The sequence below is a fragment of the Oscillibacter sp. genome (assembly GCF_040505565.1).
Lineage (GTDB): Bacteria > Bacillota > Clostridia > Oscillospirales > Oscillospiraceae > Oscillibacter.
Genome location: NZ_JBEUWZ010000021.1, coordinates 1 through 55,687, shown reverse-complemented (window position 1 = coordinate 55,687; position 55,687 = coordinate 1). Strand labels below are relative to the sequence as shown.

The 55,687-nt window shown below is 56.5% G+C and carries 56 protein-coding genes, 3 tRNA genes and 1 pseudogene (1 of these 60 cut by a window edge); 36 read left to right on the top strand and 24 right to left on the bottom strand.

Going from position 1 to position 55,687, the window contains the following annotated elements; translation table 11 throughout:
- Nucleotides 1–606, top strand: partial view of a SpoIIE family protein phosphatase gene (locus tag ABWQ15_RS11105; RefSeq protein WP_353908837.1) — the final stretch only. Its footprint begins 1,422 nt before the window's first position; 606 of the gene's 2,028 nt are visible here — the last part of the coding sequence; the start codon falls outside the window, past its left edge; its stop codon occupies nt 604–606.
- A gap of 174 nt (nt 607–780) precedes the next feature.
- On the top strand, nt 781–1,047 hold the full coding sequence (locus tag ABWQ15_RS11100) for a hypothetical protein (protein WP_353908836.1): 267 nt from the start codon (nt 781–783) through the stop codon (nt 1,045–1,047).
- Nucleotides 1,048–1,168: 121 nt separating this feature from the next.
- On the opposite strand, the gene ABWQ15_RS11095 is transcribed toward ABWQ15_RS11100, so the two are convergent.
- Complete coding sequence (locus tag ABWQ15_RS11095; RefSeq protein ID WP_353908835.1) at nt 1,169–2,374, bottom strand: AfsR/SARP family transcriptional regulator; 1,206 nt, start codon at nt 2,372–2,374, stop codon at nt 1,169–1,171.
- A 237-nt stretch (nt 2,375–2,611) separates the two neighbouring features.
- On the opposite strand from ABWQ15_RS11095, the gene ABWQ15_RS11090 reads away from it, so the two are divergent.
- The 8 genes from ABWQ15_RS11090 to srtB all read left to right on the top strand — a co-directional run bounded on the left by ABWQ15_RS11090 (nt 2,612) and on the right by srtB (nt 8,670).
- Nucleotides 2,612–3,637 carry a transglutaminase-like domain-containing protein gene (locus ABWQ15_RS11090; protein ID WP_353908834.1) on the top strand — a complete coding sequence of 342 codons (1,026 nt, stop codon included), beginning with the start codon at nt 2,612–2,614 and terminating at the stop codon, nt 3,635–3,637.
- 152 nt (nt 3,638–3,789) lie between these two features.
- Nucleotides 3,790–4,833, top strand: coding sequence for a type II secretion system F family protein (locus ABWQ15_RS11085; protein ID WP_353908833.1), 1,044 nt, complete (start codon nt 3,790–3,792; stop codon nt 4,831–4,833).
- A gap of 4 nt (nt 4,834–4,837) precedes the next feature.
- On the top strand, nt 4,838–5,164 hold the full coding sequence (locus tag ABWQ15_RS11080) for a hypothetical protein (protein WP_353908832.1): 327 nt from the start codon (nt 4,838–4,840) through the stop codon (nt 5,162–5,164).
- Nucleotides 5,161–5,661, top strand: coding sequence for a DUF4860 domain-containing protein (locus ABWQ15_RS11075; RefSeq protein ID WP_353908831.1), 501 nt, complete (start codon nt 5,161–5,163; stop codon nt 5,659–5,661). The genes ABWQ15_RS11080 and ABWQ15_RS11075 overlap by 4 nt, the downstream gene beginning before the upstream one ends.
- A complete protein-coding gene (locus ABWQ15_RS11070) occupies nt 5,658–6,098 on the top strand; it encodes a type IV pilus modification PilV family protein (RefSeq protein WP_353908830.1) in 441 nt (146 codons plus the stop codon). Before ABWQ15_RS11075 ends, ABWQ15_RS11070 begins: the two co-directional genes overlap by 4 nt.
- Complete coding sequence (locus ABWQ15_RS11065) at nt 6,091–6,519, top strand: hypothetical protein (protein WP_353908829.1); 429 nt, start codon at nt 6,091–6,093, stop codon at nt 6,517–6,519. Before ABWQ15_RS11070 ends, ABWQ15_RS11065 begins: the two co-directional genes overlap by 8 nt.
- Nucleotides 6,520–6,574: 55 nt before the next feature.
- Entirely contained in the window at nt 6,575–7,636 is a 1,062-nt protein-coding gene (locus ABWQ15_RS11060) for a type IV pilus twitching motility protein PilT (RefSeq protein WP_353908828.1), read from the top strand.
- Between the two features lie 20 nt (nt 7,637–7,656).
- Nucleotides 7,657–8,670, top strand: coding sequence for a class B sortase (srtB, locus tag ABWQ15_RS11055; protein WP_353908827.1), 1,014 nt, complete (start codon nt 7,657–7,659; stop codon nt 8,668–8,670).
- A 63-nt stretch (nt 8,671–8,733) separates the two neighbouring features.
- On the opposite strand, the gene ABWQ15_RS11050 is transcribed toward srtB, so the two are convergent.
- On the bottom strand, nt 8,734–9,291 hold the full coding sequence (locus ABWQ15_RS11050; RefSeq protein ID WP_353908826.1) for a biotin transporter BioY: 558 nt from the start codon (nt 9,289–9,291) through the stop codon (nt 8,734–8,736).
- Between the two features lie 223 nt (nt 9,292–9,514).
- Here ABWQ15_RS11050 and ABWQ15_RS11045 point away from each other — a divergent pair, with 223 nt between their 5' ends.
- Genes ABWQ15_RS11045 through ABWQ15_RS11035 form a run of 3 tightly spaced genes read left to right on the top strand, consistent with a single transcriptional unit; the run spans nt 9,515 to nt 11,704 of the window.
- Entirely contained in the window at nt 9,515–10,519 is a 1,005-nt protein-coding gene (locus tag ABWQ15_RS11045) for a biotin--[acetyl-CoA-carboxylase] ligase (RefSeq protein WP_353908825.1), read from the top strand.
- 58 nt (nt 10,520–10,577) lie between these two features.
- Nucleotides 10,578–11,120: a chromate transporter gene (locus ABWQ15_RS11040; protein ID WP_353908824.1), complete on the top strand. Its 543-nt coding sequence runs from the start codon at nt 10,578–10,580 to the stop codon at nt 11,118–11,120.
- Nucleotides 11,117–11,704 carry a chromate transporter gene (locus tag ABWQ15_RS11035; RefSeq protein ID WP_353908823.1) on the top strand — a complete coding sequence of 196 codons (588 nt, stop codon included), beginning with the start codon at nt 11,117–11,119 and terminating at the stop codon, nt 11,702–11,704. Before ABWQ15_RS11040 ends, ABWQ15_RS11035 begins: the two co-directional genes overlap by 4 nt.
- 71 nt (nt 11,705–11,775) lie before the next feature.
- Here the strand turns inward: ABWQ15_RS11035 and ABWQ15_RS11030 are convergent, their stop codons facing one another.
- The 3 genes from ABWQ15_RS11030 to ABWQ15_RS11020 all read right to left on the bottom strand — a co-directional run bounded on the left by ABWQ15_RS11030 (nt 11,776) and on the right by ABWQ15_RS11020 (nt 14,297).
- Nucleotides 11,776–12,138 (bottom strand): DUF1294 domain-containing protein, encoded by a 363-nt coding sequence (locus tag ABWQ15_RS11030; protein ID WP_353908822.1) that lies wholly within the window; start codon nt 12,136–12,138, stop codon nt 11,776–11,778.
- A gap of 57 nt (nt 12,139–12,195) precedes the next feature.
- Complete coding sequence (locus tag ABWQ15_RS11025; RefSeq protein ID WP_353908821.1) at nt 12,196–13,122, bottom strand: pseudouridine-5'-phosphate glycosidase; 927 nt, start codon at nt 13,120–13,122, stop codon at nt 12,196–12,198.
- 83 nt (nt 13,123–13,205) lie between these two features.
- Complete coding sequence (locus tag ABWQ15_RS11020) at nt 13,206–14,297, bottom strand: PfkB family carbohydrate kinase (protein WP_353908820.1); 1,092 nt, start codon at nt 14,295–14,297, stop codon at nt 13,206–13,208.
- Nucleotides 14,298–14,462: 165 nt separating this feature from the next.
- On the opposite strand from ABWQ15_RS11020, the gene ABWQ15_RS11015 reads away from it, so the two are divergent.
- The 5 genes from ABWQ15_RS11015 to ABWQ15_RS10995 all read left to right on the top strand — a co-directional run bounded on the left by ABWQ15_RS11015 (nt 14,463) and on the right by ABWQ15_RS10995 (nt 19,626).
- Nucleotides 14,463–15,320, top strand: a complete 858-nt coding sequence (locus ABWQ15_RS11015) for a hypothetical protein (protein WP_353908819.1) — start codon at nt 14,463–14,465, stop codon at nt 15,318–15,320.
- A 162-nt stretch (nt 15,321–15,482) separates the two neighbouring features.
- The gene (locus tag ABWQ15_RS11010; RefSeq protein ID WP_353908818.1) at nt 15,483–17,234 is read left to right on the top strand and encodes an ABC transporter ATP-binding protein; all 1,752 of its coding nucleotides are present in this window, start codon (nt 15,483–15,485) and stop codon (nt 17,232–17,234) included.
- Nucleotides 17,227–18,024: a YlmH family RNA-binding protein gene (locus ABWQ15_RS11005; protein ID WP_353908817.1), complete on the top strand. Its 798-nt coding sequence runs from the start codon at nt 17,227–17,229 to the stop codon at nt 18,022–18,024. Before ABWQ15_RS11010 ends, ABWQ15_RS11005 begins: the two co-directional genes overlap by 8 nt.
- Before the next feature lie 46 nt (nt 18,025–18,070).
- Nucleotides 18,071–18,280 (top strand): DUF896 domain-containing protein, encoded by a 210-nt coding sequence (locus tag ABWQ15_RS11000; protein WP_353908816.1) that lies wholly within the window; start codon nt 18,071–18,073, stop codon nt 18,278–18,280.
- Between the two features lie 5 nt (nt 18,281–18,285).
- Nucleotides 18,286–19,626 (top strand): 5-bromo-4-chloroindolyl phosphate hydrolysis family protein, encoded by a 1,341-nt coding sequence (locus ABWQ15_RS10995; RefSeq protein ID WP_353908815.1) that lies wholly within the window; start codon nt 18,286–18,288, stop codon nt 19,624–19,626.
- 198 nt (nt 19,627–19,824) lie between these two features.
- Here the strand turns inward: ABWQ15_RS10995 and ABWQ15_RS10990 are convergent, their stop codons facing one another.
- The 7 genes from ABWQ15_RS10990 to ABWQ15_RS10960 form a co-directional block, all read right to left on the bottom strand.
- On the bottom strand, nt 19,825–20,253 hold the full coding sequence (locus ABWQ15_RS10990) for a divergent PAP2 family protein (RefSeq protein ID WP_353908814.1): 429 nt from the start codon (nt 20,251–20,253) through the stop codon (nt 19,825–19,827).
- Between the two features lie 467 nt (nt 20,254–20,720).
- Entirely contained in the window at nt 20,721–22,010 is a 1,290-nt protein-coding gene (locus ABWQ15_RS10985) for a dicarboxylate/amino acid:cation symporter (protein ID WP_353908813.1), read from the bottom strand.
- Nucleotides 22,011–22,050: 40 nt separating this feature from the next.
- Nucleotides 22,051–22,896 carry a diaminopimelate epimerase gene (dapF, locus tag ABWQ15_RS10980; protein WP_353908812.1) on the bottom strand — a complete coding sequence of 282 codons (846 nt, stop codon included), beginning with the start codon at nt 22,894–22,896 and terminating at the stop codon, nt 22,051–22,053.
- A gap of 264 nt (nt 22,897–23,160) precedes the next feature.
- A complete protein-coding gene (locus tag ABWQ15_RS10975; RefSeq protein ID WP_353908811.1) occupies nt 23,161–23,337 on the bottom strand; it encodes a ferredoxin in 177 nt (58 codons plus the stop codon).
- A 100-nt stretch (nt 23,338–23,437) separates the two neighbouring features.
- The gene (locus ABWQ15_RS10970) at nt 23,438–24,511 is read right to left on the bottom strand and encodes a glycosyltransferase family 4 protein (protein ID WP_353908810.1); all 1,074 of its coding nucleotides are present in this window, start codon (nt 24,509–24,511) and stop codon (nt 23,438–23,440) included.
- Nucleotides 24,512–24,620: 109 nt separating this feature from the next.
- A complete protein-coding gene (locus ABWQ15_RS10965) occupies nt 24,621–25,211 on the bottom strand; it encodes a TVP38/TMEM64 family protein (RefSeq protein ID WP_353908809.1) in 591 nt (196 codons plus the stop codon).
- The gene (locus ABWQ15_RS10960) at nt 25,196–26,365 is read right to left on the bottom strand and encodes a glycosyltransferase family 4 protein (protein ID WP_353908808.1); all 1,170 of its coding nucleotides are present in this window, start codon (nt 26,363–26,365) and stop codon (nt 25,196–25,198) included. Before ABWQ15_RS10960 ends, ABWQ15_RS10965 begins: the two co-directional genes overlap by 16 nt.
- A 608-nt stretch (nt 26,366–26,973) precedes the next feature.
- Here ABWQ15_RS10960 and ABWQ15_RS10955 point away from each other — a divergent pair.
- Nucleotides 26,974–27,252 (top strand): hypothetical protein, encoded by a 279-nt coding sequence (locus ABWQ15_RS10955; protein ID WP_353908807.1) that lies wholly within the window; start codon nt 26,974–26,976, stop codon nt 27,250–27,252.
- Nucleotides 27,253–27,337: 85 nt separating this feature from the next.
- Here the strand turns inward: ABWQ15_RS10955 and ABWQ15_RS10950 are convergent, their stop codons facing one another.
- On the bottom strand, nt 27,338–28,042 hold the full coding sequence (locus tag ABWQ15_RS10950; RefSeq protein ID WP_353908806.1) for an IMP cyclohydrolase: 705 nt from the start codon (nt 28,040–28,042) through the stop codon (nt 27,338–27,340).
- A 10-nt stretch (nt 28,043–28,052) separates the two neighbouring features.
- Nucleotides 28,053–28,568 (bottom strand): M48 family metallopeptidase, encoded by a 516-nt coding sequence (locus ABWQ15_RS10945; RefSeq protein ID WP_353908805.1) that lies wholly within the window; start codon nt 28,566–28,568, stop codon nt 28,053–28,055.
- 238 nt (nt 28,569–28,806) lie between these two features.
- Between ABWQ15_RS10945 and ABWQ15_RS10940 the strand changes: the two genes are divergently transcribed.
- From ABWQ15_RS10940 to ABWQ15_RS10930, 3 genes are all read left to right on the top strand, one after another.
- Entirely contained in the window at nt 28,807–30,084 is a 1,278-nt protein-coding gene (locus ABWQ15_RS10940; protein ID WP_353908804.1) for an aspartate aminotransferase type Ic, read from the top strand.
- Entirely contained in the window at nt 30,081–30,950 is an 870-nt protein-coding gene (locus tag ABWQ15_RS10935; protein ID WP_353908803.1) for a radical SAM protein, read from the top strand. The genes ABWQ15_RS10940 and ABWQ15_RS10935 overlap by 4 nt, the downstream gene beginning before the upstream one ends.
- Nucleotides 30,951–31,187: 237 nt before the next feature.
- Nucleotides 31,188–33,761, top strand: coding sequence for a cation-translocating P-type ATPase (locus ABWQ15_RS10930; RefSeq protein ID WP_353908802.1), 2,574 nt, complete (start codon nt 31,188–31,190; stop codon nt 33,759–33,761).
- A 75-nt stretch (nt 33,762–33,836) separates the two neighbouring features.
- Here ABWQ15_RS10930 and ABWQ15_RS10925 read toward each other — a convergent pair whose 3' ends face one another.
- The 3 genes from ABWQ15_RS10925 to ABWQ15_RS10915 form a co-directional block, all read right to left on the bottom strand.
- A complete protein-coding gene (locus tag ABWQ15_RS10925; protein ID WP_353908801.1) occupies nt 33,837–36,257 on the bottom strand; it encodes a ribonucleoside triphosphate reductase in 2,421 nt (806 codons plus the stop codon).
- Nucleotides 36,258–36,584: 327 nt separating this feature from the next.
- Complete coding sequence (locus tag ABWQ15_RS10920; protein WP_353908800.1) at nt 36,585–37,283, bottom strand: anaerobic ribonucleoside-triphosphate reductase activating protein; 699 nt, start codon at nt 37,281–37,283, stop codon at nt 36,585–36,587.
- The gene (locus ABWQ15_RS10915; protein WP_353908799.1) at nt 37,280–38,113 is read right to left on the bottom strand and encodes a hypothetical protein; all 834 of its coding nucleotides are present in this window, start codon (nt 38,111–38,113) and stop codon (nt 37,280–37,282) included. The genes ABWQ15_RS10920 and ABWQ15_RS10915 overlap by 4 nt, the downstream gene beginning before the upstream one ends.
- Nucleotides 38,114–38,483: 370 nt before the next feature.
- Here ABWQ15_RS10915 and spoIID point away from each other — a divergent pair, with 370 nt between their 5' ends.
- A complete protein-coding gene (gene spoIID, locus ABWQ15_RS10910) occupies nt 38,484–39,503 on the top strand; it encodes a stage II sporulation protein D (protein WP_353908856.1) in 1,020 nt (339 codons plus the stop codon).
- 119 nt (nt 39,504–39,622) lie between these two features.
- Here spoIID and ABWQ15_RS10905 read toward each other — a convergent pair whose 3' ends face one another.
- From ABWQ15_RS10905 to ABWQ15_RS10880, 6 genes are all read right to left on the bottom strand, one after another.
- Nucleotides 39,623–40,315, bottom strand: coding sequence for a hypothetical protein (locus ABWQ15_RS10905; protein WP_353908798.1), 693 nt, complete (start codon nt 40,313–40,315; stop codon nt 39,623–39,625).
- 60 nt (nt 40,316–40,375) lie between these two features.
- Nucleotides 40,376–42,667, bottom strand: coding sequence for a polysaccharide pyruvyl transferase family protein (locus ABWQ15_RS10900; protein WP_353908797.1), 2,292 nt, complete (start codon nt 42,665–42,667; stop codon nt 40,376–40,378).
- Nucleotides 42,668–42,688: 21 nt separating this feature from the next.
- The gene (locus ABWQ15_RS10895; RefSeq protein ID WP_353908796.1) at nt 42,689–43,195 is read right to left on the bottom strand and encodes a deoxycytidylate deaminase; all 507 of its coding nucleotides are present in this window, start codon (nt 43,193–43,195) and stop codon (nt 42,689–42,691) included.
- A gap of 128 nt (nt 43,196–43,323) precedes the next feature.
- Nucleotides 43,324–44,325: an XdhC family protein gene (locus ABWQ15_RS10890; RefSeq protein ID WP_353908795.1), complete on the bottom strand. Its 1,002-nt coding sequence runs from the start codon at nt 44,323–44,325 to the stop codon at nt 43,324–43,326.
- Between the two features lie 189 nt (nt 44,326–44,514).
- A complete protein-coding gene (locus ABWQ15_RS10885) occupies nt 44,515–45,426 on the bottom strand; it encodes an SPFH domain-containing protein (protein WP_353908855.1) in 912 nt (303 codons plus the stop codon).
- 8 nt (nt 45,427–45,434) lie between these two features.
- Nucleotides 45,435–45,881, bottom strand: a complete 447-nt coding sequence (locus ABWQ15_RS10880) for an NfeD family protein (RefSeq protein WP_353908794.1) — start codon at nt 45,879–45,881, stop codon at nt 45,435–45,437.
- Nucleotides 45,882–46,194: 313 nt separating this feature from the next.
- Between ABWQ15_RS10880 and ABWQ15_RS10875 the strand changes: the two genes are divergently transcribed.
- The 7 genes and pseudogenes from ABWQ15_RS10875 to ABWQ15_RS10845 form a co-directional block, all read left to right on the top strand.
- The gene (locus ABWQ15_RS10875) at nt 46,195–47,304 is read left to right on the top strand and encodes a THUMP domain-containing class I SAM-dependent RNA methyltransferase (protein WP_353908793.1); all 1,110 of its coding nucleotides are present in this window, start codon (nt 46,195–46,197) and stop codon (nt 47,302–47,304) included.
- Between the two features lie 186 nt (nt 47,305–47,490).
- On the top strand, nt 47,491–47,775 hold the full coding sequence (locus tag ABWQ15_RS10870) for a co-chaperone GroES (protein ID WP_014119362.1): 285 nt from the start codon (nt 47,491–47,493) through the stop codon (nt 47,773–47,775).
- Between the two features lie 43 nt (nt 47,776–47,818).
- Nucleotides 47,819–49,444 (top strand): chaperonin GroEL, encoded by a 1,626-nt coding sequence (gene groL, locus ABWQ15_RS10865; RefSeq protein ID WP_353908792.1) that lies wholly within the window; start codon nt 47,819–47,821, stop codon nt 49,442–49,444.
- 158 nt (nt 49,445–49,602) lie between these two features.
- Nucleotides 49,603–49,679: transfer RNA gene (locus tag ABWQ15_RS10860), tRNA-Met, on the top strand.
- Between the two features lie 53 nt (nt 49,680–49,732).
- Nucleotides 49,733–49,807, top strand: a tRNA-Glu gene (locus ABWQ15_RS10855).
- 58 nt (nt 49,808–49,865) lie between these two features.
- Nucleotides 49,866–49,942: transfer RNA gene (locus ABWQ15_RS10850), tRNA-Val, on the top strand.
- 215 nt (nt 49,943–50,157) lie between these two features.
- A pseudogene (locus ABWQ15_RS10845) lies at nt 50,158–50,601 on the top strand (S-layer homology domain-containing protein); the annotation flags it as partial.
- Between the two features lie 780 nt (nt 50,602–51,381).
- On the opposite strand, the gene ABWQ15_RS10835 reads toward ABWQ15_RS10845, so the two are convergent.
- Nucleotides 51,382–51,654, bottom strand: coding sequence for a hypothetical protein (locus ABWQ15_RS10835; protein ID WP_353908791.1), 273 nt, complete (start codon nt 51,652–51,654; stop codon nt 51,382–51,384).
- A 351-nt stretch (nt 51,655–52,005) separates the two neighbouring features.
- On the opposite strand from ABWQ15_RS10835, the gene ABWQ15_RS10830 reads away from it, so the two are divergent.
- The 6 genes from ABWQ15_RS10830 to ABWQ15_RS10805 all read left to right on the top strand — a co-directional run bounded on the left by ABWQ15_RS10830 (nt 52,006) and on the right by ABWQ15_RS10805 (nt 55,485).
- On the top strand, nt 52,006–52,497 hold the full coding sequence (locus ABWQ15_RS10830) for an RNA polymerase sigma factor (protein WP_353908790.1): 492 nt from the start codon (nt 52,006–52,008) through the stop codon (nt 52,495–52,497).
- A gap of 49 nt (nt 52,498–52,546) precedes the next feature.
- Nucleotides 52,547–53,440, top strand: coding sequence for a DUF4367 domain-containing protein (locus tag ABWQ15_RS10825; RefSeq protein ID WP_353908789.1), 894 nt, complete (start codon nt 52,547–52,549; stop codon nt 53,438–53,440).
- 5 nt (nt 53,441–53,445) lie between these two features.
- Complete coding sequence (locus ABWQ15_RS10820) at nt 53,446–53,898, top strand: hypothetical protein (protein WP_353908788.1); 453 nt, start codon at nt 53,446–53,448, stop codon at nt 53,896–53,898.
- Between the two features lie 181 nt (nt 53,899–54,079).
- Nucleotides 54,080–54,673: a transposase gene (locus tag ABWQ15_RS10815; protein WP_353908853.1), complete on the top strand. Its 594-nt coding sequence runs from the start codon at nt 54,080–54,082 to the stop codon at nt 54,671–54,673.
- A gap of 84 nt (nt 54,674–54,757) precedes the next feature.
- Nucleotides 54,758–55,204 (top strand): hypothetical protein, encoded by a 447-nt coding sequence (locus tag ABWQ15_RS10810; protein ID WP_353908787.1) that lies wholly within the window; start codon nt 54,758–54,760, stop codon nt 55,202–55,204.
- A complete protein-coding gene (locus ABWQ15_RS10805; protein WP_353908852.1) occupies nt 55,120–55,485 on the top strand; it encodes a transposase in 366 nt (121 codons plus the stop codon). The genes ABWQ15_RS10810 and ABWQ15_RS10805 overlap by 85 nt, the downstream gene beginning before the upstream one ends.
- Nucleotides 55,486–55,687 lie beyond the last annotated feature (202 nt).

The window sequence follows — 55,687 nt, the reverse complement described above, 5'->3', positions numbered from 1 at the left end:
GCTTGCGGTGACACGCTGGCCTCCTTTGAGACGGACGACGGCCTTTTGTGTCTGCTCCTCTCCGACGGTATGGGTAGCGGCGAGGCCGCCCGGCGGGAATCCGCCCTGACCTGCCGCCTGCTCCGCCAATTTTTGGAGGCAGGGGTGGAGGCGGAGGCCGCGCTGAACACCATGAACGCGGCCATGTCTCTCCGGGGCCAGGAGACCGGCAGTTTTTCCACCATTGATCTTCTGACGCTGCGTCTGGAAAGCGGGGAGGCTGCGCTTTACAAATACGGTGCAGCGCCCACGTACATCAAGCGTTTCGGAAGAGTGCGGCGAATTACCGGCGCCGCGCTGCCTGCGGGACTGAAGCCGGCCCCCGCCGGACCGGACGTGACGCATGTAAGTCTGGAGCCGGAGACCTTCGTCGTTCTCATCAGTGACGGAACCGCCGACAGCGGCCATGACGAGTGGCTTCAAAATCTGCTGGCGGGCTGGAGCGGTACGGACCCCCAGCAGCTGGCAAACCTGATTTTGCGCGAGGCAGAGAAGCAAAACGGTCTGACAGACGACTGCGGCGTGCAGGTTTTGTACCTTCCGCCGGAGGAGACAAAAAAAGTGTGAACAGAAAAAGTCGGAGGCCTGACTCGGCCTCCGACTTTTTTTGAGCGGGCGGTTTCCAGACACCGAAAATCTTTTCCGACGCAGGGTATAATTTTTTCCTGCGGGTGTCAAAATGAGTCTGGATAATTTGCGGTCCCGAGTTGCGGGATCAGCGGAGAAAAGGAGTGGAACGCAATGGTCAAGGGAATTTCCAGACGGGTTGTGGTTGTGGACTCGCCGGACAGAAAATATTTTGAACAGGCAATCTTTATTGTGCGCAACGACGCGGCGGGAGAAGGCGTCTCAGCCAGAGAACTGGTGGAGGAAGCCCGCCGGGTGGCGCAGGAATACACCGGCGGCGCAGGGCTGCAAAAGCGGATCAATCAGCTGCCCCCGGTGCTTTGGGCCCTGACCGGCGCGGGGGTTTGTGCGCTGGTGTGGCTGCTGGTGTCTGTGCTGTGACAGCGTAAGATCAAACGAGGTATTTTCGGATTACCGAAAATACCTCGTTTCCGCGCGGCTGAAAACAAGTTCGCTGCCGCATAGTCATATTTGCCTGCGGAGGTTGGCGCGGTTACAAAAATCAGGTGTTGGGAACCAGCGGCTGCACTGTGTAGCTCAGTGTGGCAGGAGAGTGGGGATACTGCCGTGCAAAGGCCCGGATGATTCGGTCACAGACCATGCAGCTGTTCTCGTAATTGGCCTGAGGCAGCATCAAAATGTACTGGGAGACGCTGCATCGGGATACCACGTCGCCCTTTCGGAGATTTTCCACGATCACATCCTGAAGATTGTCCATACAGCAGTCCAAACTGCGGCGGGACAGCGGCTTTGACTCGTCTCCAACGGCGGAAAGTAAGGCGATGTGAACAGCATCTCCGTTGCGGGCCACGGCGCGGGCTTCCGCCTGATAGATGATGCGGAAGAAGTCATAATCGCACAGCAGCGCGCCGCTGGTGACACTGGTTTCCTCCAGCTGTTCCCGCAGAAGCCCCAGATTCATGGATCGCTCATTGACGGTACGGATGGCTTCCCGATAGATCGCTTTACTCTCATCGGCGGGCATGATCCCGAAGTTGGCGTAGAGCAGTTCACTCATGGCCTCGTAAGTCCTGATGACGCCCTGCTGATCTTCCAGATCCAGCTGTGCCCGCATCAGAAACTGATACAAACCCTCGTCATAAGGTTCCACAAGAACCGCCCGATTGCACAGCGCTACGATATCGGACTGGCGCTGCTGTTCCCGAAGCAGAGGCAGAACGGAACGAAGTGTCCGCAGGTAGAGATTGTGGAAGTAAGTACTCTGGGGAATGACCCAGGGCTCGGATGACAGCCTTTGCAGAAAATCGCCCCGATACAGCTCCAACGCATCCAGACACAACTTCAGCAGTGCCTGTGGGTCCGTCTGCGCCGCAGCGGATTGGCACAGAGCCTCAAATTCCTCTACATCCACAGAAATGGAGATTGCTTCGTTCCAGGTATAGCTTCCCTCACGGCGGACGATCAGTGTGTGGCCCGCGCCGCCGCCCAGCCCATCCAGCATGGTGCGAACCCGGTGGAACATGGTCTTCAAGGCATTGATGGGATTCGTTGTGCCCTCGTCGCCCCACAGAAGGCCAAACAGTTCGTTTTGCGGAATGGAGTGGCTCCGGCAGCAGATCATATAGGCCAGCAGAAGCCATACCTTTCGAGAGCGATTGTCACTGTCTGTGATCTCCCGACCGTTCCAGGACAGCGAAAATCCTCCCAGCATTTGAATTTTCAAAATGGACGGATATTCATCCTCCACGCGGCCACCTCCTGTCAACCTAAATCTGACAGAGCTTCACAGACTTTGTAGTACTAATATATGTGAAATATAGCACACTGCTGTCCTTTATGCAACTGTTACCTTTACCGGGTTACCAAAATATTGAAAAATAGAATGAAAAAGCTGGAAAATACTTTACTTTTGTGACTGACCCTGCTACAATTATGTTGAATAAAAGGGCTGATGGGTCTCGGCGAACGTTGGGAGTGATTGATCATGAAATGCATAATCGAAAAATTAACCGCGGTTTTGCTGGCGGCGGTTTTGCTGGCGGGCTGTGGTGCGGGTGTCGGCATGCAGAGCGTGTCCGACTCCTCTTTTGCTGCCTCCGGCAGTTCCGGTGCAGAAACCGCAGCGGCTTCAGGCGGCGAGGCAACGGAAACGATGAACATCTTGGATGAGGCGACGGCGCTGGCGGCCTCGCCTTCGGCGGTGCCGCTGTCTATTTCGCCGGTGGCCTCCGGAACGCTGGTGCAGAAAACCGATAAGGCGGAGATCGACTATTCCAATACCACCGACGGCTACATCATGGTCAAGTATACCGGCTCCACGACGGTGAAGCTGAAAGCGCAGGTGACCGGTCCCAGTGCCGTCACTTATACATACGATCTGACTGCGGGCAAGTGGGCTGTGTTCTCCCTGTCCGACGGGAGTGGCAGCTATAAGGCCACTGTATTTCAGAATGTCTCCGGTACCAAATATGCCACAGTCACCTCTGTGACCTTTACTGCGTCACTGGAAAACGAGTTTGCTCCGTTCCTGCTGCCCAACCAGTATGTGGATTACTCCAACGCCACGAAGACCGTTGCCAAGGCCAAAGAGCTGATAGGGAAGAAGGCTGAGACGGTGGATCAGGTGCAGGCGGTCTATGACTATGTGGTGAATAACTTGACATATGACAAGGAAAAGGCCGCCACGGTGAAAAGCGGCTACCTCCCCGCGTTGGATACGGTGCTGGCTCAAAAGAAGGGCATCTGCTTCGACTATGCCGCACTGATGGCCGGAATGCTCCGCAGCCAGGGCGTTCCCTGCAAGCTGGTGGTGGGATATGCGGGCACTGCCTACCACGCGTGGATCAACGTCTACTCTGAGGAGACCGGCTGGGTCAACGGCGCGATTTACTTTGATGGTGTTTCCTGGAAACTGATGGACCCCACCTTTGCCTCCAGCGGAAAGCAGAGCAAGGAGATCATGAGCTACATCGGTGACGGATCTCACTATACGGCCAAGTATGTCTACTAATCGGATTTTGCCCAGAAAAAACCTTTACTAATGAATAAAAAAACGGTAAAATGGGCTTGCAGATGCTGCAAGCCCATTTTTTCATTTTTTGTCATTTAGAGGCGGATTGGGCTGCGGCGGGGACTTATCAATTTTTTGAAAACGGGGCTTTCATGATGAACAAACTTTCCAACGATCAGATATCAACCCTGTGCATGGAATTAGCACTGATGCTCCACGCGGGCATCAGCGCGGACGATGGACTCCATCTGATGTTGGAGGACCAGACTGCCGGTGGTGACCGGTCGGTGGTGGAATTTCTCTCCGCAGCCGTGGATGGGGGAACGCCGCTGGCAAGGGCCATGGCGGATTCCGGCGCGTTTCCCGCCTACGTGACGGGCTTGGTGGAGGTGGGCTTTCGCACCGGGCGGTTGGAGGAGGCGCTGGATGCTCTGTCAGGCTACTATAACGACCGCGCCCGACTGGAGACGCAGGTGCGCAGCGCCCTGCTCTATCCCGCGCTGCTGATGCTGTTGATGGTGGTGGTGGTCGTGGTACTGCTGGCCAAGGTGTTGCCGGTGTTCGATCAGGTATTTCGCTCTCTGGGCGGGTCCATGACCGGAGTGGCCGGAGGACTGCTTCAGGTGGGACTTTGGCTGGACGGCGCACTTCCGGTGCTGTGCGCTTTGCTGGCGCTGGCAGCGCTGGCCATAGCGGCCTTTGCCGCGTCGGACTCTTTCCGGGATCGCTGTTTGCGGAGATGGAAAGTGAGACACGCCACCGCAGGCATCACTGGTAAGCTGACCTCCGCTCGGATGGCGCAGGCGCTGTCCATGGGCCTCAGGTCCGGCCTTCCCATGGAGGAATCCCTGGACATGGCGGCATTGCTGCTGGCGGATGTTCCCGCCGCTCAAAAGCGGTGTCAGGACTGCCGGGCGAAGATGGAGGTTGGCGCGCCGCTGGCGGAGGCGCTGAAGGAGACCGGGGCTTTTCCGCCGGTATACTGCCGGATGCTGGCTCTGGGCGCCCGCAGCGGGTCTGCCGATACGGTGATGGAGGAAATTGCCCACCGCCTCTCCGACGACGGAGAAACGGCATTGCAGACGCAGGTGGGCCGGGTGGAGCCGGTACTGACCATCGTGGGATCACTGCTGGTGGGAATCATCCTGCTTTCTGCCATGCTGCCGCTGCTGAACATCCTGTCGGCCATTGGGTGAGCGCATGACAAGTGGGAAAACGAAATTTACCGCTGCACTGCGGGTCTTGGCGGTTCCGTCGGGCATGGCGTTGGCTGCGTTGGCGCTGACAATGGCGGTTTCAAATTTGTCGGACGGCAGCACCGTTGAGGGCCGGGGCCGGTTGGAGGACGCCGTGCGCCGCGCGGCGGTGACCTGCTATGCCAGCGAGGGGATTTATCCTCCGACGCTTGCATATCTGGAGGAGCACTACGGAGTGCAGGTGGACGAGAGCCGGTATACCGTGTTCTACGAGGCTTTTGCGGAAAATCTGATGCCGGATATCACGGTGGTAGAAAACGAGGGCGCATGAGAGGAAACGGAAAACAACATCATATAGACGCTCTGTTTGTGCTTTTGAGCTTCGGCGTATTCGCTGTGTGCGTACTGCTGGTGCTGTTGACGGGGGCGCAGACTTATCGCGCCCAGACCGACCGGGACCAGAAAAGCTGGGAGTGGCGCACCGGCGCGCAGTATGTGGCGGCGAAGCTCCGCCACGGGGATGAGGCGGGAGCCGTCTCCTTTTCCGGCGGGGACGGTAAGCAGTGGTACGACACGCTGAATTTGAAGGAGACCCACGACGGTCAGGAATACGTCACCGCCATTTATTATTACGACGGCTACATCCGCGAGCTGTTTACCGTGGAGGGCGGCGTATATGCGCCGGAGGACGGCGAACCGGTGCTGGAGGCCCGGGGTCTGCGATTCGGCTGGGACGGAAAGCTGGTGGAGGTGGCGTGTACCGACGCCAGCGGCGAGACAAACCAGACGTTTCTGTCCCTCCGAAGCGGAGAGGGGGCGGGCGCATGAGAGGCAAAGCCACTCTGGCGTTGATGGAGCAGCTGGTGATGGTGATGGTGTTCGCTCTGGCGGCGGCCTTATGCGTACAGGCGTTCGCGGCGTCCAACCGGATGTCCGAAACAGCCGCCGCCCGGGACCGGGCGGTACAACTGGCCCAAAGCGCGGCGGAGATCATGAAAAGCCGCGGCAGAGACATGGCACAGGCCCAGAGCGCCGCCATGGATCGGCTGGGCGGTCAGCTGTCTCAGGGCGTCTGGTATGTCCTCTACGACCGGGACTGGAACGAGGTATCGGACGATGGCTCGAAAGACGCCGTTTACCGTTTGGAGGCGCTGCCGGATTCCGATGCGGGGCAGCCGAAAGCGGAGATTCGGGTATCCGTGGAGGACGGAGAGACATTGACCTCTCTCCCTGTGGCTTGGCAGGAGGTGGACAATCATGCGTGAGCGCGGGAAAGTCCGATTTTCTCCGCCATTGGTGGGGGGCAGTTCTCTGCTAATCATTTTCGCTGTGCTGTGCCTGACGGTGCTGGCCATGCTGAGCCTCTCCACCGCCCAAAACAACGACCGGCTGAGCCGCGCATCGGCGGAAAGTGTCACGGCCTATTATGCGGCGGACGCTCAGGCGGAGGAGATTTTGTCCCGTCTGCGCCGGGGTGAGACGCCCCACGGCGTGACGGTTGAAAAGGACGGCGCGGGTACTCTGTGTGAGTATACCGTTCCCATATCGCAGACGCAGGAGTTGTCCGTATCCGTACGTCTGGAGGGAGCGGACTGGAAGGTTCTGCGCTGGAAGGCGGTCTCCACCGCCGACTGGACGCCGGACGACAGCATTGAGGTTTGGGACGGCGAGGCCGTCATGTTTTAAAGCGCGCCGTACAATTTCTGATTGGGATTGCCCAGCGAAAGGAATAGATAGACCTATGGAATTGAAGGATTTTTTGGAGAAAGCGGTGGGCGACGGGGCTTCGGATCTCTTTGTTGTAGCCGGCGGTCCGGTGTGTGAAAAACTGGACGGACACATCAGGCCCCTGACGGAGGGGCGCGTTTTGTCGGACGTCACAGAGCGGCTGATCCGGGAGGTCTACCGGCTGGCAAACCGGGAGCTGGAGCAGTTTTTAAGGACCGGGGACGACGACTTTTCCTTTGCGCTGTCGGGCCTGGCCCGGTTTCGTGTAAACACTTACCGCCAGCGGGGCTCCATGGCCGCCGTGATTCGGATGGTGTCCTTTGATATCCCGGATTACCGTGCTCTTGGTATACCGGAGAGCATTATGGCCATGGCGGAGGAGACTCACGGCCTCTTGATCGTCTCCGGAACCGCGGGCAGCGGCAAGTCCACCACGCAGGCGTGCCTCATCGACCGCATCAACCGGACCCGGGACGGCCACATCATCACGCTGGAGGACCCCATCGAATTTCTCCACCGGGATCAAAAGAGCATTGTCAGCCAGAGAGAAGTCACCATCGACACGGCGGATTACATCTCCGCCCTGCGGGCAAGCCTGCGGCAGGCTCCGGATGTGATTCTTCTGGGTGAGATGCGGGACAACGAAACCATCCGCACTGCCATGACCGCAGCGGAGACCGGGCATTTGGTCATCGCCACGCTGCACACAAAGGGGGCGGTGAACACCATCGACCGCATCGTGGACGCATTCCCCAGCCAGCAGCAGTCTCAGATTCGGACGCAGCTTTCCATGGTGCTGCGGGCGGTGGCGTCCCAGCAGCTGCTGCCCGGAACCGGCGGCGGGTTGGAACCGGCCTTTGAGCTGATGACCATGAACAGCGCCGTGCGCAGTATGATCCGGGACTGCAAGACCTATCAGATCGACAACGAAATGCGGACCGCTGGGGCGGAGAATATGTTTGCCATGGACCAGTCCGTTCTGAATCTGTTCCGGGACGGAAAGATCACACGGGAGACCGCCCTGGACTATGCGGATAACCCGGATCAGCTCAAGCGCAGGCTGGATGCGCAATAGGGCATGGAGGGAGCGGGGCTATGAAGAGAGTGCGTAAAATACTGATCGCTTTGCTGGCTGTTGTGTTTGTGAGCAGCGCAGCGGTTTTGATCCGACAGATGATCCAGTACCGGGAGGGGGAGGAAACCTATTCCGAGGCGGAGGAGCTGGCGGGTCTGCCGGACTTTTCGGAGGCGGGGGACGCGCCGACTGCCTCATCCTCCGCGCCTGACGCTGCCTCCTCTTCGTCTGCCACTACCTCCGTACCCAAGACGGTGTACGTGGACCCCTACGCCGATGCCCTGGCCGACATGGACTTTTCCGCGCTGCGGGAGGTCAACGGCGATGTGCTTGGTTGGATTCTGATTCCCGGTACGAGGATCTCCTATCCGCTGGTGCAGGGTACGGATAATGAGTATTACCTGACCCACACATGGAAAAAGTGGAATAGCGTGGTGGGGGCTGTTTTTCTGGAGTACAGCAATAGCCGGGATCTCTCCGACTTCAATACCATTATTTACGGACACCGGATGAACGACGGGTCCATGTTTGCGGGGCTGAAATACTACAAGCAGAAGAGCTATTATAAAAGCCACCCCTGTGTTTACATCACCGACGACAGCGGCGCCCGGAAGTATGACATTTTTGCCGCCTACGAGGTCAGTACTCAAGGAGATACCTATCGCATCGGTCAGCAGAGCGACAGCACGAAGCAGGCGTATATCGACTACTGTCTGGCTCAGTCGCTTTACGACACTGGTGTGGTCCCGACGGTGAGCGACAAGATCGTCACCCTCTCCACCTGCACCGGCAACGGCCACGCCACCCGCTGGGTGATTCAGGCCCGGCTGCAGGGTACGGAGGAGGAGGAACCCTCTGCAAAGACTGTTCCCGACTCATCTGCGGAGACATCTGCGGAGCCGGATACCTCCGCCGTGGCGGAAAGCGCGGATACCGGAGCGGTTTCCACCCAGCCGGATAGCGGCGCGTCCTCTTCCGAACAGGGACCGGATGGGGCGGTTCCCGCGTCCTCCGAAACCGACGTGGCCCCATGAGCAAAAACGCAGTGTCCCGCGGACGAGATTCTTCGTTCGCGGGACACTTTTCACTTGGATGTTTTACGACGGATTCTCCGCTTTGACGGGATGGGTTCCCACATGGGGCAGCAGCTTGGGACTGAGGATGCCCACCACAAGAATTTTCACCATATCGCCGGGCAGGAAGGGAATCATGCCCGCCATCAGAATAGCTCCTGTGCCCATACTCTTGCCCATATAGACGTTCAGAATGACTGCCATGTAGGGAAGGCCCACCGCGTATAAAACAGCCAGTCCCGCCAGAGCCGCCGGAATGATGCGCTTTAGAGACCGGCTGCCCGCCGTCAGCTTGCCGATCACCCATGCGGCGGGAATCAGACCAATCAAAAAGCCGCAAGTGGGGTAGAGGAAGTACCCAAAGCCGCCGCCGGCGGTAAAGATGGGCAGGCCCAGCAGTCCCAGCGCCACATAAACCAGTTGACTGAGGGCTCCGTACCTGGCTCCCAGCAGGACCCCGGCCAGAGCGGTGAAAAAGAATTGAAGCGTGATGGCGGAATAGAGAAACGGGATCTTGATGAACGCGCCCACGGCGGTCAACGCCGCAAACAGAGCGGTCAGAATCAGCATTTTTGTTTTCATGATGCCTCCTATTGTAAACCTTTTAAATTTAGATAGTTTACATTTAGAATATCACAATTTTTTTAAATGTCAACCATGTTTTTTCGTTCGGTTTACAATTTTGGGCAGGTTTACAATTTTGGGCAGGTTTACAATTTTGGGCAGGTTTACAATTTTGGGCAGGTTTACAAAGTGGGCAGAATATGGTATGCTAACAGAGAATTTGTGGAAGGAGGCGGACCTCATGAGCCGTCAAAAGGTACTGGAGCTACTGAAGAGCCGCCCGAAAGACTACCTCTCTGGGGAGGAGATCGCGGAGCGGCTTGGGCTGAGTCGGGCGGCTGTTTGGAAGGCGGTGGATGCCCTGCGAAAAGAGGGCTATACCATCGAGGCCCGGACCAGTCTGGGATACCGGCTCACCGCATCCCCAGACGCGCTAACGGAAAAGGAAATACGCGGCTTTCTGGGCGAGACCATGCTGGTGGGGAAGGAGTTGATCTGCCTTGAGAGCGTCGATTCCACCAATACCTATTTAAAAAAACAGGCCCTGTCCGGGGTGCCGGACGGCACAGTGGTCACGGCGGACTGCCAAACCGGCGGACGGGGCCGCATGGATCGAGCGTTCCGGAACCCAAAGGGAAAGCTGGTGGCGCTGTCTGTGCTCCTGCGGCCCGAGGTGCCGCTGGACCGCTTAACCTGCGTCACAGCGCAGGCCGCCGTGGCCTTATGCGGCGCGGTGGAGGAGGTCTGCGGCATCCGGCCGCAGATCAAGTGGACCAACGATCTGATAATCGGACGGAAAAAGCTGTGCGGCATTCTTACGGAGATGGCGCTGGAGGGAGAGAGTGGCCGGCTTCAGTATCTGGTGATCGGAATGGGAATCAACGTTCACCAGACGCCGGAGGACTTCGGGCCGGAGCTTGAGGAAGTTGCCGTTTCGCTGGATATGGTTTTGGACAGACCTGTTTCCCGTCCGGCGCTGGCCGCGGCGGAGATCCGGGCGCTGGACCGGCTGTACGCGGACATCTGTCGGGGAGATACCCGGCGGTATCTGGACGACTATCGGCGGGACTGCGTGACGCTTGGCAAGACCGTACAGTTGATCTCCTCCGACGGGAGACGTGAGATGGCGCGGGCGCTGGATATCGACGACGAGTTCGGACTGGTCGTGAAGTTGGAGGACGGGTCGGAGCGGACCGTCCGCACCGGAGAAGTCTCCGTCAGAGGCATGTACGGATACGTTGACTGACACTGAAACTTTTTTCGGCGATGGCAGAAAAGACTGGAAAATGAAAGAGGAGACCGAATTGAAGAAGTATTGGGAGCTGTTTATCACCTTTGCGAAAATCGGGGTGATGACCTTCGGCGGAGGAATGGCAATGCTGCCGATCTTGCAGCGGGAGGTGATGGAGAACAAGCACTGGGCCAACGAGGAGGAACTGACGGACTACTTTGCCATCGGCCAGTGCACGCCCGGCATCATCGCGGTGAACACCGCTACCTTCGTGGGCCAAAAGCTCTATGGTGTGCTGGGCGGAGTGGTGGCAACCATAGGAGTGGTGTTCCCGTCGCTGATCATTATTTCAATTTTGGCGGGCCTCATCAACAACTTCTCCGATCTTGTGTGGGTGCGAAATGCCTTTGCGGGGATTCAGGTGTGCGTGTGTATCCTGATTCTCAACGCGGTGGTGAAGCTGCTGAAAAAGTCCGTGGTGGACAAGCGGACGCTGGTGATTTTTCTGCTGGTGCTGGCGGGCGGCTGCGCGCTGAACGTGTCGCCGGTGGTGTTTGTGGTGCTCTCCGCGCTGGCGGGCATTGTGCTCAAGCAGCTGGAGGTGAAAAGAGCATGATTTATCTCCGGCTTTTCTGGGAATTTTTCAAAACCGGCCTCTTCGCTATAGGCGGCGGAATGGCGACGCTGCCGTTTCTGGCCCACATTGGGGAGTCCACCGGCTGGTATACGCAGTCCCAGCTGATGAACATGCTGGCGGTGTCGGAGTCCACGCCGGGACCGATCGGTATCAACATGGCGACCTATGTGGGGTTCACGGTGGCCGGCGTTCCGGGTGCGGTGATCGCAACCGTGGGTGAGGTGGCGCCCTCCATTATTGTGATTTTGATTATCGCGGCGATATTGCAGCAATTCCGGCACAATAAATATGTGGAATTCGCGTTCTACGGGCTGCGCCCCGCATCCACCGGGCTGATCGGTGCGGCCTGTGCGGGCGTGATCGTGGAAACGCTGGTAAATACCGCCGCCGTGTCGGCGACGGGTGTGAATTGGGCCGGCCTATTCAACTGGCGGGGGCTGATTCTGGCGGGTATCCTGTTGGTGTTCACCAATTGGGTAAAGCCGACAAAGCGGTGGCATCCCATTATATTTATCGGAGTCGCCGCCGTCGTCGGGGTTGTGTTCCATTTTGGCGGGGCGTGAGCACCTGCATGTTGCGTGATTGAAAAAAGGGCGCCGTCGTTCAAAAGACGACGGCACCCTTTTAAGTATCCTTACCATGCGGAGTGAAAATAGACCCAGATTCCTGCGACGACGATGATCTGCAAAAGTAAAATGGCCGGAATGCCAAAGCGAAACGTCTTATGTAGTGTCTTGTGGTGAAAGATCTTCATGCCAAGGAGCGCGCCCACGCTGCCCCCTGCGGCGCTGAGCAGAAACAGAGTCTTTTCCGGCACCCGCCGGGTGGACTCGTGATGCTCCTTCCGTTTTGCCTTCCACTTATCAAGGCCAAAGACCAGAAGCGTGATGAAATTGATGACCAGCAGCCACGTGGCCAAAAGCCCCCATGGGGAACCCACGAAGGCCAGCAGTGCATCTCCGATGGCCTTCGGCTGTATGTCGAGATTTGTTTGCATGACAACCTCCTGAAAAGAGCTGGCCGGTTTCCCGGCCAGCTCATTTTATCAGAGAATTCAATTCTTTGCAAGATCGCACAGCGAGATTGCGGTCTTCGCCGCCAGCCGAGCATTGTTGTACACCAGCTGAATGTTGCTGTCCAGAGAATCTCCTCCGGTGAGATCCTTGATCTTCGCCAACAGGAAGGGGGTGGTTTCCTTACCGTGGATGCCCTGCTTCTTCGCGTCCTCAATGGCCTCGCTGATGGCCTTGTTGACGACGTCCGCGTCCATGGAGTATTCCTCGGGAATGGGATTTGTCACCAGCATGCCGCCGCCAAGGCCCATCTCCTGCTTGACATGGAAGGCTCTTGCCAGCTCCTCCGGAGTGTCCAGCTCATAATCCACTTTGAAACCGGACTTCCGGGTGTAGAACGCGGGGAGTTCCTCCGTGCCGTAGCCGATGACGGGGACGCCGTGGGTTTCCAGATACTCCAGAGTCAGCCCCAGGTCCAGAATGGACTTGGCCCCGGCGCAGATGACCATGACGGGGGTGCGGGCCAGCTCCTCCAGGTCGGCGGAGATGTCCATGGTGGTTTCCGCGCCCCTGTGTACGCCGCCGATGCCGCCGGTGGCAAAGACGGAGATGCCGGCGAGGTGTGCGATAATCATGGTGGTGGTAACGGTGCAGGCGCCATCCCGGCCCTGCGCCACCAGAACCGGCAGATCCCGGCGGCTGGCCTTGGGAACGGCGTGGCCAGTCCTGCCAAGATAGTCGATCTCCTCCCTGGAAAGGCCTGCCTTCAGACGGCCCTTGATAACGGCAATGGTGGCGGGGACGGCCCCGTTGTCCCGGATGATTTTTTCCACGTTCAGTGCTGTCTCCACATTCTGGGGATAGGGCATGCCGTGGGAGATGATGGTGGATTCCAGCGCCACAACGGGTTTGCCCGCGTCCAGCGCGGAACGCACCTCAGGGGCAACATCCAGATATTTGTTCAGCATAATGATTCCTCCATGTATATTTTTTTTAAAACATAACAGATTGTTATTTAAAGAGTAAGAGGCGACCGGCCATGAAAGGGCGATCAGAGCATCTTGACCGTTTCGACACGGCGGAGCAGTTCGTCCTCCCGCATTGCCGGATTGATGGTTTCGTCGCTCTCCATGGCGATGGATGCCGCAGCCAGTCCCATCCGGGCAGTGTTCGCCAAATCCGTACCCCGCAGATATGCATAGATGATGGCGGCCATAAATGCGTCGCCGCAGCCGGTCGTGTTCACCATGGTTCCGGGAATGACTGGCAGATGGATTGCCCGTTCATGATCGGCGGCAAAAACGCCGTCGTTCCCCAGGGAGATAAACACCCGCCGCAATCCGGTTTCCAGCAGCCTTTCCGCCGCCAGACGCAGACTCTTTTTGTCGCGGATCTTCACGCCGGAAAGCAGCTCCGCCTCGATGCGGTTGGGCTTGAGAGTGTGGAGCTTTCCCAAAATGGGCCGGAGCTTTTCCGCTTTCACGGTGGAGACCGGATCGCAGAAAATGGGGGCCGTGCAGTGGTCCGCCAGATAGCGAAGCGTCTCTGCTGGAGGGTTCGTGTCCGCCGCCACCACCTGCGCCCCGTCCAGAAGCTTTTGCCTCTGAGCCAGAAACTGAGGCGTCAGGCGCCTGTAAATATCCATATCGTTAACGGCCAGGGACATGTCGCCCCGCTCGTCGTTAATAAACAGATAGGTGGACGTGTGCTCATCCGGCAGGAAAGGGGAGTGGGAGATGTCGATGCCAAGCTCCGCACAGCTTGCGGCGATCTTCTGCGCGTTCAGATCGTCGCCAAATACCGTCAGCAGCCGCACATCCAGCCCCAGAAGGGCCATGTTATGGGCAATGTTGCGCCCCACACCGCCAAGGCTCATGCGAACCCGGCCGGGATTGGAGTCGTGAGCCACCGGTGTCTCCGACGGCCAGCCGCCGATGTCCATGTTCACGCCGCCCACCACCGCCGCGTAGGGTGCGGTGCGGACAATGTAGCCCTTTCCGGCGATGCAGCCCTTTTTCATCAGGTTGGAGATGTGTACCGCCACACTGGACCGGGTAATGCCCGCCTTTTCAGCCAACTCTTGCTGGGAGATCAGGGGGTTTTCCTTGATCCAGTTCAGAAGCTGGCGTTCGCGTTGTGTCATGGTGTCACCTTCTAAACATTTTGATAATTTATAATCACATGTTTATTTTACGCGTTTCGAGCAATTTGTCAATAGGGAAAATCCGTTTTATTCCATGCAAAAAATCCCGGATGGGGAACCGATCGGTTTTCATCTCCGTCTAAACAGGAAAGGAGGCTGATCCGGATGAAAGAGAAGAGAGTACTCCCGTTGATTTTCACCCTGTGCCTGACGCTGACATCCTGCGGGCAAGCTGCCGCAGGCGGAGGAATATCCGCTGCACCGATGGTCGACGCGAGCCCGGATTCTTCCAAGGGTCAGTCCGCCGGAACAGTCATGTCCTGCCGCATTGTGGACGGGGCGGAGGACGGCAACCTGCTGCTGGCGGAACTGGATGGAGCGGGGAGCGGCGTGTACACGCTGACGGTGGGGGACATTCCGGTGGCGGTGGACGGAGAGAAAGCCTCTGCCGCCGATCTGACCGACGGCATGACGGTGGAGGTGGATTACTCCGGCACCGTACTGGAGACCTATCCCGCGCAGCTTGCAAACGTCTCGTCCCTCCGGGCGCAGACGCCGCCGGGCGGCGGATATACCGACCTGTGCGGACTCTGGCTCAAGGTGCTGGATGACCTGTGGAGCACGGACCCGGGGCTGAACGGAATGGAGGGCGGCGGCACGGTGCCCTATGTTGGCGTGGACCTGAGCCGAGCGCCCGGAGACCTATCGGCGGCGGAGAAGGCCGCCGTCGCATGGCGGTTTGCCCAGCTTCACGGCGCCGCACCTCTGAGCGGAACCTTCGATGAGCTGGCAAAGCAGGGCTATATTGACCGGGCGGAACTCTCCTGGAAAGACGGCGTCTTCTTTTCCATCGCGGAGAATCACAGTCATGACGAGGAGCGTTACAGTCTGCCGGTGCTTCAGTTCGATGCGCAGAAGTGGCGCGGCGGCGACGGTGCGGATTTCTTTTCCGACTGCATGTGCGTCTGGCCGGAAAACGGAGTCTGGTCGGACTATGCCGTGGGAAGCGAGGCTGTTTCCTGACCGTGCGGCGCTTCAAAATGGTGGAATCCCGGCCGAATGCGCTGCATTTGGCCGGGATTCCTTGTTGCACGCAGGGGATGACCATGGTATAATAAACTTCGCATTATATCTGCACGGCTATCGCGGTTCCGGGCTGCATCTGAATAAAATAGGAGAGAGAGCATGACCACCAAAGAGTTTCAAAAACATTCCATGCTGCAAATTTTTATAAGCTACTTCAAACCCCACCGGCGGCTTTTCTTTTTGGACATCACCTGTGCGCTGGTGATGTCGCTGATTGACCTGGCGTTTCCATTCGTCTCCCGGTGGTGCATGTATTCGCTGCTGCCGGCAAACGCATGGCAGGCATTTTTCGGAGTCATGGCCGTCGTGGTAGCGGCGTTTACGCTCCGGGCGGGACTGAGCTATGTGATCAGCTATTATGGCCACACGTTCGGCATTCTGGTGGAGGCGGACATCCGCCGGGACCTCTTTCACCACATGCAGGATCTGAGCTTTGGGTACTACGATAAAAACCGCACAGGCCAGCTGATGAGCCGTCTCACTGCGGACCTTTTCGATATTACGGAGCTGGCCCACCACGGACCGGAGGACCTGTTCATTTCCGCAGTTACCATCATCGGCTCCCTTGCGGTGATGTTCTCCATCCAGTGGCGGCTGGCCATCGTGATTGCCCTGATCCTGCCGGTGTTTTTTGCCGTGGTCTGGAGCTGCCGAAGGTCCATGGGAGATGCCTCCGACGCGGTGAAGCGGAAGACCGCCGCCATCAACTCGGACATTGAGTCCGGCCTTTCCGGCATTCGGACTGCCAAGGCCTTTGCCAACGAGCAGGCGGAGCTGCACAAGTTTGACCGCTCCAACGAGACCTTCAAGACTTCCAAGCGGATGTTTCACAAGGCCATGGGCCGGTTCAACGCCGCCATGGAGTTCTTTCTTTGCATCTTGCAGGCGGCGGTAATCGCCGTGGGTGGCTGGCTCATCATGCAGGGGCGGATGAATACCATTGATCTCATCACCTTCAGCCTGTATATCACGACGTTTGTCAGTCCCATCCGAAAGCTTTCCTCTTTCATGGAGCTGTTTGCCAACGGTGCGGCGGGCCTGAAGCGGTTCGCAGAACTGATGCGCATTGAGCCGGAGTTGAGGGATGCCCCCGATGCCGAAGAACTTCAACGGGTGGACGGGCGCATTGATTTGGATCAGGTGGACTTTGCCTACCGGGACGGGCTGCCGGTGCTGCATGGCATCGATCTGCATATCCGCCCCGGCGAGACCGTGGCGGTGGTAGGGCCCTCCGGCGGCGGAAAATCCACGCTTTGTCAGCTGATCCCCCGGTTTTACGACGTGTCCGAGGGCTGCGTGAAGCTGGATGGGAAAGATGTGCGCCATGTGACCCAGCGCTCGCTGCGGCGGAACGTGGGTGTTGTGCAGCAGGAGGTGTTCCTGTTTGCCGCAAGCGTTCTGGAGAACATCCGCTACGGACGGCCGGACGCCACGGAGGAGGAGATTTTCAAGGCCGCGAAGGAAGCGGAGATCTATGACGATATCTGCGCTCTGCCGGAGGGGTTTGATACTTATGTGGGGGAGCGGGGCACCCTTCTCTCAGGCGGGCAGAAGCAGCGTATCTCCATCGCCCGCATCTTTTTGAAGGACCCGCCGGTGCTGATTTTAGACGAGGCGACCTCCGCGCTGGACAGCGTGACGGAGGCAAAAATTCAGTCCGCCTTTGATCGTCTGGCCAAGGACCGTACCACCCTGATCATTGCCCACCGGCTTTCCACCGTCCACGGCGCGGATCGGATTCTGGTGGTGGAGAACGGCGAGATTGTGGAGCAGGGACCCCACAAGGAGCTGCTGGCGAAAAACGGCGCCTACGCGGCGCTTTACCGCACACAGGAGTTACAGCATGGATAAAACAAAGCTGCTGGACAGGGTGGCAAAAAACGGCGAGGAGCGGTTGACCCTGGCCCGGGTTCTGGACCGGCTTGAGCAGGCCCAAAGCCGTAACATTCCCACCGCGACAGATTTTCTCTCTCCTCAGGAGCAGACTTCCGCGGAGATGCTTTTGAATCTGGCGGGAGTCGGCGGAACGGAGTATGTGACCATGGGCGGCTACGAGGGCGCGGAGCGGAAGATGATCCTGTTCCTGCCGGACTGGCTGGACGTGCAGAGCGCGGCGGAGCAGAGTCCCCTCCGATGTCTGCGGGCCAAGTACCGCCCGGAGTACGACCTCAGCCACAGGGACATTCTGGGCAGTCTCATGGGCATGGGCATTACCCGGGAAAAGACCGGGGACATATTGGTGGGCAAGGAATCCTGCGACCTGATCGTACTGGAGAGCGTGGAGAACTTTTTGTTGCAGAGCTGGGACCAGGCGGGACGGGCGAAGCTGAGCGTTTCCGCCATCGAGATGACGGACCTGGCCGCACCGGAGGAGACCTGCGAGGAAGTACGGGACACGGTGATGAGCCTCCGGCTGGACGCCGTGGCGGCCACCGGGTTCAAGATGGCCCGGGGAAAGGCTTCGGCGCTGATCGAGAGCGGCAAGGTGCAGGTAAACTGGCAGGACTGTACAAAACCGGACAGACTGCTGGGTGAGGGAGACACCGTCACTGCCCGGGGCCTTGGAAAGTTCAAGGTGGCGGAGGTTGGCGGCGTGACAAAAAAGGGACGGACCTCCATTGTCATCAAACGCTATGTGTAAGGTGTTTGCGCGGGAACGCGCAGATGCCTGAGAGGGAGGAAATAGCATGGAGCAAAAGCGGATCGACCGGATTAACGAGCTGGCCCGCAAGGCCAAAACGCCGGAGGGCCTGACTGAGCGGGAGACGGCGGAACGCGCAGCCCTGCGTCGGGAGTACGTAGATGCCGTATTGGGAAATTTACAGGGACAGCTGGACAACACATACATCCAGCGGCCCAACGGTTCCAGAGAAAAACTGAGGAAGAAAGAGGAGTGAGAGCGATGGCTTGCGGAAATCAAAGCCATGAGGGCGGTTGGAGGTCCTGGGCGCTGATTGTGTTCCTGTTCGCCATCGGTATCTGGCCTGTGGCGCTGTTTTTGCTGTTTGCCAAACTGTTTGGAAACGACAACAAGAACAGGCAGGACTATACGGCTCCTCCGCCTTTACAGGTGGATTACTCCGCAGAGCAGTCGTATACTGCCCGGGATACCGCCCGGGATGCGAGAGATGCCGCGCGGGACGCCGTCCGAGATGCCCGGCATGCCGCCCACGACGCCGCCCGGACTGTCCGGCATGCTGCCAGAGACGCCGCGCGGGACACCCGGTATGCCGCCGACAGCCGCGCCAGAACCGCTGCGCAGAATATGGTGAGGTCACCGGCCACCAAAAAGTCCAACGCCCGGAAGATGAAGATCATCGGCCTGGTGGTCATGGCTATGGGATTTCTGGCTGCCACCAATCCGGCTGACATGGTGTTTTCTGGTTATATTGCAGGAAATATTTGGGATTTTTTGGAATACCTGGCCATTGCGGTGGGCGGCTTGGGTATGTTCTGCGGCGGACTGAAAATGGACGCAAACATGCACCGCTACGCCCGCTATCTGGCGGTCATGGGAGAGACGGAGGCCGTTTCTCTCACGGCGCTGAGCCGAAAGCTGGGCTGGTCGGAAAAGCGCGTGGAAAAGGACCTTGAAAAGATGATCGACCGGGGATATTTCGGCGGTCAGGCATATCTGGACCGGAGTCTGGGCTACTTCTTCCGCAGCAGTCAGGCGGACGCGGAGCTGAAAAAACAGCGGGAAGCTCAGTCCGCCGCTCAAGAGCCGCCCAAGGAGACGGAGGAGGGCTACTCCGGCATCCTGCGGAATATCCGCCGGGCCAATGACCGAATCGCCGATCCGGTGTTGACCGCGAAGATCGATCGGCTGGAGGACATCACCGCACGCATCTTCCGGGCGGTGGAGGAGGACCCTAAAAAGCGCAGCCGCATTGATACATTCCTGAACTATTATCTGCCCACCACGCAAAAGCTTCTGGATGCCTATGCGGAGTTTGACGCCGCAGGCGTGGAGGGCGAAAATCTGCGCCAGGCAAAGCAGAGAATCGAGAAGACCATGGATTCCATCGTGGAGGGATTCGAACATCAGTTGGACGAGCTGTATAAAACCGACGCCATGGATGTGGACAGCGACATCCGGGTGATGGAAACCATGCTTCACAGGGATACCGCCAGCGTTGAGAAGGATTTCGGCCTTGGCGGATCGGCGCAGACGGCCCCCAAGTCCACCAGTGCGGGCGATGTGGATCTGGGAGGCACAGCGGCCCAGATGCAGGAGGAATAGGACGCCCAGCCGGAACGTCTGGACGCTAATAATGCGCAGATGAAGAAAAGCAGTGATGTAAAAGAAAACGGGGCGGCAGAGATTATTTCTCTGCCGCCCTGCTATTTATCTGAGCATTGCGGCGGCTCCAGGAGCTGCTGCATTTTTGACAGCCGCGGTCTCCGCTGTCACGGTCCTGACGGATGTACAATCCCCGAATCAGCCTAAGATCAGCGCGATAACCAAACCCAGCAGAGCACCGAACGCAACCTGAAGAGGAGTATGTCCCAGAAATTCCTTCATCTTTATGTCGCTTTCAAGGTCGCTGCTAAACAATTCCAGCAGCTCATTGAGCGCTTTGGCGTGTTTCCCGGCCTCCAAGCGGACGCCCATGGCGTCGTGCATGACGATAATTGCAAGGATCGCCGCCACGGCAAACGCCGCCGAGTCCAAGCCGCATTCCATCCCGGCGGTGACCGCCATCGCCGTCACCGTTGCGGAGTGTCCGCTGGGCATTCCACCGTCTCCGCACAGACGGCGAATGTCCAGCTTCCGATTCATAAGAGCGTAGATAATCACCTTTAAGACCTGCGCGATGATCCAGGCGATCATGGCGTTGACCAAAATGTGGTTTTCCCATAGACTCATGCTGCGTCGATGCCTCCTGTCGTGTCGGACTTGGCTTCTATGGAATGTGCGCGCTGCGCGGCAATTGCTGGTACGATAGCATGATCAGATCATGCCGCCCTTTCGGCGGCTGCACAGAGGCCGGGATGCAGCCGCTCTATGTTTATTATAGCACATTCTGGACGAAACGGCCAGTTCTTTGTCGAATTGCGTGCTTTTCTTCGCGCTCGCTCCTGCTTATGAAGATCTGCCGATTCTCACCGGCGATTGGACGGAGGCATGGAGGGCCTGCCTTATCAGCCGCTATTTACAGGACCGCGGCGCCGTCACGCTGATAAATAAGATAATCTATGCATACAGGCTCCCGGAACATGTGTGGATGGCCTATGAAACGGGAAACGGCATGACCGCAGGCCATGCCGTTTCCTAAAAAACAAGTTTAACTTACGATTCCTCGTCGGTGCGGGTCCCTTTTCATGGCCGGCTGTTCAGCCCTCTTTTTTGGCGGCCAAAGCCTTTTGCAGCCAATCCTTGCCGTCCACGAAGCGAGCCACCACATAGCTGATCACATAGTCTCCGGCGGAGTTGACCATGGTGGCGGGAGGGTCCACCAGATTGCCGATGGTAATGGCGATGGGATAGGCCAACTCCATCTGAGAGGGGAAGAACACGGAGCACATGATGAACTCGCCGATGTAACCGCCGCCGGGGATGCCGCTCATTCCCACGGAGGACAAAACCGCCACCAGAATCACTTTCGCGAAGGTGCCGGCGCCGTCAAAGGGAATGCCGAACACGCCGAACAGGAACGCAATTTTCAGCACGCAGGAGAAACACGAGCCGTCCATGTGCATCGTGGCTCCCAGAGGCACCACGATTTCGCTGACATCCTTGGGAATGCCGGTTTCCTCCGCCACCTCCATGTTGGTGGGGATGGTGGCAACGGACGAGCAGGTGCCAAGGCTGGTGACAGCGGGCCGCAGGATGTGCTTGAACATCACTTTTACAGCGCCCTTGCCGCCGCCGAAGCGGGCGAACAGGGGGAACGCGGTGACCACATAGATGAAGCACAGGGGATAGTAGACGATCAACGCCCGGCCATAGTCCTTGGCGATGCCGGAGCCATAGGTTGCCACCAGATCGGCGAAGAAGCCGAAAAACGCGATGGGGGCATAATAGGTGACAATCTTGACGACCTTCATCATGCAGTTGGACAGGTCATTCAGGAACTTTCCAACCATGCTGTCGGGGCCGCCGTTCATGTTCACGCCGAACCCAAAAATAATGGAGAACACGATCAGCGGCAGCATGGCCCGACGGCTCAGCAGACCCACAAAGTCCTCGGCGGTGAGGAAGCTGACAATCAGCTCCGCCACGGTCTTCTGCTCATCCACCGTACCGGCGGGAATATTCTGCCACGGGGTCAGCACCGGGGGGATCAGCTTCATCAGCACGATCATAATGACGGCAGCGATTGCTCCCGTGACCACGAAGGTGACGATGGTGGTACCCATGATCTTGCCGGCCCGCTTCGCACTTTTCATGTTGGCCACGGCGCCGGAGATGGATGCGAACACCATGGGGACCACGATACAGAACATCAGGTTGATAAAGATCTGACCCAGGGGCTTCAAAACGGAGGCACCCGCTGCGGTCACATTGCCGTCTGCGTCCTTCACATTGGGGAACATAGCGCCGACGACGCAGCCGAGCAAGATACCGCAGATCATGCAGATCAAAAGACCATAGCTGCTCCAGACAGAGGCTTTTTTATTCATAAATCTCCAATCCTCTCTTTCACACACAATAGGGGATAATTTATTTTGCGGGGCGAAGCTCCTCATCGGTAATTTCGCCTTTGCAAATGATGTTGGTGGGCCCCGTCAGATACAGAGCCGCGATATGGGAGCCGTCCCGCTCCGCGTCCACGATGAGCCGCCCGCCGGTCATATCGACCTTGACGCCCTGACCGGAGACCTTGCCCTGAAGGGTCAGGACGGTGACGACGGAGCCGGTGCCGGTGCCGCAGGCATAGGTGAAATCCTCCACGCCCCGTTCAAAGGTCCGCTCATAGACGGTATCCTCGCCGGTGATCTCATAGAAATTCACGTTGGCCCCCTTGGGGAAAGAGGGATGATGCCGCATGGCGCGGCCCAGCTCCCGCAGCTCGCCCTGATCCGCGTTCTGCAGACCCCGATAGGGGACCACGGCGTGGGGCAGGCCCGGGTTTCCCAGCTCCACATAGGCGCAGGGATATCGGACGCCGCCTACCTCAATGGGGTGCTCCAGCTGGACGGTGGAGGGGTCGTTGAGCCGGATGCGGTAAAGCCTCCGGTCCATGCGCTTGCCGGTGATGATGCCCGCCGTGGTTTCCACGGTTTGAGTTTCTCCGGCAAGGCCGGTTTCATAGCCGTATCGGCAGATGCACCGGGCACCGTTGCCGCACATTTCACCAACCGACCCGTCGGAGTTGTAGAACAGCATTTTGTAATCTCCACCCTGATCGGGGGTATCAATTACCATGAAGCCGTCCGCTCCAATGGACAGATGCCGTTCACACAGCGTCCTTGCCATCTCCGGGAACACCTCCGTCGGCAGATGTTCCTCCAGATTATTCAGGACAATGAAGTCATTGCCCGCGCCGTTCATTTTCCAAAATTGCATCAGCGGCAGACCCCCCTCTCAAATTTTCTTGCTCTATTATATCAGCAGATAACCCGCAATTACACTGGAGAATGTGCTAAATTCCATGCAAAAAGTGCGGCCTTCTTTGAGCAATAGGAGAAAAAAGGAAAAATAAAAATGGAACTGCCGAAAACGGTGGATTCCGCTAGGAAGCCGGACGCTTCAAGTTTGTTGGAAGGTAAAAATATTCAGGCTGCAAAAAGGTCCCAAAGGACTTTTTTGCAGCCTGAAGGTTTGGATACGTTAGGCTTCCTGAATGGCGGAGACGGGGCAGGAGTCAATGGCTGACTTTACCTTGTCGTCGGGGCCGTCGGCAGAGGCTTCAGCCTTGCCGTCCCCATTCCACTTGAACACCTCGGGTACGGAGTCGACGCACAGGCCGCAGCTGATGCAGGTGTCCGGATCCACATGAGCACGCATAAAATCCCTTCCTTTCCGTTTTTCGGCGGAAAAACCGCCGTGGCTAGTATGCCCGGCTTGGGTAATTCCTTCCCTGGATAGCTTATGCGAATCAATATGCTCAGGCGTGGGCCACGGGACGTCGGGCACGAACAGACCCCGTCTTTCGTCCGGACATTTCCTCCAGGGTCTGATAGGGTAGCCCTTCCAACTCGTAGATCGTCCGCAGTACCCGGCCCATGGCGGCGATGCTGCGGCTGCGGGCCACTTCCAGCCCGCCGGCAGCGGGAGAGGGAAGGTCGCCATTCAGAAGGCCGGAGACCTTCCGCAAAAAGTCCCAATTGTCCTTGGCCTTACAGACGGAGACGCCGTCGGTGAGCCAGTCCCGGTACACTGGGATGTCCCGTACGACCGTGGGGATGCCGCAGGCCAGAGCCTCCAGAACCACAATGCCCTCGGTCTCCTCGTGGCTCATAAAGGCAAATACGTCGCACCCGCAGTAGGCGTCCCGCAGCTCATCCCGGCCCACGTAACCTGGGAAAACCAGATTGGACGGAGCGTCGGCAATGGCTTGCCGAATCTCGTGAGGCACCAGGTCCAGATTGGTATAGCCGAACCAGAAGAAACGGACGTCCGGCAGCTTCCGGGCCATGTCCACAAAATCCACAAGGCCCTTGCGGGCGATATAGTGTCCTACGGAAAGAACAGCCTTCTCCTGCTCCCTGACGCCGTACTTTTCCCGGAATATCTTGCGGCGGGCAAGAGAGGGGGTGAAGAAATCCGTATCCACACCGTTGCTCAAAGCGTAGATCGGACGGCGGATGCCGTAGCTCTCCAAAAGCTGCTTGGAATAGGGGGTGGGGGTGATGATCACGTCGCCCCGCTCATAGCAGAATTTGATCCACCGGCGGAATAGCGGCGCCAGAAGGTTTGACCCCTTGAAAGAGTTGCGGAAGTCCTCCTCGGTGGAATGACCGTAGTACACGACCTTTTTTCCCGCTAGGTGGGCGCGGAGAGCGGCCAGCGGCGCGTCGGGCAAAACGGTGTTGATATGAACCGTCCGGGCCTCCGGAACAAAGCGCTCCGTGGAGACGATATCCGCGTCGGACAGCATTTCCTTTTGATGAAGCACAGCCTGCCCCACACCGCTGCGGCAGACCAGAGACAAAGAGCCGGCATATAATTGAACACTCATGACAGATTTCCTCCTTTTCAGGGCGCAGCAAACCAGGGCGGGCCGGAGAGAACCCACTCTGTGCTGCGATTTTTGGCTTCAACCGTCCCGGCAGACAGGCGGGCGGCATTTACAGGAGCGCCGCCGCATGTTGGAACACCACGTTCAGCCCCAGCGAATACAGCGCGATGGCGGCGGGTTTCCCCAGCAGGATGATGGCGGTGAACCGGCCCAGGCGCATGGGGGTGGTGCCGGCCAGGTAGCACAGAAAGTCGTCGGGAGCCACGGGAAAGAAAATGGCGGCGGCAAACAGTACGTCGAACCGGCGGGAGGTCCAAGCTTTGTATTTTGAAATGGTATCCGGTTTGAACATCACCGCGAGTAAAGGGCGGCCATATTGCTTTGCCAGCAGAAACGCGGCGATGGAGCCGACGCAGATACCGGCGTAATTGTACACAAAGCCCAGCCCCGGGCCGAACAGCAGCACGCCCGCCAGACATCCCAACCCGCCGGGCAGAATGGGGATGACCACCTGCACCGCCTGAAATGCCACAAATATCAGCGCGCCCAGTGCGCCAAAGCCGGTGATGTAAGCTTGAAGTGCCTCCTGAGAGGTGAACAGCTGATGCTGCCAGCCGTAAAGCACCAGCAGGGCGCAGCCGATCAGACCCGCGACGGTACATAGGTTCAGCAGCACTTTTGTAGTTACGCGGTTTTCCATAGTCCCTCCCCCTCTATGGCGGAGGCGTATACCTCCGCGACGCGGTGGACAAAGCTCTCGGCGGAGAAATTCTGCCGGGCGTGTTCCGCGGCAGCGGCACGCATGGACGCGCGGAGTTGCTCGTCCGCTAGAAACTCCTGCAAATGAGCGGTAAATTCACGGCCATCTGCAAATTGCCAGCCGTTGACTCCGTTTTCTATGACTCCGGCGAGGCAGGTATCCTTCCGGCACAGGGCGGGAAGCCCCGAGGCTAGCGCCTCTATATAAGTGAGGCCCTGCGTCTCGCTGGTGGAGGCGCTGACAAACAGGTCGCCCAACCGGTAGTAGTCCGCCACCTGCGCGGGCTTTACCATTCCGGTGAACACCACGCGATCGCACAGCCCCAGGTCCCGGACAGTTTCCTCCAGCGTCTGGCGGTAAGGCCCATCTCCCACCAGAAGAAGGGTGATGTCGTCCCGATTCAGCTCCGCAAGGCAGGCCAAGAGCTCTTCCACATTCTTTTCCTTGGCCAGGCGGCCCACGTAGGTCAGCACAAAGTTGTTCTCGGGAATTCCCAGCTTCGCCTTTAACTGACGGAGATAAGTGCCGTCGGACAGACCGGAAAACCGACTCAGATCAATGCCTGTGGGAATCACGTACACAGGGCGACGGACACTGTAATTTTTCAAAATGCCGCGCACCTTTTCCGTAGGAGCGATGACGCAGGCGGTCTGGGCGATGATGTGCCGGGATACCAGCGCCACCATACGCCGTCCCCAGGTCCGGCTGGGAGAAAAGTAGTGAGTGTAATCCTCGTAGACCGTGTGATAGGTGTGGACGATGGGTGCTCCGGTGTGGTCGCTGATCTTTCTGGCAAGCAGAAAGGTTGAAAATTCGCACTGTGTATGAATGACGTCGGGCCGCCAGTGGATCAGCGCCTGTACCTGACGGGTGGCCAGAGCGGTGCGCAGACGCGCACCGGGATAAACCAGTCCCGCGCTCATGGCGCCCACATAGGTCACCTTATCCCGTACCAAGGTGTGCCGGGATTGAGATAGGGTCAGAACCCGGACTTCATGGCCCTGGGCCTCCAACTCCCGCTGAAGATTCAATACCGAGGTCACCACGCCGTTGACAGTCGGGGCGTACCAGTCGGAGGCAATCAAAACTTTCATAAAAGGAACATCCTTTCCGGTGTAGATAATCTTATCTTATACGCGCGGCCATTGATCGCCGGGCGCCGTGTACGCAGCTATACTTAATATACGAGGAGCGCGGGGAAAACACTTCAAATTTTAAAATATTTTAAGTATTTTCGGTGCAGCTCCAGACTGAAACCGTAAACTGTACTAGCTGTATTAATACGGTTAGTGTAGAACGAAAAAGGGAAAATGTCAAGAGGTAACACGAAAAAACTGTATCAAATATTTAGTACATGAGTACAATAGCACGCTTGCAAAAAAAGTCAAGGGGCCATTCCGTAAAACTTGGGATAATTATTACTGAGTGGATATGAAATTCGGCCAGATCGCCCCGTTTGAGATCAAAGACAGGGTGTGGCTTGCTTTTTTCAGGAAGGAAAGTTATAATGATAAAAATAGAGGGTTTGCCTAGTATCGGCAGATTCGCGGAATTTTTGCGCCGAGCGCGTAAAAAACGAAAAATGGTTTTGGCGTGTGATATCGATCAGACGTTCCTGAAGGAGGTGCGGAGTCATGGCCATGAAATCTCTTTGCCCGGAGTTTGTCCTACCGGACCCGGCGGCGGACCGTAAGGCGAGCGGGTGGGACAGTACCGCGTGAGCGGCGCGGCGATCTATTTCAAGACGTTTCCCGGAGAGAAGTATCTGCCTTTTTCCGCGGTGGAGTGGGCCTGGGCGCAGAAGTCCAGAGTGTCTCTGACCGGTTGCTGCGGGGGTGAACTGCCGGTGGTGATCCTGCGGATGAAGTATTCCGGGGGATTCTACCAGAATTTCACCTTTGAAAAGCAGGAGAGCGCCGATCAGGTGCTTGCGGCGCTGCGGGAGGCGCGGCCGGAGGTTCCGCAGGAGCCGGAGGGCTGAACCGCGGAGATCGTGCACCCGTACTTGAGAAAAGACGAAAGTGAAGGGCTGAAGGCATCGCCTTCGACCCTTCACTTTTATGCGCTCAATATTTGTTCAGAATGACATCAGACGCCTTGCCGGTGGCAATCTCCACGTACCGCACGAACAGGGCAACCTTGTTTTCCGCATCCAGCGCGTCCCACAGCTGCTTAGAAAAGGCGGCGGCGTCCGGCGCGTCCAGCGCCACGGGGCGCGGCTCTCCCTCAAAGGAGGGCAGGGGGTTTCCGTCTTCCTGATAGGTGTGGATGAAGTGGCCGATGCCGGCCTTCGGCGCGTCATATTCAAAGAAATACCGGCAGCAGCAGTGCTCGTCTCCATCCAGAGATTTCAGAATGGACAGGTTATAGCTGAAGTCCGGCTTCAAAACGCCGCTGATGCGGGGCGTCCAGTTGGGGCCGTCCGGCTCAAAGGCGCGAGTGAGCAGAGCATGGCGATAACAGTGACCTGCCGCCAGCGCGTCCCGGATGGTGTCGGTCTGGTCGCCGTTGGTAACGATGATCTTTCCCTCGAATTCCCGGACGGGATGATAGATGATGAGGCTGGGATCGGTCATTTTTCCGGGGTCATGGGCCTGCGTGCGGATGCCGTCTTCCGTCGGGGCGAAGACGCGGTTTCGGGAGTTTTCACTGCGGCCCATAATGAAGTAGGCGAGGATTGCATGCCGATTGTCGGCGCTGCGGCCCAGCAGGATGCCCCGGCCGGGATAGCGGTTGGCACGCAGAAGGGTTTCGACGCTCTGTACGTTCATGACAGTCTCCTTATTTCAGCAGCTTTTTTCGCGCTTTATAATCGGGCATATACTGCTCGATCAGAGCATAAAACAATTTTCCGTGATTTTTATAGCGGATGTGGGCCAGCTCATGAACCACCACCGCGTCGATGGCCTCATCGGGGGAGCGCATCAGGTAGCAGGAAAAGCATAAACTGTTTTTTGCGCTGCAGCTGCCGTATCGCTTTTGAGCGGCGGTGATTTTCACGCCGGTGGGGCAAAGGCCCATCATGGCCCCGTAGCGCGCCACCCTTTCCGGCAGGACGGCCCGGGCCCGGGCTTTCAGCGCGTCGATCTCCTCCGCTGTGGGTGAAGGTCCCGCCTCGGCGGCTCGCTGCCGAACCTTCACCATGTGTCGGTCGATCCAGAGCTGATTCCGGGTGACGAACTCCCGGATGGTCCCCTCCGGGCACCGCAGAGGTGCGCGAACGAGCAGCCGACAATCCTTTGTGATCTCCAGCGCCAGCGTCCGCCGGCGGGAGCGAATCAGAGAATATGTTTCCATATCGTTAAGATAGCACAGCGGAGGGAAAAGTGCAAGATTTACCTTAACTTGGCCCGCGGCATCAAGAAATATCCACAAGAGCAGTTTCAATTAATCGGAACGTACGCCGGGAAGGAGACTACCAAAGAAAAACCGGCAAAATCCATATTGCCAGGACCGAAATAAACGGGTATACTGAAAATCAGTCGAAATCTGGAAAACCGGGCGGGGAAGTCCGCCGCACGAAAGGATGGCGCCTATGACCGTGTATGCTGAAATGAGCAAGCTGGAACAGCTGAAGGAGCAGGAGCTTGTCTGCCGAAGATTCGAGAAGCTCCGGGATCGGAAACTGAATTTGAATATGGCCCGGGGCAAGCCCGGAAAAGCCCAGCTGGATCTGGTCAGTGAGGGACTGCTTCACGTTTTTAAAACACCGGAGGACTATGTGTCCGATGGGATTGACTGCCGGAATTACGGCGAGACGGCCGGTCTGCCCGCCGCCCGCCGCCTGTTCGCGGAACTTCTCGGCTGCCGGACGGAGCAGGTGTTCGCCGCGGGCAACTCCAGCCTTCAGCTGATGTACGATACGATCTCCAAGGCGTATACCCACGGGCTTTTGCACAGTGAGCGCCCCTGGTGCAGGGAGGAGTGCGTGAAATGGCTCTGTCCCGCCCCGGGCTATGACCGGCACTTCAAGATCACGGAGTCCTTCGGCTTTGAACTTGTAACCATCCCCATGACGGAAAACGGCCCGGACATGGACGCGGTGGAGGCTGCCGTCCGGGACCCGCAGGTGAAGGGCATGTGGAATGTGCCGAAATACTCCAACCCCGATGGGATCGTTTACTCGGAGGAAACCGTGCGGCGCATCGCCGAGCTGAAGCCCGCCGCGCCGGATTTCCTGCTGATGTGGGACAACGCCTACTGTGTCCATGAGTTCGAGGGGGAGTTTGTCCCCTTCCCGGATATCCTCTGCGCATGTGCCGGTGCGGGAAACCCGGATATGGCGTTTGAGTTCGCGTCTACCTCTAAGATCACTCTGCCCGGTGCGGGCGTGGCGTGCTTTGCCTGCTCCGAGGCAAATATGGACTATATGAAAAAGCTGATGAGCGTACAGGTCATCAGCTTTGACAAGGTGAATCAGCAGCGCCACGTGCTGTTTTTAAAGGACAAGGTCCACACGCTGGAGCTGATGCGCCGCCATGCCGAAATCCTGGGGCCCAAATTCCGCTGTGTGACGGACGCGCTGGAAGCGGAGATTGCCCCTCTGGGCATTGCCTCCTGGCAGCGGCCCAAGGGCGGCTACTTTGTCTCGCTCAACGCGATGCCCGGCACGGCCAAGCGGACGCTGGACCTCTGCAAGGCCGCGGGCGTCACGATGACGTCTGCCGGAGCCACGTTCCCCTATGGCAAGGACCCACAGGACAGCAATATCCGCATCGCGCCGTCCCTGCCCCCGCTGGAGGAACTGGAGACCGCCATGGAAGTGCTGTGCACCTGCCTTAGAATGTCCGCACTGGAGAAAATTTCGAAATGAGATATGTTGGCAGTGTATACCGCCCGCCCTCCGAGGCCCGGAGCCTCATCGTCCAGGTGACCTTCGGGTGCAGCCATAATACCTGCGCCTTTTGCAGCATGTATAAGGAGAAGCGGTTTTCCATCCGTCCGCTGGAGGAGGTTCTGGCGGATTTTCGCGAGGCCAGGCAGCTCTATCCGCAGGTGGAGAAGATCTTTTTGGCCGATGGGGATGCGCTGGTCCGAAAAGCGGGAGAACTGGGAACCATTCTGGATACGATCCGGGAACTGTTCCCGGAGTGTGGCAGGGTGACGTGCTACGCCTCGCCGGACAGCGTGAAGATTCGCACGGACGGGGAATTGCAGGCTCTGCGGGCCAAGGGCTTGACCATGGTCTACATGGGCCTTGAATCCGGGTGCGACGCGGTACTTGAGAAGATGAAAAAGGGGCATGACGCGGCTTTCATCGTGGAGATGGGTCGGAAGATCCGCCGAAACGGCATTGCCCTCTCCGTCACCGCCATCACAGGCCTTGGCGGCCCCACGCTTTTGGAGAAGCACGCGGTGGAGACCGCGGCGGCCTTCAATGCCATGGACCCGGAGTATATCGGAATGCTGACGCTGATGGTGGAACCGGGGACGCCGCTTTTCGACTGGGTAAGGGACGGTTCCTTCAAGCTGCTGACCCCGGTGGAGGACCTGCGGGAGACGCGGCTGCTGGTGGAGCATCTGGACAGCCCCGGCAGCGTGTTCCGCATGAACCACGCCAGCAATTACTTGGCGCTGCGAGGAACGCTGAACGGCGACAGGGACGCTATGCTGGCGGCTATTGACCGGGCTGCGGCGGATCTTTCCCTGCTGCGGCCGGAGGAATGGCGCGGCCTGTAAAATTTACGAAATTTTAGCGGAGTTTCCCTTGACAGCTACCGGAAAGTTCGATATGATGTAATCTAATCATGAGGGAGTAGCCGGCACTGAAAGGTGCATCCGCTGGCGTCAGGTCGGGCAGAGTTTCTGTCCCGCTTCGGATCGAAATGGCGAGACTTTTGAGCAAACGCTTTGGCGTTGGCGCAAAAGTCTCGTTTTTTATGTCCGGCAAACAGAAAAATGGGGGATACTATCGATATGAAAAAAGAAATTTGGAAAAAAGCAAGGGTGGAGCTGTTCCGTGATCTGGACTGCGGCGCGCAGGGACTGACCGGGACGGAGGCCGCGAAAAGGCTGGAACAAAACGGCCCCAACGAGCTGCGAGCGGAGAGGCAGAAATCCACGATCCGTATTTTTCTGGAACAGTTTGCGGACTTTCTGGTGATCCTGCTGATCGCGGCGGCGGCGGTGTCCATCGCGCTGGGAGACGCGGAGAGCGCCGTTGTGATTCTGGCGGTGATTACCATGAACGCGGTGCTGGGTACGGTTCAGACTGTCAAGGCTGCGGCGTCGCTGGAGAGCTTGAAGCGGATGTCCGCCCCCACGGCGAAAGTCCTGCGGGATGGCGCTGTCCGGGAAATTCCCGGACGGGAGGTCACCGTGGGCGACGTGGTGTGTCTGGACGCGGGGGACGCAGTATGCGCCGACGGACGGCTGCTGGACTGCGCGGCGCTGAAAGCGGACGAAAGCGCCCTCACCGGTGAGAGTCTGCCGGTGGAGAAGGACCCCAGTGAGATTGAGAACGACGTGCCGCTGGGGGACCGGAAGAACATGGTCTATTCCGGCAGCTTCATCACCTATGGCCGTGGAACCTTTCTGGTCACCGGCGTGGGTATGGATACGGAGATGGGCCGCATCGCGGCGCTGCTGAAAGCCGCCGGGGAGAAAAAGACGCCGTTACAGGTGAGTCTGGACCAGTTTGGGAAAAAGCTGTCCGTGGGTATTCTGATTCTCTGCGGCATCCTGTTTGCCGTCAGCGTATTCTTCCGGCACGAGCCGGTGATGAACGCGTTTTTGTTCGCCGTGGCTCTGGCGGTGGCGGCGATTCCGGAGGCGCTGAGCTCCATCGTCACCATTGTCCTCTCCTTTGGCACCCGAAAGATGGCAAAGGAAAATGCCATCATCCGCAAGCTGCAGGCGGTGGAGGGCCTGGGGAGCGTATCCGTCATCTGCTCCGACAAGACCGGCACCCTGACCCAGAACAAGATGACCGTCCAAAAGCTCTATACCGCCGGGAGAATTATTCCGGTGGAGGAGGCCAACTTTGACGACCCGGTGGAGGAGCCGCTGCTGCGGGCGGCTCTGCTTTGCAGCGATGCCACGGTCAACGAAAACGGCGAGGTGGGCGATCCCACCGAGACGGCTTTGGTGCGTCTTGGCGAACAGTTCCGCTTTGACGAGGAGGAGACCCGCAAACGCTATCCCCGGCTGACGGAGATTCCCTTTGACTCCGACCGAAAGCTGATGTCCACGGTCCATCAACTCTCCGGCGGGCTGATGATGATGACAAAAGGCGCGGTGGACGTGCTGCTGGAGCGCACGGTGCTCACCCAAGAGGAACGGAAGGAGATCGAGGCGGTCAATGCGCAGTTTTCACGGGAGGGTCTGCGGGTGCTGGCCTTTGCCTGCCGGAAGGTGGACGCTCCGGCGGTCAATCTCTCAGACGAGAAGGGGCTCAATTTTCTGGGCCTGATCGCCATGATGGACCCGCCCCGAGTCGAATCCGCCAGAGCTGTGGCGGAGTGCATTTCGGCCGGTATCCGTCCGGTGATGATTACCGGCGACCATCGGATTACCGCCGCCGCCATCGCAAAAAAGATCGGCATTCTCACCGAGGGGACCGAAGCCGTGGACGGCGCGGTCATCGACTCCATGAGTGATGGGGAGCTGCGGGAGTTCGTTCCCAAAGTCAGCGTCTATGCCCGAGTTTCCCCGGAGCACAAGATTCGCATTGTCCGCGCCTGGCAGGAGCGAGGCAATCTAGTGGCCATGACCGGCGACGGTGTCAACGACGCCCCGGCCCTGAAGCAGGCGGACATTGGTGTGGCCATGGGCATTACCGGCACGGAGGTGGCGAAGGACGCCGCCGGAATGGTGCTGGCGGACGACAACTTTGCCACCATTATCCGCGCCGTGGAAAACGGCCGCGGGGTGTACGCCAACATCAAGCGGGCCATTCAGTTTTTGCTCTCCGGCAATATGGCGGGGATTTTGACGGTGCTGTACGCGTCCCTTGCGGGACTGCCGGTGCCGTTTGCGGCGGTGCATCTGCTGTTTATCAATTTGCTGACGGACAGCCTGCCCGCCATCGCCCTGGGACTGGAGCCACAGAGCGAGGACGTGATGAACCAGAAGCCCCGGCCCCGGAGCGAGGGAATTTTGACAAGAAAATTTCTTACTAATGTGGGAGTAGAGGGCCTGGTGATCTCCATGGCCACTGTGATCGCTTTCCACATTGGTCTGCGCGCCGGCGGCGCGCAGACGGGCAGCACCATGGCCTTTGCCACCCTGTGCCTGAGCCGCCTGTTCCATGGGTTCAACTGCAAGGCCGCGCGCCCTGTGCTGTTTACAAAGAAATTCTTCAATAACCGATATCTGCTGGGTGCGTTTGCCGTGGGCGCGGTGTTGCTGGGAAGCGTGCTGGTGATTCCTGCGCTGGAACCGCTGTTCAGTGTGGCGGCGTTGTCCCCAGCGAATCTGGGGGCCATTGTGGGGCTTGCCTTCGGCAGTATGGTGGTCATTCAGGCACTGAAAGCACTTCGTAAAAAATGATTCTGCAAAGCGACCCGCGGAATTTTTTAACAACAAAAGGCCCGCCGTCCCATTGGGACGGCGGGCCTTTTGCTGTTAACGTGTGGTGGCAAATTCGCAGATGCTGGGAGCGCTGGAAACAATTTGAACCTGACCGCCCCGTCGAACCAGCAGGGTGGGTGCCTGCATAATGTGGTACTTACGCACCAGATCCCGATGCTCGCTGACGTCCATGATCGTATAGACCAGCCCCGCCCTCTCAAGCTCCTCTTTGGCGGTTTTGCAGTTGGGGCAGGTCTTGGTGGTGAACAGAAACAGTTCGTCCACCGCGTCCCGCATGGCCTGCGCCGTGGAGTCCGGCTCCACAGGCGGCAGGGGAGAGGCTTTCACCGCGGGCAAAGCCTCACTCCGCTCCCGCCCGCCGGACTGCTTTACCTCCGTATGGACCGCGCTCGGATCGTAAAGCTTACGGTCCTTGTATTCCTGCGTTTTACCGTCGTTCCAGTTTTGGACGGGGCGGTAATAGCCGGTGATGCGGCTGTATACCTCCGCGCTCTTGCCGCACTTGGGACAGGTGAAGTGTTCCCCGGCGATATATCCGTGCTCCGAGCAGATGGAGTAGGTGGGAGAGAGGGTGTAGTAAGGCAGCTTAAAATTCTCAGCAATCTTCCGTACCAAGGATGCCGCCGCCTGCCAGTCCGGCAGCTTTTCTCCCAAAAAGGCATGAAACACGGTACCGGAGGTGTAGAGGGTCTGCAAATTGTCCTGAATGGACAGGGCGTCGAAGAGGTCGGAGGTATAACCCACCGGAAGATGGGAGGAATTGGTGTAATAGGGCGTGTCGCCGGGCTTCGCGGCGGTGACGATCCCGTCGTACCGCTCCACGTCGTGCTTGGCAAGACGGTAAGTGGTGGATTCGGCGGGGGTGGCTTCCAGATTGTAAAGGTCGCCGTATTTCTCCTGATAATCGCTCAGCCGTTCCCGCATGTGATTGAGTACGTCTTTGGCAAATGCCTGTGTTTCGGGATGGGTCAGGTCCTTGCGCAGCCAGCTGGCGTTCAGCCCTACCTCGTTCATGCCGATGAGGCCGATGGTGGAGAAGTGATTGTCAAAGCTGCCCAGATAGTGCCGCGTATAAGGATACAGCCCCGCCTCCAGCAGCTTTGTGATGACGGTACGCTTGGTTTTCAGACTCCGGGCGGAAATGTCCATCATCCGGTCCAGCCGCTTGTAGAAGTCCGCCTCGTCCTTTGCAAGATAGGCAATGCGGGGCAGGTTGATGGTCACCACGCCCACCGAGCCGGTGGACTCGCCCGAACCAAAGAAGCCGCCGGACTTTTTTCGCAGCTCTCTGAGATCCAGACGGAGGCGGCAGCACATGCTGCGCACATCGGAGGGCTCCATGTCGGAGTTGATGTAGTTGGAGAAGTACGGTGTGCCGTATTTCGCGGTCATCTCGAAAAGAAGCTTGTTGGTTTCCGTCTCACTCCAATCGAAATCCCGGGTAATGGAGTAGGTGGGGATGGGGTACTGGAAGCCCCGTCCATTGGCGTCGCCCTCGATCATGATCTCGATGAAGGCTTTGTTCACCATGTCCATTTCCTTTTTGCAGTCCCCGTAAGTGAAGTCCATCTTTTTCCCGCCCACGATGGCGGGCAGGTCCGCCAGATCCCGGGGCACGGTCCAGTCCAGCGTGATATTGGAAAACGGAGCCTGCGTACCCCAGCGGGAAGGGGTGTTCACGCCGTATACAAAGGACTGGATACACTGCTTGACTTCCCTCTGGGTGAGGTTGTCCACCCGCACGAAGGGGGCAAGATAGGTGTCAAAGGAGGAGAACGCCTGAGCGCCCGCCCATTCGTTCTGCATGATGCCAAGAAAATTCACCATCTGGTTGCAAAGGGTGGACAGATGGCTGGCGGGAGAGGAGGTGATCTTCCCGGGAATACCGCCAAGCCCCTCGGTAATAAGCTGCTTCAGGCTCCATCCGGCACAGTAGCCGGTGAGCATGGAGAGGTCGTGTATGTGGAGATCGCCGCTTTTATGGGCTTCGGCAATCTCCGGATCGTAGATCTCACTGAGCCAGTAGTTTGCTGTGATGGCACCAGAGTTGGAGAGAATCAGTCCGCCCACGGAATAGGTGACGGTGGAGTTCTCCTTGACACGCCAGTCGTTCACGTGGAGGTAGTTGTTTACCAGCTCTTTGTAATCCAGCACAGTGGAGCCAAGATTGCGGATCTTCTCCCGCTGCTTGCGGTAGAGAATGTACGCCTTGGCCACATCGCCGTAACCTGCTTTGATGAGAACGTTTTCAACGCTGTCCTGAATCTGCTCCACGGAAATCGCACCGTTTTTAATCCTGTCCTGATAGTCGGCGGTAACCTTCAGCGCCAGCAGATCAATGATGTCGGTGTTATAGGTCTTCCCCATAGCGTCGAACGCTTTGGTAATGGCCACGCTGATTTTGGACAGGTTAAAATCCACGACTTTGCCGTCCCGCTTCAAAACTCGATACATGCCGCTCCCACTCTTTCTCAGTACACAGATTTGCCGTTCATGCGCCGGCAGGAGAGGGGACAAACCCCACTGCCGCTTTGCATGCGGACATACAAAATAGAATGAAAAGATGCCGAAGCACCCTCTGTCCTTATTTTAGCGGGATTACCAATAGATGTCAATTAGAATAATCCCTATATCTTGTGGAAGATTTCATGAAAAACGTCAATTGACTCCTAGATTTAGTAAAGCAATGGGGGACGACGTATGACCGGGAAATCCCGCTGCATCAGGGAGCACGGAATTTCTGACGGATGTAAAAGAGCAAACCAGGCCATTTTCCACGGTTCAATCCACACCACGCAGAGAAATGTCCGCAAAATAGGGGCGGACGACTTCGGCAAGAGCGTGCATTTCCTGAGGAAAAAAGCCGTGCAGCCCGCCTTGAATCAGAGTGCCGGAGTCCACAAAGTTCTGGAGGCAGTAGCGTTTCGCGCCCTCCAGCCAGTGAGCGATACACAAAAGGTCCGCCTCGGTGTGGAATTCCCGGACCATTGTGGTGCGGAATTCGTAATCCACCCGTCCCTCCATTAAAAGCGCTGCGCTTTCCTGTACACAGGAGGTGTCGAAGCCGGGAATGCCCACGGTACTGGGGTATTTGGACAGACTGTTTTTGACGTCCATGGCCACGTAGTCGATGTTTCCCGCGTCCAGCAGTGCGCGGAGCCGGTTCGGGAAGCAGCCGTTGGTATCCAGCTTTACCGCAAAGCCCAGCGCCTTCGCCGCGGCGGCAAATTCCGCAGTCCCCTCCTGAAGCAGCGGCTCGCCGCCAGAGAGGACCACTCCGTCCAAAAGGCCTTTGCGGGAGGCGAGAAAATCCAGAACCTCCCCCGTTTCGTAATGCTCCCGTTCCTCCGCCGGAGCGGTGACCAGCAGCGCGTTGTGACAAAACGGACAGCGGAGATTACAGCCGCCGGTGAAGACTGTGGCGGCCATTTTGCGGGGAAAGTCAACAAGGGACAGCTTTTGCAGTCCACTGATATTCATAGCGGATCCTCCTCACTCACGCTGCTGCGCGTATGGCCTGCATCGGGCTGAAGGGAGCAGAGAAAGCCCAGGAAAAAGAGGGCGCAGCCGCCGAAGGCCGCATTTTGGGCGAAGTCCAGTCCATCCGCCAGCGCCGCTGTGCACAGGACGACCGTTGCACCGGCGAGGAAAGAAAAGACCCGCGCGGAGCCGTCTCCAAATGCGAAGGAGGCCAGATTAAAAAAAGCCAGCGCGGCAAAGCCGAGGGCCAGAAGTTCCAAAGCGTAAGCTTCCAGCGTTGGATTTGCGGAACGGGCCCGATAGTCCAACACCAGTCGGAACACCAACGCCGTGGGAGCGAGCAGCAGCAGTGTCGGCGGCGCGGCCCGGCGGCTGCGGGAACGGCGCCCCGCAGAGGCGGTCAGAACGGCGGGAAGCAGGCAAAGGGCGGAGAGAGCCGTGAGGGCGCCGGAGATCAGGACAGCCGCCGCCGGCAGCATTCCACCGGGTGCGGAGAGCAAAGAGCCTGAAAGAGAAGACCGCACCTCCACCGCCCCGGAGAGGGTCAGCAGGGCGATGCCGCAGACCAGCGGGGTGATGGATCCCTGCACGGAGAAGACGACCTGAAACGGACGGGGATCGGGATGGCGGGATGGCAGACGGCGGACCAGCAAAAATAGCGCCGCCCCTAAAAAGACCAAAAGGACAGGCATCAGCCGCGCAGGAAGATTTCCGGGGATGGACAGGCTGGTGTCCGGCGAAAAGCCGGTGTGCTCCTGTAGCAGCCGCAGGGCGAAAGCGGCCGCACCGCCCGCCGCCGATAACACTGTGAGGGCCGTGGTGTTCTTCATATGGATAGCCTCCGAAGCCCGAACGCGAAGCGTCCGGTACAATTTATAATTGAAGGGCGCGGAGCGCCGCTGCCAATATTATACTCCGCCGCCGACACTTTGTCCACTCACGCCGCCACAGGGGGCGTCGCCCAAGATGGACTCCTCGGGCGGTAAGGTTGTCCTTCGGGAAAATTCGTGCTACAATAACAAAATACAACAATTTCCGCGGAGGTCTGTTTTCACTCCGCGGCGCATAGGTTGAAAAGCCGGCGCGGTGCGCTCAATTTAACCAGTGCTTTCTTAAAAAAATGTACAGGCCGTCCGAAAGACGCGCCGCATTCGAAGGCCCGCTTTTTTAAAGCGGCGCTTCAGGGAAGGAAAGAACGTGATGAAACGATATCTGGGCGTCTCAGTCGTCCTGTTATGTCTCCTGTTCTTGCTGCCGTTGGTTACCGTGGTGACCCACGTGGTCCGGCGGGAGGCGGAAGCGCAAGCGGAGCCGGAGCCGGAGGAAGAAACTAAAATAGAACTTCTGCCGCCGGGGGAGACCGATGGGTCGTACACCATTCGGGTTTTGTTGGGAGATCAGGTGGAGACCATGTCCATGGGTGAATACCTTCAGGGCGTGGTGCGGGCGGAGATGCCTGCCTCCTTTGAGCAGCAGGCCCTGTGCGCCCAGGCAGTGGCGGCGCGGACCTACACTTTGTACAAAATGGCCACCGGCGGGAACCACGGCGACGTGGCCGACGTCTGCGGCGACCCCACCTGCTGTCAGGCGTACCTGGACAAAGAGACCGCCGCCTCCAACTGGGGAAAAAACGCGGAGAATTACGAGGCGAAAATCGAAAATGCCGTTTCCCTCACCGACGGGCAGACGATCCTGTACAACGGGCAGCCGATTCTGGCAGTGTTTCATTCCTCCTCCGCTGGGCAGACGAAAAATTCAGGCGAGGTGTGGACCGGCGACCTGCCCTATCTCCAGAGCGTCTCCAGCCCGGAGGGGGCGAATGTCCCCAATTACTACAGTCGGGCGGAGTTCACGCCGGAGAAATTCAAAAAGCTGTTTTTGGCGGCGCACCCGGAGGCCAAGCTGTCCGGTTCCGCCGACGGCTGGATTCGTGAACGAAAGGTCAGTGAGGACGGCAACGTAGACTCTGTCACCGTGGGCGGCGTCAACATCCGGGGGACACAGATGCGGACGATTTTCTCTCTGCGCTCCACCACCTTTGAAACGGAGATTCAGGATGGAAACATCGTCTTTTTTGTTACCGGGTATGGCCACGGTGTTGGGATGAGCCAATACGGCGCGCAGCAGATGGCAAAGGACGGCAGCGACTGGAGGGGAATCATCACCCACTACTATACCGGAGTGACCGTGGCGGTATACTTGCCGGAGGCCCTCAGCTGACCGCCGGGAGCAATTTGAAAAGCATTGATTCTTTTGGCAGAATGAAGTCCCGCTGTTTTCCACCTTTATGGAAAACGGCGGGACTTTATCATCAAAGACTGGGTGTCGGGCGGCTCAGTTTATTCAGAGGTAAAAAATCCGAATCCCATTTTCTGATTATAGATTCCATAACACGAAAGAGTCTTCAACGGTTTTTCGCTTTGCGTATATCGGTTTGGCCACCAGCTTAGGAAGTCTTCGGAAAGCCCCTCTATTGGTGTTTCCGGGGTATAAAGCAGAAAATCCGTTCCATCCTCCAACCCATATGGATCTGAGGCTATATAGCGGATTCCGTCTTCGATCCATTCCTCATCTTTTTCCTTAGAAGCGGTTACTTTACCCAGTGTCATGGAATAGGTGTGGCCATCTACCTGCTTAATATCGTCAAACTGTCCGCTGAATTCGCAGACATAGACAGACCCGTGCGGATAGTTTTCGCCGCTGTCGCCCATTTCAGAATCAGAATACGATCCTTCAAAGAAACCGTCAGGATTTAACGTAATCACAGTACCCCATGCGCCGGCCCCACTTGCAAATACAAACTCCTTAGGAAGCGCCTCGGGAAGAGAAATATCTTTCGATTCTGCGTCCTGCTGAGCTGTGGACTTCTCGCCATCAGGCGGATCAATCGGTTCTTTTCCGGAGGAGCTGTCGGCCTCCTGCTGCGACGTCTGCGACCCACTTGGCTGGTTGTCTGCGCAGCTGCTTAGAAAACTGATACAAAGCGCCGTACACATCAGCGCTAATATAACCTTATTTTTCTTTGCTTTCACAAGATGCCTCCGTAAGTCGATTCTCTTTTCTATTTGCTTAGAATGGTCTGCTGTTGGCGTTTATTTCAGTTTTTCCTTGATCTTTGCTTTTGCCTCCGGGCTGAGGCACTTGGAGGCGATTCGCACCGGCAGGGAGGGCATGCGGAAAAACTTTTTGCGCACCTCGTCAAAAGATTCCAGCGCATAGCTGGCAAAAAACGCGGTGCGATCCGACGGCGGAGCGATGGGGGAGGCCAGCCGGGGGTTTCCCGCAATGGCCCTCTCTGGCGGGAAAGGCTGCCGTCCCAGGGGGAGGCGGTCAAAAATATGGCTTGCGTGAGGGGTGTTCACCATGAGAAGAGAGACCCCTCGCTCCTGCTGCTCCGGAAGCTCCTCGGGCCGGAGTCCCCAGAAATCTCCCAGGGTAAAATCACCCACCCGGGACATGGAGGTATAGGGGCAGCGGTAGCAGCAGGGACGCAGAAACAGCGCCCGGCCGAACGCCCGGCCCCATTCCGTCTGGAACAGGGGCGCGGAGTCCGCGGACCCGTCCTTATAGAGCAGAGTGAAGTGGCTGTCCTTCCAGCCGACGACCTTGTTGCGAAATCGCACGGTCTGGAGAGAGCGGCGCTTGCGGCTCTCAATAGAGCGAACCATGTCCGCCCACACGCCGGGGGAGGGTACGCCCTGACAAACGAGGTCGCAGGTGGTGAGGTTTTCCGGGCGGTTTCCAAGAAAATGATACAGCCCATCCACCTGGCAGGGGGTGCCGGAGAACAGCACAGGCCGGGACTTCAGCAGTTCTCGGACCTCCTGATAGGTACCCCGCAGATCGCTTTGCACATACTTCGCGCCCCGGAGGTATCTAAGATCCTCCGGTTCGAAGCAGGCGATGTGCCGCAGACGCAGCTTACTGTCCAGCGCCGCGCCAAAGACCACGCCGCCGCATTCCAGAGTGTCCTGGGCGATGAGGGAGAAGAGGCCGCCGGAGGTGGAGTCCTTGCGGATAATATCGTCCTTGTTCCAAGCGGCGAAGACCGCCGGAAGGGGACGGCTCTCCTTTGCCCGCAGAGCGGGACAGACGGTCATGCAGCGCCCACAGCGGATGCATTTTTCGGGATCGACGGCGGGATAGGCGAAACCCTCCCGGTCCCGCTCCATGGAGATGGCGTCCCTGGGGCATATGGCGGCGCAGGCGGTGCAGCCGGTACAGGCCGCGTGGGAGGCAAGCTCCGGAAGTCCCTCACCGGACGCTGCTTCCGGCGCGGCGGGGACCTCCTGATCCAGCAGCGCGGAGCGCAGATAGTCCAAAGATTTTCGCCGTTCCTCTTCCAGACGCTGGGACACCGCACACCAGTCGATTTTCTCCAGCAGCTCTGCAGTGTCGCCCTTTCCGATAATCCGGTTCACAAGACCCAGCCGATCCAGAAGACTATAAATACGGGACTGCTCCGGTGCCGCCATCTCCGCCGGGGAAGCGGATGTAAAAAACGGCTTTTGGAATTGCAGGGAGAACACAGTCCCGTGGAAAGAGTTCGTGCAGACATAGGTAGCCCGGCGGAACAGACCCAAAAATTCCGCGGGGCCGGCGGAGAACACGCACTCCGCCTTGGGGTGGACCTTTTGCCGCACCCCGCACAGCTGGACGACGGGAAGCCCCGTCTCCTCCTGCAAACGGCGGATATACGGCTCCAGCGCGCCGGGCTTGCTGATGCAGTAGCAGAGGATATACCCGCCGGATTGCTCCGGCTCCGCCGCCAGCGCGCCCCAGTCCTCCTGCCGCAGAAGCAGCGTGGGGTCCAGCACCACGGGCGCCTCCCGTCCGCTGATCTCCCGGATAATGGTCTGTCCCCGGGCCTCCCGGGCGGAGAGGTGGGAAAAGCTCGACAGATACCCATTCAGCTCATCCTCCATCCCGTCCGGAATGCGGGGAATACCGAAGGAGGGGGCGTAGGCAATTTTCCGGCCCGCCGCGAACTGGCTGAAAAACACCGGGTCAAAGTGACCGTCGGGGAAAATTTTCGGATTCCAGATCTGGTCGCTGCCGGAGAGATAGACGTCGCAGGGCGGCGCACTTCTTAACTCTTCCAGGCTTCCATATCGGTGCTCCGAGATATGCAGGTGGCGGGCGGCGAAGTCCTCAAACCGGTCATACCGCTCCTTCATGGCGCTGTAGTGGAGTGCCGTGTGAGCGTCTGCCGCAGCAGAGCCAAGGCCGGTGGGGCGGCGGAACAGGTCGTTGTCCTGATTCACATAGTAGTTGAAAATTTCACACTCGCTTCCCAACTGCTCCACAGCACGCTGGGTGGAGCAGGCCTGTAAGACCGCGCCGTAGTGATGAATATGAAAAAAGGTGACAAGGCCCGTTTTCAAGTGAAGGCCTCCTTCCTGAAATTACAGCTGAGACGGTGAATCGTCGGGAGAATCCAGAACGGGGAAATCGTCTTCGGCGACCCAGTCCGATACATACACCACGTCAAACTCGGTTTTCGTCCGCCGTATAACAACCTTTTCAAGCCCGGCGTTGATGACCTGCCTGCGGCACATGGAGCAGGAGGTGGCATCGCCCAAAAGCTCTCCGGTCTGGGCGTCCCGGCCCACCAGATAAAGCGTTCCTCCCGCCATGTCCCGTCGGGCGGCGGAGATGATGGCGTTGGCCTCGGCGTGGACACTGCGGCACAGCTCATACCGCTCTCCGCGGGGGACCTTTGCCATCTCCCGGGTGCAGTAGCCCATGTCCACACAGTTTTTCCGTCCTCGGGGCGCGCCGTTGTAGCCGGTGGAGATGATCTCATCGTTGTTGACGATGATGGCTCCGTAGACCCGCCGCAGGCAGGTGGCCCGCTCCAAAACGGTCTGCGCGATATCTAGATAGTAGTTTTCCTTGCTGATGCGGTTCATGGACGACCCTCCCGTAAAGTCCGGCGGATTTCGTCGGAGATTGAAAGCGGCTTGAATGGAATGCTGCTTGCAAACCGTGTCTGCTCACTGAACACCATTGTACACAGACTTGTACGGTTTTGCAAGGCTTACCCGCCCTGCCGGGAAATTTCCATGCCGGCCCGGACGCTGATCAGCTCCGCCGCCACGGAGACGGCGATCTCCTCCGGCGTTTGAGCCCCGATGGAAAGACCGATGGGCGCATGGAGCATTGCGTATTCCTCCGGCGTGAAGCCCGCCGCCAGCAGGCGGTTCCGGCACAGGTCCAGCTTTTGTCTGCTGCCGATGCAGCCGATGTACCGCGCCTCGGAGCGCAGCACCTGCGTCAGAACCTCGTAGTCCGCCTGATGCCCCCGGGTCATCACCACCACGTAGTCGCTTGGGGTGACGGTCAGGTCCGGCTTTTTAAAGTCGTACACCGTCACTCGCTGCGCTGTCGGAAAGAACGCGGGGTCGGCAAACTCCGCCCGGTCATCGTACACCGCGCAGCGAAAGCCCAGCGGGTGCAGCGCCGCCGCCAGTGCCCGGGAAACATGCCCCGCTCCGAAAATATGGACCCAGCCGGCCCGGACCACCGGTATGGAAAACCAGCCGTCTTCGGTCAGCAGGGGCACGTCCTTCATCAGAGCGGACAGCGCGAAGCTGTCCGCGTCCGCCGCTGTAGCGGCTTGCATCCTAGTGACGCGGCTGCCCTCCAGCCGTCGCACAAGCCATGCGTCCCGGCCCTGCCCGTCCGCTTCCACCAGGGCGCGGAAGACGTTCAACGCGGTCTCGTCTTCAGGGGAGATGAATTGAAACTGAACCGACACATCTCCGCCGCAGACCATCCCGAGACTTTTGTCGTTGCCCTGCACGAAACGGTAATCCCGCCGCTCGTCTCTTCCGGAGCGCAGGACCTCCGCCGCCAGCTTCTGCGCCTCAAACTCGACATTTCCGCCGCCGATGGTTCCATCGGCGATTCCACCCGGCAGCACGGCCATCATGGCTCCGGCGCTTCGGGGCGTAGACCCGGCGGAAGACAAGAGACTCACAAGACACGCGGGCTGGCCACTTTCCAGACCGTGAATCAGCGTTTTCCAAAACTCCCGCATGGTACCCCCCCTCATTCCATTTGTTGACGATTGGAGGTATTATAACAGTTTTTTTCGTATTTGAATATGGATAATCTGAAAATTATCCGCTATTGTTGCGGTTTAATCGGATAAATGGCGCCGATCTTCCTATAAATAAAAAATGCCGGACCGACGATTTTCGTCAGTCCGGCGGCCCGTTTGCACGGTTTATTTCTTTGCGGGGGAATCGTTTTCCAGTAGTGCCTTGGCGCTGACGGCCAAACCGGCCAGCCCCTGCAGCTCGGAGGGAATAATAATTTTGGTGGCCTGCCCGTCGGCGGCCTTGGCAAACGCTTCCAGCGCCTTGATCTTTACCACCTGATCATTGGGGTTGGCCTCGTTCATCAGTTTAATAGACTCCGCCAGAGCGGTTTGCACCAGCTTGATGGCCTGCGCCTCGCCATCTGCTTTCATAATAGCGGCCTGTTTAGCGGCATCGGCCCGCAAAATGACGGATTCCTTATCGCCCTCGGCCACCAGAATCTGACTGGCCTTCTGGCCCTCGGCCTGGAGGATGGATTCGCGGCGCTCGCGCTCCGCCTTCATCTGCTTCTCCATGGCGTTTTGGATCTCCTTGGGCGGGATGATGTTCTTCAGCTCCACACGGTTCACCTTGATGCCCCAAGGGTCCGTGGCCTCGTCCAGAATGGCGCGCATCCGGGTGTTGATGGTGTCGCGGGAGGTGAGAGACTGGTCCAGCTCCATGTCGCCGATGATATTGCGCAGGGTAGTGGCGGTCAGGTTTTCAATGGCGTTCATGGGCCGCTCCACGCCGTAAGTATACAGCTTTGGATCGGTGATCTGGAAATAGATGACCGTGTCGATCTGCATGGTGACGTTATCCTTGGTAATGACGGGCTGGGGCGCGAAGTCCGCCACCTGCTCCTTCAGGGACACCTTCTTGGAGACCCGTTCAATGAACGGCATCTTGAAGTGCAGACCCACGTTCCAAACGGTGCGGAACGCACCCAGACGCTCCACGACATAGGCCTTAGACTGCTGGACGACGACGATGTTGCTGACGATCAACAGCAGGACCAGAACGATTAAAACAATCAGCGCGATAGTTCCGATAGGCATGATAGGCATTATCTAGTTCCCTCCAATATTTCATTTTTTTCAACAAAGAGCTTCACGCCCTCCATTTTTGAAATGGTGACAAGGCTTCCCGCCGGAAGAACGGCTCCGTCTGCGCTGCGGGCTGTCCAGGTCTTGCCGTCCACATAGACGGCTCCGGTGGCGTTTTCGTTGTCCACGATCTCCGTCACCTTGCCGGTCAGACCGATTACCCGGTCCAGATTGGTGGGTATGGTTTTGCCGGACTTCATCTTTTGCACCAGCGGACGGGTAGCAGCCAGCGCCACAGCGGAGACGGCCAAAAAAATCGCGAACTGCAAGCCCACGGATACGTTCAGGATTGTTGCAATCAGCGCGGCTACGGCACCGGCCACGAACCAGATGGACACCAAGCCCGCTGTGGCGGCCTCCACCAAGCCGAACAGCACAATGGCTCCCAGCCAGATCCAGATCATCATATGAAAAACCTCCTTTGGCAGGAATTGTTTGGGTTTTGAGAAACGTGAAAAAAGTATACGATAAGTCCTGCAAAATCATTGTACCACATCTCTCCGCAAAAAAACAGTCCCGCGGGGCACCTTATTCTGGAACAGGTATCGAAGGAAAAAATTGCTTTACTGATAAGACGGGCGGAAATTCGAAAAGGTTTCAGACTTTGCAATTTCTTGCATCCGCTTGCCGCTTTGCGGCAAAGCCGCGTTGCACATTTCCCAAATGTCTGTTATAGTAATCCAAAATGCGGATTTTGAAATTATTAAGGAGGCGCAGCCCATGACGCTGACGGTGCCCTGCCTGTTCGGACTGGAAAGTCTGGTGGCAGATGAGATGAAACGGCTGAATTTAAAAGAGGTCCGTGCGGAAAACGGGCGAGTTCACTGCCAAGGAACGTTGGCTGATATTGCCCGGCTGAACATTAACCTGCGCTGCGGTGCGCGGGTGCTGATGGAACTGGGCAGTTTTCCTGCGGGGGACTTTGAGGCGTTGTTTCAGGGAGTCCACGCCTTGCCGTGGGAGGATTATATTCCCAGTGACGGAGAGTTTCCGGTAAAAGGCTATTCCCTGAATTCTAAGCTCCACTCGGTTCCCGCCTGCCAGGCCATTGTGAAAAAGGCAGCCGCGAAGCGGCTGGGGGAGAAGTACGGCGTGGAGACCCTGCCGGAGACGGGGAGCCGCTATCAGATCCAGTTCGCCATCGTAAAGGACGTGGCGACGCTGTATCTGGATACCTCCGGCGAGGGGCTGTACAAGCGGGGATACCGCGCGCAGGGCGTCGTTGCGCCCCTGCGGGAGACGTTGGCGGCGGCGCTGGTGACGCTGTCCCGCTATCGGGGCAAGGACCCCTTCTGCGACCCCTTTTGCGGCTCCGGCACCATTCCCATCGAGGCGGCGCTGATTGCGAAAAACCGAGCCCCTGGTCTGGACCGGAGCTTTTCCGCCCAGAAATGGAAGAACATGGACGGAAAGCTCTGGCTGGAAGCGGCAGACGAGGCGATGGACAAGGAATTCCATGGAACCTATGATATCTGGGGCGGCGACATCGACCCGGAGGCTGTGGAACTGGCAAGGCACAATGCGGAGCTGGCGGGCGTGGAGGATTGCATTCGCTTTGAGGTGGCCGACGCCGGGAAGTTCCACAGGGACAGCGAATACGGTCAGGTGGCGACCAACCCGCCCTACGGCGAGCGTTTAATGGAAAAAAGCGAGGCGGAGGCGCTCTACCGGGCATTCGGCGCGGCCTGTCGGGAGCTGCCCCCAAAGTGGCGGGTGCTGGTGCTCTCGTCCCACACGGAGTTCGAGCGAAGCTTCGGCCGTCAGGCGGACAAGAAGCGCAAGCTCTATAACGGAATGCTGAAGTGCGATCTGTTTATGTACGGAAAGTGATTTTTAAAAAATTTTAATAGGAATGCCCAATTTTTCTCACTGCATTTTAAATTCACAAATTTTTCATAGTTACCCCCTTTACAAAATGGAAACAATGTACTATGATAGCAGCGTTAGCACTCGAAGTGATTGAGTGCTAACGCTGATTTTGTAAATCTTTTTATATATTAAAGGAGGAAGTTTTTTATGAAACTCACACCGCTTGCAGACCGTGTCATTCTGAAAATGGTTGAGACAGAGGAGACCACCAAGGGCGGCATCATCCTCACCGGTTCGGCGAAGGAGAAGCCCTCTGTGGCCGAAGTCATTTCCGTCGGTCCCGGCGGAAACGTGGATGGCAAGGACGTGGTCATGACCGTGAAGGCCGGTGACAAGGTCATCACCAGCCAGTATGCAGGAAGCAAGGTCACGCTGGACGACGAGGAATACGTTGTGGTTCGGCAGAGCGAGATCCTTGCAATCGTTGAATAAGAACAGCTCAAACAAATCTTCTAAATTTTGGAGGTAATGCGATATGTCTAAACTGATTAAGCGCGGCGAAGACGCGCGCAAGGCACTACAGATCGGGGTCGATACGCTGGCGGATACTGTGAAGGTGACGCTGGGTCCCAAGGGCCGCAACGTGGTACTGGACAAGAAGTACGGCGCTCCCCTCATCACCAACGACGGTGTGACCATCGCCAAGGAGATCGAGCTGCCCGACCCCTTTGAGAACATGGGCGCGCAGCTTGTGAAGGAAGTCTCCACCAAGACCAACGATGTTGCCGGCGACGGCACTACCACCGCCACCCTGCTGGCTCAGGCCATGGTCGCCGAGGGACTGAAGAACCTGGCTGCGGGCGCAAATCCCATCGTGGTGAAAAAGGGCATGGCCAAGGCTGTGGCGGCCGCTGTGGCTGAAGTGAAAAAGCAGGCCAAGAAGGTCGACGGCTCCAAGGACATCGCCCGTGTCGGCGCTGTTTCCTCCGGCGATGAAGAAATCGGCAAGCTGATCGCCGACGCCATGGAGAAGGTTTCCGCCGACGGCGTGATCACCATCGAAGAATCCAAGACCGCCGAGACCTATAGCGAAGTTGTGGAAGGCATGCAGTTTGACCGCGGCTATATCACTCCGTATATGTGTACCGATACGGAGAAGATGGAGGCCAACATCGACGACGCCTATATTCTTATCACCGACAAGAAGATTTCCGTCATTGCCGATATTCTCCCCCTGCTGGAGCAGCTGGTGCAGGCCGGTAAGAAGCTGCTGATCATCGCTGAGGATGTGGAGGGCGAGGCCCTGAGCACCCTGATCGTGAACCGTCTGCGCGGCACTCTGAATGTGGTGTGCGTCAAGGCCCCCGGCTTTGGTGACCGCCGCAAGGAGATGCTTCAGGATATTGCCGCTCTGACCGGCGGCACCGTGATCTCCGAGGAAGTGGGTCTGGAGCTGAAGAGCGCCACGATTGATATGATGGGCCGCGCTCGTCAGGTGAAGGTCTCTAAGGAGAACACCACCATCGTGGACGGCGCCGGAGAAAGTCAGGCCATCAAGGATCGGGTCGGCCAGATCCGTTCGCAGATTGCCAACACCACCTCCGACTATGATAAGGAGAAGCTTCAGGAGCGTCTGGCGAAGCTGTCCGGCGGCGTAGCCGTTGTCAAGGTCGGCGCTGCCACTGAGACCGAGATGAAGGAGAAGAAGCTCCGCATGGAGGACGCCCTGAACGCGACCCGCGCTGCTGTGGAAGAGGGCGTGGTTGCCGGCGGCGGTACGATTTTCATCAACGTGATTCCCGCCGTGGAAGCTCTGATCTCCTCCGTGGATGGCGACGAGAAGACCGGCGTGCGTCTGATCGCCAAGGCTTTGGAAGCTCCTATCCGTCAAATTGCGGCCAATGCCGGATTGGATGGATCTGTGATTTTAGAGAAGGTGCGCAATTCCGGAAAGATGGGCTATGGCTTCGATGCCTATAAGGAAGAGTATTGTGACATGGTGACTGCCGGGATCATCGACCCTGCCAAGGTGACTCGTTCCGCTTTGGAGAACGCTGCCAGCGTGGCCGCCATGGTACTGACCACCGAGTCCTTGGTTGCAGACAAGCCCGAGCCTCCCGCGCCCGCGCCTGCCGCTCCCGACATGGGCGGCATGTACTAAGAAAAATAGGTACCCGCCGGGAACGCGAAAGCGCTCCCGGCAGGTATCTGCCCAACTCCACAAATTTACCTTTTTCCGGAATTTTCGCGAAACCCTCTTGACAAAAGTGGCCCTTGTCTGGTATAGTAATTCTCGCCCGTCATGAGACGGTCAGATTTGGCGGCATAGCTCAGTTGGCTAGAGCATGCGGTTCATACCCGCAGTGTCCCCGGTTCGAATCCAGGTGCCGCTACCAGAATTTCCACGGGGCACAGCGTGTCCCGTGGGGATTTTCCGAAAAGTTGATATGGCCCGTTGGTCAAGTGGTTAAGACACGGCCCTTTCACGGCTGTAACATGGGTTCGAATCCCGTACGGGTCACCAACCTATAAAGCACCGTGACGGCGGTGGCTTGTGGGTGTGCAAATTTAATATCGGATGTGGAGGCTTAGCTCAGCTGGTTAGAGCGCCTGCTTCACACGCAGGAGGTCGAGAGTTCGAGTCTCCCAGTCTCCACCAAACCCTTGGAAACACTATGTTTCTGAGGGTTTTCTCTTTATCTGTTTGAGAGCTTAGACCGCCTGCCATCTATTTTTCGTGAAAGCAGGAGGTCTATTATGGATAAGGCAGAATAAGTTGCGCAAATCCAAAAACGGATAAAAAGAGACACGGTTTGCAGACCTCTGATAGAATGAAAGTAACCACATAACCATTCTGAAGGGGGACTACAAACCATGCCCGAAAAAATTGTACAGTTTAATGAGGAAGTAATCAAGGGGCAAATCAAGGAATTGGTCCGGGGCAGCGTGGAAGAGACGCTCAACGGCCTGCTGGAGGCTGAAGCGGAGAAGCTGACCCAGGCAGCCAAATACGAGCGCAGCGAAGAACGGCTGGGTTATCGCAGCGGCCATTACAGCCGCAATCTTACTACCACCTCCGGCGATGTTACGCTCAACGTACCGCGTCTCAAGGAAATTTCGTTTGAAACGGCAATCATCGAACGGTATCGCCGCAGAGAAAGCAGCGTCGAGGAAGCGCTTATCGAGATGTACCTTGCCGTCGTCTCTGTGCGCCGCGTAGAGGACACTTCTGCGTGGTATTGCGGATACGTTAAAACCGCCATCTATTACGGGATTATCAAGGGCTATGGCAGCAGAAACTTCGGCCCCAGCGACACGATTACCCGTGCTGAAGTCGCAGTTATGGTTCAGCGGTTGTTGCAGAAATCAGCATTAATATAATTGAAGTATAATTTGTTATAAAAGTCAGGAGAAGCCATATTTCAAGGCTTCTCCTGACTTTTGGTCAGCCTTCTGTCGGCAGTTCCGGGAATGAGATTTTAAGGGCCGAGGAAGTTATGCGCACCGACGTCGCGGCAGGCGCTTGGTCTCATCTGGAGCAGTGTTCAGGCCTCAGCAAGTGTTGTATCCATTCAACCGATAAATTTCTTTCACAGCCCTGCACTCCGACTGTGGAAGAGGAAGTGAATTTTCAATTTCCGTCCAGGGGATGGTCTGCGCTTTCTTCACCCAGTGATTGCTCTCTTACAGATGCATCCCAACCGGCTGCCTGAAATCCGCGTTAAATATAATACACTGGCCTTATTTTCATCTTATAAGACAAGCTGCATAAGAATACTTCAGATTCTCCCGCAGCCTATTTATTATAGTCCTTACTAGAAATATCGCTCTTTTGATCTGCTTCTGCACATTCTGTCAAAAGTATTTTTCCTTTTGACAGAATATAACGAAATGCGACACAGACTTCATCTATAATGTGGATTGCAATTCTTCACGCCATTTCACCAGAAAGGAGGCATTAGTCACGGAAAGTCTTACAAAAGAATATCTGCTCCTGTTTAATACGATTATTGACACAGAAAATGCACTTGACGCCCTTCGCAAAAAACTCATTAACGCATTAGACGAAGCAGAGGACTTATACATTAGCAAAGAAGATTAACATACTTCATCGTACATTCCAATTTCCTCCAGAGTATCGCTACCCAGTGAAATCATAACTTCCAGCGCAGGCTTAAATCTGTTTAGACATAATCCGCACTTTGTGAACAGGCGGGCCATATTTGAGACAAGTTTATGGCTGGTCGAAATATCGTTAATTTCCTTGAGAATCTCTCCATTAAGTACGCAGGATATTCCAAAGGACTCGTGCTCTGTTCCATCTTCCGCAACAAAGATGTCCATATTTACAACATACACCGGAAATTCCATACACTCTCTCCCTCTCTTCTTCTATTTCCGATCCAGTCGTTCTGTCATTCAAAAAACGCTAAATTAAGGATCGGGTTTTTTCGCAACATATATATGTAATTTGCTGTAAAAGTTGGAACATTACACGATTTCTTTAATTCTTCATAGTTTTTACAGTTGTTGTAAAAGGACTATCCATTTATTGTGAAGATTGCCCAACAAAAAGCTCTCATGCTGCTTCCCATCAGCTTTGAGAGCTTTTATTTTTTTATCATCAGCAGAAGCATACACCTTTATTGAATATTCTACAGTATATGCTATAATTACAATACATTAGTATTTCAAAATTAGAATTTAAAGGAGGTATGCATTTTGGAAGTATCATTTCAGCAATGGTTTGATAATCTGTATATGCAAAACTCCCTGAAAATGATACAGACGGCACGAAGGCTTCTCGGGAGTTCGGAATCTGCGGAAGACGTTGTTCAAAACGTATTCATTATCCTTTTGGCAAAAAAGGATCAGGTTATGGTTCACCCCTGCCCACAGGCGTGGCTATTTGTAACGCTAAGAAATCAAATAGGGAATGAATTGCAGCGACAGAGACATCGAAATACCGATTCACTAGATGATGGCTATGAGATTGGCCGGGAGGACAACTATGAGTTCCCTTTTTGCGATTGCCTGCCACCAGGTCTGACTAATAGTGAAAAAGAAATTCTATCCATGCAATTTGAGGATGGATACTCCTATGAGGAAATTGCCCATAAAACGGGAAAAAGCGTTCTCGCTTGTCGAACCAAGTTGCACAGGGCCAAGAATCATTGCCGTGAGCTTCTAAAAGATGAAAAAGTCGAAATTTGACGAAATGTTTTTTGAAGTTGAACAAATTAAGCAGATAGGAGGTGACTAAATGCCCCAGATTCGTCACAACTCTGCGGCTGGCGGAGCCAAAGAGGGCGCGAAACTAATCCACGAGCATCTGACCGATCAGACAACGGACGACCTGTTGGACGATTTATCCGACTGGCTTGCAAATGCGGATGGAACCCACTTTGATAGTGAGAATCTGAATGCCATTCTTTCTGCGTTGGATGAAATTAATCCTGAGTCCGAAGAATTTCATCCGGAGGAATCGCTTGCCGCATTTCATCAAAGGTTTGAGCCGGTATTTGATAAAGAGGAAAATAGTTCGCCTTCCTCCGCTCTTGCACGGCATCCAAGGCACTTTTCTCGCAGACTGATCCAAGTTGCCGCAATTATTGTTGTGATGCTTTTCAGCATGGTCACTGCGCAGGCTTTTGGGTTTGACATCTTTGGGGCCATCGCAAAATGGACTAGTTCCACCTTTCATTTTTCAGATAAAGAAGCCATCTATGCAACCATTGGAACATATCCGATTGACGATGGAGAGCAACAGACGTACGACTCGCTGCAAGCTGCATTGGACGATTTTGGTGTTGTCGGGGAAATTGCACCCACTTGGGTTCCCGAAAGGTTCCAGCTAAAGATAGTAACGGCCCAAGTAAAAAAAGCTGGTATCTCTATTGAGTCTGATTATGCAGGTAGCAACGGTGAATATCTATCTATAACAATTCGAAATTATGATAGTTCAAAACAAACAGAAATTGAAAAAGACGCGGATAATACAGATGTCTATATAACCGATGACATTATACACTACTTAGTCAGCGATAAATCCTTTGAAAAAGCAACTTGGATCAACGGGCAGCTGGAATGCAAAGTAATTGGCAATATAACATACCCAGAGCTTAAAGAAATAATTGATTCAATTTATAGGGGGTAATTGTTTTGAAAACATCTGTAACGCGCATCCTCTCGATGGTTATGGTCGTAGCCATAATCTCTTGCTTGAGCTGTGTAATGACATCCGCTCAGCCAAACGGTCTTTTACGTTCAAGTAATTATATAGATGCCTACAGTGCCGATGTGTCTGCCGCAAGTGGCGGAGAAATTATTGTTGGTGTCACTGTTGATGGTCTTGGGTATATGACGCAAATTGGAGCCTCCAGTATCACGATTTACAAATCCTCCGACCAGATAACTTGGAATCCAGTAAAAACCTATTCGTATACAAACTATCCCAGCATGATGACTTCCGGTTATCACTATTTTGCCGATGCCGTGACCTATTATGGAACACCAGGTTACTACTATATGGCAATTGTAACCTGCTATGCTGGCAATGCCAATGGGCACGATTCCCGGCCCTATACCACAAGCGGCACGAGAGCCATCAGTTAATATACATAGATATTTTTAGAATAAAAAGTCTCCGGAAGGCATCACGTTTTCCGGAGGCTTTTTGTGACCAATCCGGGCACATCATATGCAGCAGCGTCTTATGGTAGTGTCAAGAATTGGACCTATTGACAAAGTCCCCTATAAAACGAATTCCATGGTATAATAAAGCCATAGGAGCGTGATGAGAAATGATGGGGCGGATGACGGACAACTTCAGATGATCGTGGTGGAATTGAATGAACTGATACCATATAACCATTTGCTCAAGAAGATTGATGCCTGTGTGTCCTTTACATTTATTTATGATTTGTTGGCTCATTACTTTCCGGCGACAGGAAGACCTTCTGTCGATCCGGTCAGCATGTTTAAAATGTTGTTGATCGGATATCTCTATGGAATTAAATCGGAGCGTAGGCTGGTAGAAGAAATTCAACTCAACATTGCATATCGTTGGTTCTGTGGATTTGATTTTGGGAAAAAGATTCCGGATCATTCGACCTTCAGCAAGACTCGCATACGAAAATGGAATGAAAGCAATCTGTTTGAACAAGCATTTACTGAAATTGTCCATCAGTGTATCACAGCCGGTCTCGTGGACGGGAAAGAAATGGTTGATGACGGTAGCTATATTCCAGCGCAAGTTTCCAAATCGAGTTGGATTGAAGTAGAGGAAGTCGTTGAAGTCAGCATGCAGAGCTATCTGAATGCGTTAGATCAAGAATTGGCCGAACAACCTGGCTTTAAAAAGCCTTCTGTCCATACAGAGAAAAAGTAGAGGATAACCAGCAGCACCGATCCGGAGTGCGGCGGAATTAACCATGGTAATAAACGTGGCATAGGTTATTTACTGAAAGCAACAGTGGATTGTAAAAATGGCATTGTCACAGGTGTGGACGTTTTTCCGGCCAATCAAAAAGAAAGCCTTATTCTATTAAGACATCTTGAAAAGCAGCAAAAACTTCTGAACCTGCCCATGGGAAAACTTGCTCTCGACCGTGGCTATGATACAGGTGCAGTTCATCGTGGCCTGGAGCTACTGGGTGTTACTGGCTATATTCCGGCAATAGACTTCTCAAACTCTCCCGCGAAATATGGATTTCAATACGATGCACAAGAAGATGCTTTTCTCACAAATCGACCGGGAAATATCTGCGGTGTTAAATACAAGATGACAGTTGTATCCATTGTTCCAGAAAACCAGAGTGCTTTGATAAGACGGGGATTCGGCGAAGAATTTTGGGCAGTAGTTGCTACCCAGCATTTCATCGCGGCCATATGCGTGTGGGATCTCCGGACTATTGGCTGATGATGAAGAAAAGAAAAATATGGGCTGAAGGCTGCTTCTCTGTGTTGAAAAGAGAACATTGCCTGTCATCCGTCCACAAACGAGGCCTTCTTGCTGTCGCAGAGGAGTGCCTCTTATCTGCTTTGACCTTGAATCTAAAGAGAATGGCGAAAGCCCTTCTTTTTATTCAAAGATACTCAATCCTCTCGATTTTCTATTTGGATTTCGAGAGAATTTTTCCTCTTTGTCAACAGGTCCCTTATTCTACCTTATCTTCTGTTAGTATAAGGAATTTGTCTTGAGCGTAAGAGTTCGAATCCTCTGCCGGAATCTGATGATATTGATTTTGGTAATAAAACACAAACGAATCTCAGGCAAAGGTACAAAGAATTGTGCCTTTGTGGAGAAGTCAAGAACCGTGCAGAATCTGAACACCCGAAATCTGCAGCTTATGCGGCCAGGCCTCTGGCGGCCTGACGATACATGGCCGGCGGCAGACCGCCG

What these genes read in the sequence shown, in the direction of transcription:
- ABWQ15_RS11100 (WP_353908836.1), top strand. Translation starts at nt 781, where the DNA reads ATGGTCAAGGGAATTTCCAGACGGGTTGTGGTTGTGGACTCGCCGGAC.
- ABWQ15_RS11090 (WP_353908834.1), top strand. Translation starts at nt 2,612, where the DNA reads ATGAAATGCATAATCGAAAAATTAACCGCGGTTTTGCTGGCGGCGGTT.
- ABWQ15_RS11085 (WP_353908833.1), top strand. Translation starts at nt 3,790, where the DNA reads ATGATGAACAAACTTTCCAACGATCAGATATCAACCCTGTGCATGGAA.
- ABWQ15_RS11080 (WP_353908832.1), top strand. Translation starts at nt 4,838, where the DNA reads ATGACAAGTGGGAAAACGAAATTTACCGCTGCACTGCGGGTCTTGGCG.
- ABWQ15_RS11075 (WP_353908831.1), top strand. Translation starts at nt 5,161, where the DNA reads ATGAGAGGAAACGGAAAACAACATCATATAGACGCTCTGTTTGTGCTT.
- ABWQ15_RS11070 (WP_353908830.1), top strand. Translation starts at nt 5,658, where the DNA reads ATGAGAGGCAAAGCCACTCTGGCGTTGATGGAGCAGCTGGTGATGGTG.
- ABWQ15_RS11065 (WP_353908829.1), top strand. Translation starts at nt 6,091, where the DNA reads ATGCGTGAGCGCGGGAAAGTCCGATTTTCTCCGCCATTGGTGGGGGGC.
- ABWQ15_RS11060 (WP_353908828.1), top strand. Translation starts at nt 6,575, where the DNA reads ATGGAATTGAAGGATTTTTTGGAGAAAGCGGTGGGCGACGGGGCTTCG.
- srtB (WP_353908827.1), top strand. Translation starts at nt 7,657, where the DNA reads ATGAAGAGAGTGCGTAAAATACTGATCGCTTTGCTGGCTGTTGTGTTT.
- ABWQ15_RS11050 (WP_353908826.1), bottom strand. Translation starts at nt 9,291, where the DNA reads ATGAAAACAAAAATGCTGATTCTGACCGCTCTGTTTGCGGCGTTGACC.
- ABWQ15_RS11045 (WP_353908825.1), top strand. Translation starts at nt 9,515, where the DNA reads ATGAGCCGTCAAAAGGTACTGGAGCTACTGAAGAGCCGCCCGAAAGAC.
- ABWQ15_RS11035 (WP_353908823.1), top strand. Translation starts at nt 11,117, where the DNA reads ATGATTTATCTCCGGCTTTTCTGGGAATTTTTCAAAACCGGCCTCTTC.
- ABWQ15_RS11030 (WP_353908822.1), bottom strand. Translation starts at nt 12,138, where the DNA reads ATGCAAACAAATCTCGACATACAGCCGAAGGCCATCGGAGATGCACTG.
- ABWQ15_RS11025 (WP_353908821.1), bottom strand. Translation starts at nt 13,122, where the DNA reads ATGCTGAACAAATATCTGGATGTTGCCCCTGAGGTGCGTTCCGCGCTG.
- ABWQ15_RS11020 (WP_353908820.1), bottom strand. Translation starts at nt 14,297, where the DNA reads ATGACACAACGCGAACGCCAGCTTCTGAACTGGATCAAGGAAAACCCC.
- ABWQ15_RS11015 (WP_353908819.1), top strand. Translation starts at nt 14,463, where the DNA reads ATGAAAGAGAAGAGAGTACTCCCGTTGATTTTCACCCTGTGCCTGACG.
- ABWQ15_RS11010 (WP_353908818.1), top strand. Translation starts at nt 15,483, where the DNA reads ATGACCACCAAAGAGTTTCAAAAACATTCCATGCTGCAAATTTTTATA.
- ABWQ15_RS11005 (WP_353908817.1), top strand. Translation starts at nt 17,227, where the DNA reads ATGGATAAAACAAAGCTGCTGGACAGGGTGGCAAAAAACGGCGAGGAG.
- ABWQ15_RS11000 (WP_353908816.1), top strand. Translation starts at nt 18,071, where the DNA reads ATGGAGCAAAAGCGGATCGACCGGATTAACGAGCTGGCCCGCAAGGCC.
- ABWQ15_RS10995 (WP_353908815.1), top strand. Translation starts at nt 18,286, where the DNA reads ATGGCTTGCGGAAATCAAAGCCATGAGGGCGGTTGGAGGTCCTGGGCG.
- ABWQ15_RS10990 (WP_353908814.1), bottom strand. Translation starts at nt 20,253, where the DNA reads ATGAGTCTATGGGAAAACCACATTTTGGTCAACGCCATGATCGCCTGG.
- ABWQ15_RS10985 (WP_353908813.1), bottom strand. Translation starts at nt 22,010, where the DNA reads ATGAATAAAAAAGCCTCTGTCTGGAGCAGCTATGGTCTTTTGATCTGC.
- dapF (WP_353908812.1), bottom strand. Translation starts at nt 22,896, where the DNA reads ATGCAATTTTGGAAAATGAACGGCGCGGGCAATGACTTCATTGTCCTG.
- ABWQ15_RS10975 (WP_353908811.1), bottom strand. Translation starts at nt 23,337, where the DNA reads ATGCGTGCTCATGTGGATCCGGACACCTGCATCAGCTGCGGCCTGTGC.
- ABWQ15_RS10970 (WP_353908810.1), bottom strand. Translation starts at nt 24,511, where the DNA reads ATGAGTGTTCAATTATATGCCGGCTCTTTGTCTCTGGTCTGCCGCAGC.
- ABWQ15_RS10965 (WP_353908809.1), bottom strand. Translation starts at nt 25,211, where the DNA reads ATGGAAAACCGCGTAACTACAAAAGTGCTGCTGAACCTATGTACCGTC.
- ABWQ15_RS10960 (WP_353908808.1), bottom strand. Translation starts at nt 26,365, where the DNA reads ATGAAAGTTTTGATTGCCTCCGACTGGTACGCCCCGACTGTCAACGGC.
- ABWQ15_RS10950 (WP_353908806.1), bottom strand. Translation starts at nt 28,042, where the DNA reads ATGAACGTACAGAGCGTCGAAACCCTTCTGCGTGCCAACCGCTATCCC.
- ABWQ15_RS10945 (WP_353908805.1), bottom strand. Translation starts at nt 28,568, where the DNA reads ATGGAAACATATTCTCTGATTCGCTCCCGCCGGCGGACGCTGGCGCTG.
- ABWQ15_RS10940 (WP_353908804.1), top strand. Translation starts at nt 28,807, where the DNA reads ATGACCGTGTATGCTGAAATGAGCAAGCTGGAACAGCTGAAGGAGCAG.
- ABWQ15_RS10935 (WP_353908803.1), top strand. Translation starts at nt 30,081, where the DNA reads ATGAGATATGTTGGCAGTGTATACCGCCCGCCCTCCGAGGCCCGGAGC.
- ABWQ15_RS10930 (WP_353908802.1), top strand. Translation starts at nt 31,188, where the DNA reads ATGAAAAAAGAAATTTGGAAAAAAGCAAGGGTGGAGCTGTTCCGTGAT.
- ABWQ15_RS10925 (WP_353908801.1), bottom strand. Translation starts at nt 36,257, where the DNA reads ATGTATCGAGTTTTGAAGCGGGACGGCAAAGTCGTGGATTTTAACCTG.
- ABWQ15_RS10920 (WP_353908800.1), bottom strand. Translation starts at nt 37,283, where the DNA reads ATGAATATCAGTGGACTGCAAAAGCTGTCCCTTGTTGACTTTCCCCGC.
- ABWQ15_RS10915 (WP_353908799.1), bottom strand. Translation starts at nt 38,113, where the DNA reads ATGAAGAACACCACGGCCCTCACAGTGTTATCGGCGGCGGGCGGTGCG.
- spoIID (WP_353908856.1), top strand. Translation starts at nt 38,484, where the DNA reads ATGAAACGATATCTGGGCGTCTCAGTCGTCCTGTTATGTCTCCTGTTC.
- ABWQ15_RS10895 (WP_353908796.1), bottom strand. Translation starts at nt 43,195, where the DNA reads ATGAACCGCATCAGCAAGGAAAACTACTATCTAGATATCGCGCAGACC.
- ABWQ15_RS10890 (WP_353908795.1), bottom strand. Translation starts at nt 44,325, where the DNA reads ATGCGGGAGTTTTGGAAAACGCTGATTCACGGTCTGGAAAGTGGCCAG.
- ABWQ15_RS10885 (WP_353908855.1), bottom strand. Translation starts at nt 45,426, where the DNA reads ATGCCTATCGGAACTATCGCGCTGATTGTTTTAATCGTTCTGGTCCTG.
- ABWQ15_RS10880 (WP_353908794.1), bottom strand. Translation starts at nt 45,881, where the DNA reads ATGATGATCTGGATCTGGCTGGGAGCCATTGTGCTGTTCGGCTTGGTG.
- ABWQ15_RS10875 (WP_353908793.1), top strand. Translation starts at nt 46,195, where the DNA reads ATGACGCTGACGGTGCCCTGCCTGTTCGGACTGGAAAGTCTGGTGGCA.
- ABWQ15_RS10870 (WP_014119362.1), top strand. Translation starts at nt 47,491, where the DNA reads ATGAAACTCACACCGCTTGCAGACCGTGTCATTCTGAAAATGGTTGAG.
- groL (WP_353908792.1), top strand. Translation starts at nt 47,819, where the DNA reads ATGTCTAAACTGATTAAGCGCGGCGAAGACGCGCGCAAGGCACTACAG.
- ABWQ15_RS10835 (WP_353908791.1), bottom strand. Translation starts at nt 51,654, where the DNA reads ATGGAATTTCCGGTGTATGTTGTAAATATGGACATCTTTGTTGCGGAA.
- ABWQ15_RS10825 (WP_353908789.1), top strand. Translation starts at nt 52,547, where the DNA reads ATGCCCCAGATTCGTCACAACTCTGCGGCTGGCGGAGCCAAAGAGGGC.
- ABWQ15_RS10815 (WP_353908853.1), top strand. Translation starts at nt 54,080, where the DNA reads ATGAGAAATGATGGGGCGGATGACGGACAACTTCAGATGATCGTGGTG.